At 56.3% G+C, this 57,671-nt stretch carries 52 protein-coding genes (1 of these 52 only partly in view); 18 read left to right on the forward strand and 34 right to left on the reverse strand.

What is annotated here, in order from left to right:
- The 4 genes from CUC55_RS10760 to CUC55_RS10775 form a co-directional block, all read left to right on the forward strand.
- On the forward strand, positions 1-3,309 hold the 3' portion of the coding sequence (locus tag CUC55_RS10760; protein ID WP_103087834.1) for a translocation/assembly module TamB domain-containing protein. It extends 852 nt beyond the left edge of the window; 3,309 of the gene's 4,161 nt are visible here — the last part of the coding sequence; the start codon falls outside the window, past its left edge; it ends in the stop codon at positions 3,307-3,309.
- 256 nt (positions 3,310-3,565) lie between these two features.
- On the forward strand, positions 3,566-5,281 hold the full coding sequence (locus CUC55_RS10765; RefSeq protein WP_245417745.1) for a methyl-accepting chemotaxis protein: 1,716 nt from the start codon (positions 3,566-3,568) through the stop codon (positions 5,279-5,281).
- A complete protein-coding gene (locus CUC55_RS10770) occupies positions 5,281-5,757 on the forward strand; it encodes a chemotaxis protein CheW (protein ID WP_067645741.1) in 477 nt (158 codons plus the stop codon). Before CUC55_RS10765 ends, CUC55_RS10770 begins: the two co-directional genes overlap by 1 nt.
- A gap of 359 nt (positions 5,758-6,116) precedes the next feature.
- Positions 6,117-7,817, forward strand: coding sequence for a methyl-accepting chemotaxis protein (locus CUC55_RS10775; protein ID WP_103087835.1), 1,701 nt, complete (start codon positions 6,117-6,119; stop codon positions 7,815-7,817).
- A 74-nt stretch (positions 7,818-7,891) separates the two neighbouring features.
- Here the strand turns inward: CUC55_RS10775 and CUC55_RS10780 are convergent, their stop codons facing one another.
- The 11 genes from CUC55_RS10780 to CUC55_RS10830 form a co-directional block, all read right to left on the reverse strand.
- The gene (locus CUC55_RS10780; protein ID WP_103087836.1) at positions 7,892-9,547 is read right to left on the reverse strand and encodes an OFA family MFS transporter; all 1,656 of its coding nucleotides are present in this window, start codon (positions 9,545-9,547) and stop codon (positions 7,892-7,894) included.
- A gap of 349 nt (positions 9,548-9,896) precedes the next feature.
- Positions 9,897-12,002 carry a sensor histidine kinase gene (locus CUC55_RS10785; protein WP_425352819.1) on the reverse strand — a complete coding sequence of 702 codons (2,106 nt, stop codon included), beginning with the start codon at positions 12,000-12,002 and terminating at the stop codon, positions 9,897-9,899.
- Positions 11,911-13,284: a sigma-54-dependent transcriptional regulator gene (locus CUC55_RS10790; RefSeq protein WP_425352820.1), complete on the reverse strand. Its 1,374-nt coding sequence runs from the start codon at positions 13,282-13,284 to the stop codon at positions 11,911-11,913. Before CUC55_RS10790 ends, CUC55_RS10785 begins: the two co-directional genes overlap by 92 nt.
- A 175-nt stretch (positions 13,285-13,459) precedes the next feature.
- Entirely contained in the window at positions 13,460-14,284 is an 825-nt protein-coding gene (fdhD, locus tag CUC55_RS10795; protein ID WP_067645752.1) for a formate dehydrogenase accessory sulfurtransferase FdhD, read from the reverse strand.
- A gap of 144 nt (positions 14,285-14,428) precedes the next feature.
- Positions 14,429-14,839: a F0F1 ATP synthase subunit epsilon gene (locus CUC55_RS10800; RefSeq protein WP_067645753.1), complete on the reverse strand. Its 411-nt coding sequence runs from the start codon at positions 14,837-14,839 to the stop codon at positions 14,429-14,431.
- 75 nt (positions 14,840-14,914) lie between these two features.
- Positions 14,915-16,372 (reverse strand): F0F1 ATP synthase subunit beta, encoded by a 1,458-nt coding sequence (gene atpD / locus CUC55_RS10805; RefSeq protein ID WP_103087839.1) that lies wholly within the window; start codon positions 16,370-16,372, stop codon positions 14,915-14,917.
- A gap of 24 nt (positions 16,373-16,396) precedes the next feature.
- Positions 16,397-17,275 (reverse strand): F0F1 ATP synthase subunit gamma, encoded by an 879-nt coding sequence (locus tag CUC55_RS10810; RefSeq protein WP_103087840.1) that lies wholly within the window; start codon positions 17,273-17,275, stop codon positions 16,397-16,399.
- 28 nt (positions 17,276-17,303) lie between these two features.
- Positions 17,304-18,833: a F0F1 ATP synthase subunit alpha gene (atpA, locus tag CUC55_RS10815; protein WP_067645759.1), complete on the reverse strand. Its 1,530-nt coding sequence runs from the start codon at positions 18,831-18,833 to the stop codon at positions 17,304-17,306.
- On the reverse strand, positions 18,833-19,399 hold the full coding sequence (locus CUC55_RS10820; RefSeq protein ID WP_173645923.1) for a F0F1 ATP synthase subunit delta: 567 nt from the start codon (positions 19,397-19,399) through the stop codon (positions 18,833-18,835). The genes atpA and CUC55_RS10820 overlap by 1 nt, the downstream gene beginning before the upstream one ends.
- Before the next feature lie 259 nt (positions 19,400-19,658).
- The gene (locus CUC55_RS10825; RefSeq protein WP_103087841.1) at positions 19,659-20,045 is read right to left on the reverse strand and encodes an AGROH133_08824 family phage infection protein; all 387 of its coding nucleotides are present in this window, start codon (positions 20,043-20,045) and stop codon (positions 19,659-19,661) included.
- A 65-nt stretch (positions 20,046-20,110) separates the two neighbouring features.
- Entirely contained in the window at positions 20,111-22,342 is a 2,232-nt protein-coding gene (locus CUC55_RS10830; RefSeq protein ID WP_103087988.1) for a primosomal protein N', read from the reverse strand.
- Between the two features lie 134 nt (positions 22,343-22,476).
- On the opposite strand from CUC55_RS10830, the gene CUC55_RS10835 reads away from it, so the two are divergent.
- The 3 genes from CUC55_RS10835 to CUC55_RS10845 all read left to right on the forward strand — a co-directional run bounded on the left by CUC55_RS10835 (position 22,477) and on the right by CUC55_RS10845 (position 26,797).
- Positions 22,477-23,412: a tyrosine recombinase XerC gene (locus tag CUC55_RS10835; protein WP_103087842.1), complete on the forward strand. Its 936-nt coding sequence runs from the start codon at positions 22,477-22,479 to the stop codon at positions 23,410-23,412.
- A gap of 137 nt (positions 23,413-23,549) precedes the next feature.
- The gene (locus tag CUC55_RS10840; protein ID WP_103087843.1) at positions 23,550-24,644 is read left to right on the forward strand and encodes a TraB/GumN family protein; all 1,095 of its coding nucleotides are present in this window, start codon (positions 23,550-23,552) and stop codon (positions 24,642-24,644) included.
- A 155-nt stretch (positions 24,645-24,799) separates the two neighbouring features.
- Positions 24,800-26,797 carry a BCCT family transporter gene (locus CUC55_RS10845; protein WP_103087844.1) on the forward strand — a complete coding sequence of 666 codons (1,998 nt, stop codon included), beginning with the start codon at positions 24,800-24,802 and terminating at the stop codon, positions 26,795-26,797.
- 74 nt (positions 26,798-26,871) lie between these two features.
- Here CUC55_RS10845 and lpdA read toward each other — a convergent pair whose 3' ends face one another.
- The 19 genes from lpdA to tsaD all read right to left on the reverse strand — a co-directional run bounded on the left by lpdA (position 26,872) and on the right by tsaD (position 46,787).
- Positions 26,872-28,278 carry a dihydrolipoyl dehydrogenase gene (gene lpdA, locus CUC55_RS10850; protein WP_103087845.1) on the reverse strand — a complete coding sequence of 469 codons (1,407 nt, stop codon included), beginning with the start codon at positions 28,276-28,278 and terminating at the stop codon, positions 26,872-26,874.
- A gap of 62 nt (positions 28,279-28,340) precedes the next feature.
- Positions 28,341-28,985, reverse strand: a complete 645-nt coding sequence (locus CUC55_RS10855; protein WP_170063864.1) for a LysE family translocator — start codon at positions 28,983-28,985, stop codon at positions 28,341-28,343.
- 12 nt (positions 28,986-28,997) lie between these two features.
- Complete coding sequence (locus CUC55_RS10860) at positions 28,998-29,411, reverse strand: MAPEG family protein (protein ID WP_103087990.1); 414 nt, start codon at positions 29,409-29,411, stop codon at positions 28,998-29,000.
- A gap of 69 nt (positions 29,412-29,480) precedes the next feature.
- On the reverse strand, positions 29,481-30,722 hold the full coding sequence (odhB, locus tag CUC55_RS10865; RefSeq protein ID WP_103087846.1) for a 2-oxoglutarate dehydrogenase complex dihydrolipoyllysine-residue succinyltransferase: 1,242 nt from the start codon (positions 30,720-30,722) through the stop codon (positions 29,481-29,483).
- A 56-nt stretch (positions 30,723-30,778) separates the two neighbouring features.
- Positions 30,779-33,775, reverse strand: a complete 2,997-nt coding sequence (locus CUC55_RS10870) for a 2-oxoglutarate dehydrogenase E1 component (protein ID WP_103087847.1) — start codon at positions 33,773-33,775, stop codon at positions 30,779-30,781.
- Between the two features lie 157 nt (positions 33,776-33,932).
- Positions 33,933-34,835, reverse strand: a complete 903-nt coding sequence (sucD, locus tag CUC55_RS10875) for a succinate--CoA ligase subunit alpha (RefSeq protein ID WP_067645780.1) — start codon at positions 34,833-34,835, stop codon at positions 33,933-33,935.
- Positions 34,836-34,852: 17 nt separating this feature from the next.
- Positions 34,853-36,046: an ADP-forming succinate--CoA ligase subunit beta gene (gene sucC, locus CUC55_RS10880; RefSeq protein WP_067645782.1), complete on the reverse strand. Its 1,194-nt coding sequence runs from the start codon at positions 36,044-36,046 to the stop codon at positions 34,853-34,855.
- A 32-nt stretch (positions 36,047-36,078) separates the two neighbouring features.
- Positions 36,079-37,041, reverse strand: coding sequence for a malate dehydrogenase (mdh, locus tag CUC55_RS10885; protein ID WP_103087848.1), 963 nt, complete (start codon positions 37,039-37,041; stop codon positions 36,079-36,081).
- Between the two features lie 179 nt (positions 37,042-37,220).
- Positions 37,221-38,384 (reverse strand): cell division protein ZapE, encoded by a 1,164-nt coding sequence (gene zapE / locus CUC55_RS10890; RefSeq protein ID WP_103087849.1) that lies wholly within the window; start codon positions 38,382-38,384, stop codon positions 37,221-37,223.
- 49 nt (positions 38,385-38,433) lie between these two features.
- Positions 38,434-38,973 (reverse strand): protease inhibitor Inh/omp19 family protein, encoded by a 540-nt coding sequence (locus CUC55_RS10895; RefSeq protein WP_067645788.1) that lies wholly within the window; start codon positions 38,971-38,973, stop codon positions 38,434-38,436.
- A 202-nt stretch (positions 38,974-39,175) separates the two neighbouring features.
- Complete coding sequence (locus tag CUC55_RS10900; RefSeq protein ID WP_067645790.1) at positions 39,176-39,955, reverse strand: succinate dehydrogenase iron-sulfur subunit; 780 nt, start codon at positions 39,953-39,955, stop codon at positions 39,176-39,178.
- A 17-nt stretch (positions 39,956-39,972) separates the two neighbouring features.
- Entirely contained in the window at positions 39,973-41,817 is a 1,845-nt protein-coding gene (sdhA, locus tag CUC55_RS10905) for a succinate dehydrogenase flavoprotein subunit (protein ID WP_067645792.1), read from the reverse strand.
- A gap of 6 nt (positions 41,818-41,823) precedes the next feature.
- The gene (sdhD, locus tag CUC55_RS10910) at positions 41,824-42,204 is read right to left on the reverse strand and encodes a succinate dehydrogenase, hydrophobic membrane anchor protein (protein ID WP_067645794.1); all 381 of its coding nucleotides are present in this window, start codon (positions 42,202-42,204) and stop codon (positions 41,824-41,826) included.
- 12 nt (positions 42,205-42,216) lie between these two features.
- Positions 42,217-42,609, reverse strand: a complete 393-nt coding sequence (gene sdhC / locus CUC55_RS10915) for a succinate dehydrogenase, cytochrome b556 subunit (protein ID WP_067645796.1) — start codon at positions 42,607-42,609, stop codon at positions 42,217-42,219.
- Between the two features lie 681 nt (positions 42,610-43,290).
- Entirely contained in the window at positions 43,291-43,935 is a 645-nt protein-coding gene (locus CUC55_RS10920; protein WP_103087991.1) for a class I SAM-dependent methyltransferase, read from the reverse strand.
- A gap of 6 nt (positions 43,936-43,941) precedes the next feature.
- Positions 43,942-44,385, reverse strand: coding sequence for an EVE domain-containing protein (locus CUC55_RS10925; protein WP_103087850.1), 444 nt, complete (start codon positions 44,383-44,385; stop codon positions 43,942-43,944).
- Between the two features lie 5 nt (positions 44,386-44,390).
- Positions 44,391-44,684 carry a YciI-like protein gene (locus tag CUC55_RS10930; RefSeq protein ID WP_067645802.1) on the reverse strand — a complete coding sequence of 98 codons (294 nt, stop codon included), beginning with the start codon at positions 44,682-44,684 and terminating at the stop codon, positions 44,391-44,393.
- A gap of 19 nt (positions 44,685-44,703) precedes the next feature.
- A complete protein-coding gene (locus tag CUC55_RS10935) occupies positions 44,704-45,693 on the reverse strand; it encodes an NAD(P)H-dependent glycerol-3-phosphate dehydrogenase (protein ID WP_067645804.1) in 990 nt (329 codons plus the stop codon).
- Complete coding sequence (gene tsaD / locus CUC55_RS10940; protein WP_067646213.1) at positions 45,690-46,787, reverse strand: tRNA (adenosine(37)-N6)-threonylcarbamoyltransferase complex transferase subunit TsaD; 1,098 nt, start codon at positions 46,785-46,787, stop codon at positions 45,690-45,692. The genes CUC55_RS10935 and tsaD overlap by 4 nt, the downstream gene beginning before the upstream one ends.
- A 72-nt stretch (positions 46,788-46,859) precedes the next feature.
- On the opposite strand from tsaD, the gene hemC reads away from it, so the two are divergent.
- From hemC to CUC55_RS10970, 6 genes are all read left to right on the forward strand, one after another.
- Complete coding sequence (gene hemC / locus CUC55_RS10945) at positions 46,860-47,789, forward strand: hydroxymethylbilane synthase (RefSeq protein ID WP_067645806.1); 930 nt, start codon at positions 46,860-46,862, stop codon at positions 47,787-47,789.
- 2 nt (positions 47,790-47,791) lie between these two features.
- Positions 47,792-48,535 (forward strand): uroporphyrinogen-III synthase, encoded by a 744-nt coding sequence (locus tag CUC55_RS10950; protein ID WP_157940946.1) that lies wholly within the window; start codon positions 47,792-47,794, stop codon positions 48,533-48,535.
- Positions 48,536-48,607: 72 nt separating this feature from the next.
- Positions 48,608-49,963: a COG4223 family protein gene (locus tag CUC55_RS10955; RefSeq protein WP_103087852.1), complete on the forward strand. Its 1,356-nt coding sequence runs from the start codon at positions 48,608-48,610 to the stop codon at positions 49,961-49,963.
- 3 nt (positions 49,964-49,966) lie between these two features.
- Positions 49,967-51,559 carry a heme biosynthesis protein HemY gene (locus CUC55_RS10960; protein WP_103087853.1) on the forward strand — a complete coding sequence of 531 codons (1,593 nt, stop codon included), beginning with the start codon at positions 49,967-49,969 and terminating at the stop codon, positions 51,557-51,559.
- A gap of 18 nt (positions 51,560-51,577) precedes the next feature.
- Entirely contained in the window at positions 51,578-52,069 is a 492-nt protein-coding gene (locus CUC55_RS10965; protein WP_103087854.1) for a tellurite resistance TerB family protein, read from the forward strand.
- Positions 52,059-52,826: a glutamine amidotransferase gene (locus CUC55_RS10970; protein ID WP_103087855.1), complete on the forward strand. Its 768-nt coding sequence runs from the start codon at positions 52,059-52,061 to the stop codon at positions 52,824-52,826. Before CUC55_RS10965 ends, CUC55_RS10970 begins: the two co-directional genes overlap by 11 nt.
- Here the strand turns inward: CUC55_RS10970 and CUC55_RS10975 are convergent.
- Positions 52,798-53,226: a FliM/FliN family flagellar motor switch protein gene (locus CUC55_RS10975; protein ID WP_067645819.1), complete on the reverse strand. Its 429-nt coding sequence runs from the start codon at positions 53,224-53,226 to the stop codon at positions 52,798-52,800. The genes CUC55_RS10970 and CUC55_RS10975 overlap by 29 nt on opposite strands.
- A 401-nt stretch (positions 53,227-53,627) precedes the next feature.
- Between CUC55_RS10975 and CUC55_RS10980 the strand changes: the two genes are divergently transcribed.
- A complete protein-coding gene (locus CUC55_RS10980; RefSeq protein WP_103087992.1) occupies positions 53,628-53,918 on the forward strand; it encodes a YggT family protein in 291 nt (96 codons plus the stop codon).
- Between the two features lie 84 nt (positions 53,919-54,002).
- Here the strand turns inward: CUC55_RS10980 and ppa are convergent, their stop codons facing one another.
- Positions 54,003-54,536, reverse strand: a complete 534-nt coding sequence (ppa, locus tag CUC55_RS10985; protein ID WP_067645823.1) for an inorganic diphosphatase — start codon at positions 54,534-54,536, stop codon at positions 54,003-54,005.
- Between the two features lie 225 nt (positions 54,537-54,761).
- On the reverse strand, positions 54,762-54,998 hold the full coding sequence (locus CUC55_RS10990) for a hypothetical protein (protein ID WP_067646216.1): 237 nt from the start codon (positions 54,996-54,998) through the stop codon (positions 54,762-54,764).
- Positions 54,999-55,109: 111 nt separating this feature from the next.
- Here CUC55_RS10990 and CUC55_RS10995 point away from each other — a divergent pair, with 111 nt between their 5' ends.
- Positions 55,110-56,021, forward strand: coding sequence for an HpcH/HpaI aldolase/citrate lyase family protein (locus CUC55_RS10995; protein WP_103087857.1), 912 nt, complete (start codon positions 55,110-55,112; stop codon positions 56,019-56,021).
- Positions 56,018-56,224: a DUF1737 domain-containing protein gene (locus CUC55_RS11000; protein ID WP_062452936.1), complete on the forward strand. Its 207-nt coding sequence runs from the start codon at positions 56,018-56,020 to the stop codon at positions 56,222-56,224. Before CUC55_RS10995 ends, CUC55_RS11000 begins: the two co-directional genes overlap by 4 nt.
- Before the next feature lie 19 nt (positions 56,225-56,243).
- Here CUC55_RS11000 and CUC55_RS11005 read toward each other — a convergent pair whose 3' ends face one another.
- Positions 56,244-56,684, reverse strand: a complete 441-nt coding sequence (locus tag CUC55_RS11005; RefSeq protein ID WP_045230875.1) for a metallopeptidase family protein — start codon at positions 56,682-56,684, stop codon at positions 56,244-56,246.
- Between the two features lie 329 nt (positions 56,685-57,013).
- On the opposite strand from CUC55_RS11005, the gene rplU reads away from it, so the two are divergent.
- Complete coding sequence (rplU, locus tag CUC55_RS11010) at positions 57,014-57,328, forward strand: 50S ribosomal protein L21 (protein ID WP_045230876.1); 315 nt, start codon at positions 57,014-57,016, stop codon at positions 57,326-57,328.
- Between the two features lie 41 nt (positions 57,329-57,369).
- Complete coding sequence (gene rpmA, locus CUC55_RS11015) at positions 57,370-57,639, forward strand: 50S ribosomal protein L27 (protein ID WP_103087858.1); 270 nt, start codon at positions 57,370-57,372, stop codon at positions 57,637-57,639.
- Positions 57,640-57,671: the final 32 nt, after the last annotated feature.

The following is a 57,671-nucleotide window of genomic DNA, read 5'->3' on the forward strand; positions in this document are numbered from 1 at the left end:
CCCATCGTGCGTCAGCTGTTTTCGGGACAATCGAAGCTGGACCTCGCAGCAAGCATATCGCCAGAAGGCCGCATCAGCGTTGAGAGTGGTAATCTGGAAACCGGAAAACTGCTGCTCACCGCATCCGGCGTGATGGACACGCAAGGGCAGAATGATCTCGCGGCCAATCTGATTGGCACGAACGGACCAGTCGATGTGCGGCTGCCGCTGGAGGGTGGCGAAGTCGCAGCCCTGGTCAACGGCGTCGATCTTTCGCTCAGGGGTAATGCGGGCGCGGCACAGCTGAACATGACCGCATCGTTGCGATCGCTGAGCATGCCTCAGGGTCGTCTGGACGACATAAAGCTATCGGCCAATAGTGATGACCTTAATCTCACGACCCAAACCGGCACGGTGCAGACGTCGTTGAGTATCGCCCAGTCGGCAATGACGTCACCCGATATCGAGAGGGCCATCAAGGCCCCGCTGAAGCTGAATGCACCGTTGCGCATCTCTACACAGACAATCGCGTTCGAAGGTGCAACGCTGGAAAGCGCCAGCATCGGCGGCACCGGCAGTGGAACTTATGATCTTTCCGCAGGCACGATTGCATCCAACCTTCGCCTGTTCGTGCTTCCGGCTGTCCTGCCGCCGGCGCTGGCAGAAAAATTCGACACCACAATCGCCATCGACGCCTATGTAAACAGCACGATTGGCGGCGCAACGCGCGTCGAGAACCTGGTCGTGAAATCCGGAACGCTGGAAGCCAATGGTGACCTTTCTCTGGNAAACGGCAATATGGTCGCAAACCTGGGTGGCCGCTTGCCAGCGCTTGAAAAGCTGACCCCACAAGCATCGGGTGCGCTCGGATTTTCACTGGAGGCCAATGGTCCGCTCAAGGCCGCTGANTTTCAGGTCAGCCTCAACTCGGCCAAAGCCACACTCGCTGGCCGCGCGCTTGAGGCGCTGAAAGTATCCGCCAACGGCAAAGCCGATCTCAATGCGCCGCAAGCTCAATTGCAGGCCAGCGGCACGCTTGACGGACAGGTCATCGATGCGTCAGGAGAACTCGTCCAAGGTGAGAACGGAACAGCAATTCCGAAATTGAATGTCACGGTTGGACGTAACGTGCTGACCGGCAATCTGCAATTTACCCCGCAGTTTCTGCCATCGGGAAATCTTTCCTTCGATTTTCCAGACCTCTCACTATTGGCAGCCCTGGCTGCCCAACAGGCCAATGGTGACGTCAAGGGTAACGTGGACGTGTCCAATTCGGATGGAAAGATCGCCGCGACGATCCGTGCCACTGGCGACACCATATCTCGAGGCACGACGACTGTTTCCAAACTCGTGGCCGACCTCAAGGTCGATGATGTCGTGGCGCTTGCAGCCAATGGCAAGGTGACGGCGGAAGCCATCAACGCCGGTGCGGTTTCCATTTCCGGCCTCGACCTCGACATCAACCATTCCGGCACGGCGACCGCGTTCGGTCTCAATGCCCGTTACGACAATGCGCCTCTGGTGCTAAAGGGAAGCGTTGATACGGGCGCAGCTCCCATGACAGTGAAAGTGGATGCCTTTTCCGCCAGCCCTCGTGGCATTCCGGTCAAGCTCTCACAACCAACAGCCATTACCATCGCCAATGGTACAGCGCGGATTTCCGGCCTCGTCATCCAAACTGGAAATGGACGTGTCGAAGTCAATGGTATGGCGGGCTCGACGCTTGATCTCAACACCGCCATTCGCTCCGTTCCCGCCAATCTCGCAAACGCCTTTTCCCCCGGACTCGACGCGTCAGGGACGATTTCCGGCACGGTCACTGCTAAGGGATCGGCTTCCAATCCGACAGTAAACTACGACCTGACTTGGTCCGATGCGACAGTCAGCCAGACACGCTCCGCCGGTCTGGGCTCACTCGGCGTGAAAGCCAAGGGACAGTTTGCTGACGGCACACTGAGACTGGATACCAACGTGACGGCGCAAGGCGGGCTGACGCTTTCTGGTGGCGGGACGCTTGGCATCAGCGGCAACCGGCCACTATCGATGGCATTCAGGGGTAACGTACCTCTTGGCGTGCTTGCCGCGCAGACCGCAGCACAAGGCTTCGATGTCGCTGGCACGGCGGCTGTCGATGTCAAGATCGAAGGCACAGCAAGCGCTCCCAATGTCACTGGCAGCATCACGACCAACGGCACCCGCGTAACCGATGTGCGTCGCAATCTAACCATCAACAATCTCGGTGTCGCGATCAGTTTCGACCGTGACAGAGCCACCATTTCCAAATTGAGCGGACAGCTTGCTGGCGGTGGAACGATCTCGGGCTCCGGCACCATAGGCATCTTGCCGGGCTCCGGTTTCCCCGCCGATCTTACCATTACCCTCAATCGCGCTGCCTATAATGACGGTACGTTGTTTACCACACAGGCCAGCGGCACGTTGACGCTGAAAGGCCCTGCCCTCGCGTCACCCATTCTGGGTGGTACCATCACGCTCGACAAAAGTGCCATTACCATACCCGAGCGCCTTCCCGCTTCGCTCCAGCAAATCGATGTGAAGCACAAGAACGCACCGCGTGCGGTTCGCGTACAGGAGCAAAAGCTGAATGCTGACAAGGGTGGCAGCGGCAGTTCGTCCTCAATTGCACTGGACCTTAAAATCGATGCACCCAGCGGTATCTTCGTGCGAGGCCGTGGTGTAGATGCAGAACTAACCGGCGGCGTAACGGTGCGCGGCTCCGCTGCAAACCCCGAAGTTTCCGGCGGCTTCGAAATGAAACGCGGCCGGCTGGAAATTCTGACCCGTCGTCTGGATTTCACCACCGGCGACATCACCTTCGGCGGCGGCCTCGTTCCCGTTCTCAACATGGCAGCGGATTCAACCGCAGGCTCCGCGACGGTGACGGTATCTGTCACCGGAAATGCAAACGATCCAGCTTTCGCTTTCACGTCCTCACCCGCTCTTCCCCAGGATGAAGTGATGGCACAGCTGATCTTCGGTCAGTCGATGTCGAAGCTGTCGGCTTTGCAGATCGCCCGGCTTGCAGACGCAGCGGGTCAACTGGCTGGCGGACGTTCGACATCCCTGTTCGATAGCCTGCGCAGCAATCTCGGTATTGACGACCTCGATATATCGACGGACTCAGAAGGTCAGGCGCGTGTTTCTGCGGGTAAATACCTCAATGAGAAGACCTATCTGGAACTGGAGCAAAGCGGAAGTTCAGGCGCGAAGGCCATTATCAATCTCGACGTGGGCAAGGGCGTCAAATTACGTGGATCTGCAGGCGGCGACGGTGAGGGCGCGGCCGGTATTTTTTACGAAAAAGAATATTGATAGCGCGAAAGCCATTGGTTCTTGCAACCCGCCTTAATCGAATATCAATAATCACCTAATTCAGATATTTTTAAAGTTAATCTTGTAGATGAATTGTTGTTGCCGTGAACGATCAATTGATTGTCCACGTCCGCGCGCAACAGCAAAGTCCGCAATGCGCACATGTGTGCCATTGCCATGGAGTGTCATCCACGTGCTATCTCTTCTTGGAACGCATGCGAAAGCTGTTCTCAACGCCCTTGGCCAATCTCAGGCGATGATCGAGTTTGACACCAGTGGGCGGATTTTGTCTGCAAACGAAAACTTCTGCCGAGCAATGGGCTACACCGCCGAGCAGATCGTCGGGCGGCATCACAGCATGTTTTGCGAAGCAGACTATGCCAAAAGTCAGGATTACCGCACATTCTGGAAAAATCTTGGTGAAGGAAAGTACCAAGCTCAGCAATATAAGCGTTTTGCCAGCGGCGGACGTGAAGTCTGGATTCAGGCCTCCTACAACCCGATCATGATGGGTGGCAAGGTCAAGAGCATCGTCAAGATCGCGACCGTCATCACCGACGAAAAGATCAAGTCGGCCGAAGATGGAGGCAAGCTTGCTGCTCTCTCTCGAGCTCAGGCAATCATTGAGTTCACCACGTCCGGTGAAATCATTACAGCCAACGAAAANTTTCTGAAGTGCCTCGGGTACAGTCTCCAGGAAGTTCGAGGTCAGCACCACCGCATGTTCTGCGACGAGCAGTTCCGCAACAGCCCGGATTATAACACCTTCTGGAGCAAGCTCGCAGCGGGGGAATTCATCTCGGCTGAATTCAAGCGCATCGGCAAAGGTGGAAAAGAAGTCTGGATTCAGGCGTCTTATAACCCGATCATGGACCAGGATGGTCGCGTTTTCAAAGTTGTCAAGTTCGCGACAGATGTGACCGAGCGCGTTCGCGCCGTGGATGATCTCGCCGTAAGCTTGACAGCACTTGCCAACGGAGACCTGACGGCCACCATCGAGACGCCCATCATTCCAACCCTGGNAAAAGTCCGCCAAGACCTGAACAGCTCTCTGCNAAAGCTGCAAAGTGCCATGCGCGATGTCGCTGAAAGTACCGGAAGCATCGCAACCGGATCGCGCGAAGTCAGCGAAGCCTCCGACAATCTTGCCAAACGGACCGAACAGCAGGCCGCAGCTGTCGAACAAACCTCCGCGGCCCTCAACGAAATCACCAGAACCGTGGCACAGAACACAACGCGCGCGGAAGAGTCCGGCGACCTTGTTGCCAAGACCAAGGCCGGTGCGGAGCGTTCCGGGGCTGTGGTTAGCAAAGCAATTGAAGCCATGGGGCGCATTTCACAGTCATCAAACGAAATCAGCAACATTATCAGCGTCATCGATGATATCGCGTTTCAGACGAATCTCCTTGCACTGAACGCTGGTGTCGAGGCGGCACGCGCTGGCGATGCTGGTAAGGGTTTTGCCGTTGTCGCGCAGGAAGTGCGTGAACTGGCACAGCGGTCTGCCCACGCCGCCAAGGAAATCAAAACACTGATCAACACCTCTGCCGAACAGGTCAAAGAAGGTGTCGAACTTGTTGGCGAAACCGGCAAAGCGCTCGACATGATCGTGACGCAGGTCGCGGAAATCAACAGCAACGTTGTCGCCATCGTAGAAACCGCACGCGAACAGGCAAGTGGGCTGAAAGAAATCAACCATGCCGTCGAAGCAATGGACACCAATACGCAGCNAAATGCCGCCATGGTGGAAGAAACGACCGCTGCCAGCCACAGCCTCGCTCACGAAGCAGACGTTCTGAGAAATTTGTTAACGCAGTTTAGATTTGAGAAACATTCTTCTGTTACGAATCATAGGATGAAGCCGGAAGACAAAGTACCGGTTGTTCGTACACCAGGCAGGATGCCAAAATCCGGATACGCGAGCGTCGGTGCGCTTGCACTAGCCCAGAACAAGGATTGGGAAGAATTCTGATGGTCACGATTAACTCTACGAACTTTGGCGGCGATACTCTCGAAATCATCGCGTTTCGTCTGCACGATCAAGAGTTCTGCGTCAAAACAACCACGATCCGTGAAATTCGCGGCTGGGCTCCATCCACACCATTGCCGCACGCGCCAAAAGACGTGATTGGCGTCATGAACCTTCGCGGTTCGGTTATTCCGATCATCGACTTGGCCTACAAACTCGGGATGAAGAGCACCGTTGCCAACGAGCGTAGCGCCATCGTCGTGGCAGAAGTCCACAACATGGTCATCGGCATGCTGGTCGACCGCGTTTCCGACATCCTGACGATCCCTGCAAGCCAGGTGCAGCCAGTGCCGGAAGTCTCCGCTTCCTTCGACAAGTCCTTCTCGGAAGGCATCATTGCCAATGAACATGGTATGATTTGCTTCCTGAACCTTGCCAAGATGTTCAAGGGCGCCGACCTCGATGACCTCGCCGCTTAAGGGCTGAGCCGAAGCTTCCATTATTGAATACTGACGAAAAACGCTGCTTGGCATATGCCCGGCAGCGTTTTTTTGTTGTGATGTGCCGCTGGAGTTGCAGGCATTTATCGTGGTTTCTATTGCAAAGATGCGCGCCGAAGCCAGCCGCGGATCGGACTGATCAGTTGAATCATGCGCTAAGCTTGGAAGAACCGAAAATAAACTTCGGCGATAGTTACCATCAACACTGTATTAATATTAATAAGCTCTAATGCAATTAGAGAATGAAATTATCAACGTAACTGAAACCTTAATTGAAAACGCGCGCGACTTTACGCAAATGCACTGCCGCGGCTTTTTTCAGCTCGTTTGGAGACGACATGCTTTGGCTGGGNAAAAATGCTGACAAAATACAGACACTTGAAGCTCTCTCTACCTCTCAGGCGATGATCGAATTCGATCTNAAAGGAAATATCATCAACGCAAACGAGAACTTCTGCGCCGCCCTCGGTTACAGGCTGGATGAGATCATCGGCAAACACCATCGCATCTTCTGCGATCGCGATTATGTGGAAAGCCAAGCCTATGCGGATTTTTGGAGAACTCTGGCAGGCGGAACATTTCAGGCTCAGGAATATAAGCGCATCCGTAAAGACGGCGCGGAAATATGGATCGAGGCGTCCTACAATCCCGTTTGTCGTGGTCGCCGTCCTTACAAAGTCGTCAAGATCGCCACTGACATCACTGCCAAGAAGCTGAAGGCAAAAGAAGACAGCGGTAAACTTGAGGCGATTTCGCGGTCTCAGGCCGTCATCGAGTTCACACCGCAGGGAGAAATCCTCACCGCCAACGACAATTTCTGCAACACGTTGAATTACAGCCTTTCCGATATAGTCGGCAAGCACCACCGCCTCTTTTGCGAACCTGCTTACGCGGCATCCAGTGAGTATGCGAACTTCTGGAAGCGGCTGGCGGCTGGCGAGTTCATTTCCGATGAGTTTGTGCGTTTCGGCAAGAACGGCAAGGAGGTCTGGATCCAGGCCGCCTATAACCCGANTTTGAATGATAAGGGACAGGTCGTCAAAGTCGTCAAATTCGCAACGGACGTGACACCCCGGATGAGCGCGATTTCAACGCTGGGGCACGCGCTGCGTCAATTGGCAGAAGGCGAGCTTCGCCAGCATCTCGCCACACCATTTGTACCCAGCATGGAAAAACTGCGCGGTGACTTCAATGAGGTTATCGAAAAGCTGCGCCTGACGATGCAAACCGTGGCACAGAATGCTGCCACCATCGCATCCGGCTCTGCCGAAATTCGCGTTGCTGCCGACCAGCTCGCACGGCGCACCGAGCAGCAGGCTGCCTCTCTGGAGGAAAGCGCTGCCGCACTGGAAGAAATCACCATGACGGTCAGGGATTCCAGCAAAGGTGCAGATGAAGCCGGNAAACTCGTAGGCTCTACCAAGGAAAGCGCAGAGCGCTCGGGTGACATTGTTCACCGCGCCATCGGCGCAATGGATAAAATTTCTCAGTCCTCGGGTGAGATCACCAATATCATCGGCGTCATCGATGACATTGCCTTCCAGACCAATCTTCTGGCACTGAATGCTGGCGTCGAGGCAGCGCGTGCGGGTGAAGCAGGCAAAGGCTTCGCAGTCGTAGCCCAAGAGGTGCGGGAACTTGCCCAGCGGTCCGCAAGCGCTGCCAAGGCAATCAAGGAACTCATCAATACATCCCGCCAGCACGTTGCCAATGGCGTCGATCTGGTTGGGCAGACAGGCGATGCCTTAAGACAAATCGCGGTGCAGGTAGGCCAGATCGATGTCAACGTATCGACAATCGTCAAGGCATCGAGAGAACAGGCTACCGGTCTGGTTGAAATCAACAATGCTGTGAACCTGATGGATCAGGCAACGCAAAAGAATGCAGCGATGGTGGAAGAAACCACAGCGGCGAGTCACGGTCTCGCCCGTGAGGCGGAAAGCCTGCGGGAGCTGTTGACACAATTCAACGTCGGCAACACAACGGCCAGTGCCTATGATACGTCGAGATCACCAAAGCTGGTGTCCGCGGCACGGTGAACTCCACGTACATCCAACTCTAAAATGCAAAAGGCGGCCCGAAGGCCGCCTTTTCCCGTCACGAGATAAAACGTTTACATGAACAGAACGAATGTCTTCTGCAACGTGATCCAGATACCCCACAAGATTGGGATACCGACGATTGCCCAGGCGATCAAAGCTTTGCCGTCAAAGCCGCCCTTGCCGATACCAAAGGAACCGGATGGACCGCTGCTCGCAGCTGTTGTCTTTGCCTGAAGTGATGCCACTTCAGCATCGGACATGTACCACTTGTCCTGCAACGGCTTCACCATCAGGTTGGCGATGAGGCCGACCACCAGCATTCCGGCCAGAATATACATGGTGAAATCGTAAACCTGTGCGCGGGGAATTCCGGCCGCGATCTGCGCTTCACGAATGTAGTTGACCACGACAGGACCGATGATACCCGCCGTTGCCCAGGCCGTCAGCAAACGACCATGGATCGCGCCAACGAATTGGGTGCCGAAAATGTCTGCGAGATACGCCGGAATTGTCGCAAAACCGCCGCCATACATCGAAACGATGATGCAAAGCATGCCGACGAACAGAGCCTTGTTACCCATACCAGCTGCCCACGGTGCAAGTGCGTACAACACGATCCCGAGTGCGAAGAAGGTGAAATAGGTGCCCTTGCGACCGATACGGTCGGAAAGCGACGCCCAGAAAAAGCGGCCAGCAATATTGAAGACCGAAAGCAGACCGGTGAAACCGGCAGCGATAGCACCAATCTGTGCCAGCTGTTCAGGCGTAAGGTCTGCGAACTTCACATCAGGAAGACCGATCAACGAACCGGCAAAAATTTCCTGAAGCATTGGGGACGCCATGCCGAGAACACCGATACCGGCCGACACGTTCAGGCAAAGAACCAGCCAGATCATCCAGAATTGCTTGGTCTTGTGCGCGTTCTTGAGATGAACGTGACGTGTGGTGATCATGGAGTTCTTCGCGGCAGGTGCAGTCCAGCCTTCTNGTTTCCAGCCCGCGGGTGGAATCCGGTAGCCGAAAGCACCCGCCATCATAAAGACGAAATAAATGGCCGCCATGACGAGAAATGTTTCCCACACACCGATAGACGCATCGGTACGGAAGTGGCGCATCAGCGCGTCCGCAAGTGGGGCGCCGATCATCGCGCCGCCGCCGAAGCCCATGATGGCCATGCCGGTTGCCATGCCGCGACGGTCCGGGAACCACTTGATCAGCGTCGACACAGGCGAAATGTAGCCGAGGCCAAGTCCGATACCGCCGATGACGCCAGCACCGAACCACATCAACCACAATTGGTGGGTCATGATGCCGACTGCTGCAATTGCCATACCGCCGCACCAGCAGATCGCCGACACGAAACCAGCCTTGCGTGGGCCAGCGCGCTCCAGCCAACCGCCCCAGATGGCAGCAGAGCAGCCAAGGAGCACGAAGAACAATGTGTAGATCCAGCCAAGGTCACTGACGCGCCAGTCGCACGTTGTAGTGAACAGCGCAGATCCCAGGTTGAGATCGGCGCAGGCAACGGAAGATGTGATGCCGATAGCCTTGGTCAATGGCAACCAGAATACCGAGAAACCATAGGCCATGCCGATGCAAAGATGGATGGCGAGCGCTGCTGGCGGAACCAGCCAACGGTTGAAGCCAGGCTTTGCGATAATTCTTTCGCGGTCCAGAAGACCTGCACCCGTCGCCCCTGGCGCGAGTGTGTCGTTCGTCGCTGTCATGTGTGTCCCTCCATTCGCCGCATCTGCGGTGAATTTCGATGTTGTTATTTGTCTCGAGGTTCAGCGTGACCTGTCGCTGATCCTGCAGGTCATACTGATAATCCCCGAAACCATGTCCCAAGCCCACGGGCCGAAAGACGTGAGGCGGCTCCTTCTTCGGGACGCTCACACGCAACGGCCTTTGTGTTGCTACACAGCCTCAGCAATTGGTGTGCCAGACACGAATTTGTTATTTATCAAGGAGATAGGACGGACAGCGTGGGAAGTAGAGACAAAATGTCCGACCCTTGCGACAAAATGTCCACATTTTCGCTTTCNTTTTGCCACTTTCGACAATGCTTACATGCACTTAAAGCACTTGCGGCAACCAGATGGTAAAGGTCGTTCCTGCACCCGGAACACTCGAGACAGTGATCTCACCGCCCTGGCGCACGATCAGCATCTGACTGACTGAGAGACCGAGCCCGGTCCCTTCCTGCCGCTTCGTGGTGAAGAACGGGTCGAAAATGCGGTCCACAACATCCTGACTCATCCCTACCCCGGTATCAGCCACCATGATGGCCACGCCTTGAGAGCCGTGCCGCTGCTCATCGACGCTATCCAATGTCAGCGTCCCGCCGTGCGGCATGGCATGGGCTGCGTTGACGATGAGATTGACCAGAACCTGCTGCAATTCTGTCCTGTTCATAGCCAGGAGTCCCGTGGCATCGTCATGGCGCACGACTTCGATACCAGCGCGGTTGAGGACGTGCTTCACCAGCGGCATACAATCCGACAGGACGCTTTCGGGTCTTAGGCGTTCCACGTACCCGGCAAACTCCTCCGGGCGCGCAAACTGCAAAAGTTTTCCAACAATCCTACTAATGCGGTCTACCTGTTCGTCGATCAGGTTGAATTCGGTTTTGGCGACATCCCCTCCGTCACCCAGCATGCTGCGCGCCACCTCCAGATTGCCCTGAATGACGGCGATGGGATTGTTGATCTCGTGCGCAACGCCTGCGGTAATCTCACCAATAGTCGCCAGCTTCTCGGACATGACCAATTGCTTGGTCGTCGCCTCAAGGCGGAGATTGGCAAGCTGTAACTCCTGCGTCCGCTGTTCGACACGAACGTTCAGTTCCTCGTTCCACGCCCTCAACTCGCCCTCACGCTGCTGAAGGCGGCCCAGCAATTTGTCAAGATGAACGGCGACCTGACCGATTTCATCTCCGGTTGGAGGCAGGCCTGTCCTTGCACCGAGATCTCCGTCATCGACTTTGGATATGGTCTGCGTCATGCGCTCCAGAGGCCTGAAAATGTCTCGCGCCCACCTTNAAAAAACGGGTATGCTGAGGATTGTTATCCCCAGAAACGCTGCAATGATCGAACCGAGCGTCTCGTATTTCGCACGTGCAAAAGGCGCTTCCAGAAAACCGACATAGAGCATGCCGATGCGCTTTCCGTAGCTGTCAACCAGTGGCTCGTAGGCTGATATATACCAGTCGTTGACGACGAAAGCGCTGTCGAGCCACACTTGCCCGGCGCCGAGCACTGCCGAATGAACGGCCTCCGATACTCGCGTCCCCAGCGCTCGCCGANTTTCGNAAAGACGAACATTGGTGCTGACGCGCACGTCATCCAGAAACAGTGTGGCCGTACCCTGGCTACCTTCCGGCAGGCTGGCTTGTCGGTAGACGAGGTCATTGATCTCATCGATGAAATCGAGGTTCTGGTTCAGCAGCCTACCCCCCACCAACGCCATCGCGCCTCTGCCGGGCAGTTTCAACGGGCTTGCCGCGTGGATCATCATNCCGCGCGTCTCCGCCGCCCGATCATCTTTCTGCGCATTGGAAGTCGGAAGAAGCTCGAGGCGTGCCCGCTGTGCGAGAGCGGGAGAGAGAGCCGAAAGCTCCTGCTCCGNAAAAATATCCATGGCATGGGATGCCTTGCCACCGAGTGCGGTGGCACGAACGGGCCAATCCACACGAAGCCTCGTTGCAGCGGTGCCCGCGCTTGCCGTGACAACCCCATCAGCATTCACGACAAATAGGAAGTCGAGGCCGAGCTTTTGGCGATTATCCTCCAGAAAGGCTTTCAGTGGAGCTTCTTGCCCTTCGGTCCCGATATCCCGCAACCGTGCAGAATCGGCAATCCCCTCCAGCCTTTCGCCAGTATTCTCGAGAATCGTCGCCAGATATTGATGGGCGACAGTCAAGTCGCTGTTGACCTTGGTAATCAGCAGCGCATCGAACTTGCCGCTCCAGCGCACCATCGTCACACCCAGCAACAAGGGCAGGATGACAAGTGTCGGCAATAGAGCAATGGCCAGAAGACGCACGCGAACCGACCGCACGACATTGATGGATGTCACAGTGCCCGGTCTCTCAGCCATGCCAGGACGACATCTTGCGATCGATCGNTTTGCGGGAAATACCAAGACGTCGTGACGCCTCGTCTCTGTTTCCCCCCACATCATCCAGAACAGCCAGAATATGCCGCCGCTCCACATCATCCAATGTGCCGGAGGCCACAGGCGCGGACGCGCCGCTGCGCAAATCGAGCGGGAAACGTCCAAGAATGACGCTTCGCTCGACAAAATTGCGCAGCTCGCGCACATTCCCCGGCCAGTGATAGGAAAGCAGCGTAGCGCGCACCGCGTCATCGATCTTCACTGGCGGCATGCCGAGTTGCTGTGAAAGCTTGTGCATGAACAAATCTGCAAGTTCCACAACGTCGCGCTCACGGTCACGCAGCGGCGCGAGATAGATCTGCATGACATTGATGCGGTNAAAAAGATCTGCTCGGAAACGTCCCNTTTCCACATCTGCCACCAAATCTGCGTTGGTGGCGAAGACGAAGCGTATATCGACAGGCACTTCCCGCTCGGCACCTACTGGACGCACCTTGCGGTCCTCGATCACCCGCAGCAGCTTGCTCTGCAACGCAATCGGCATCTCACCGATCTCATCCAGAAACAGGGTTCCACCTTGCGCATGCAGAAACAGCCCTTCGCGGCGGCTGTCTGCGCCCGTAAACGCGCCTTTCACATGTCCGAACAACTCTGTTTCCAGCATGTCGGCAGGGATAGCAGCACAGTTTATCGGTACGAAAGGTTTGTCCGCGCGGTCTGATAGCTCATGAATGGAGCGCGCCAGCACTTCCTTACCCGTACCAGACTCCCCGGTCAGAAGTACGGATGTCGGAAGCGGTGCCACGCGGCTGATCATATCGCGTGTTTGCTGAATAGTCGCGGAACTGCCGACCAACCGGTCGCGCAGAAAAATATGGTCGGACGCTGTTTTAAGCTGATATTTGAGCGCCGAGTTTTCCCTTTGCAGGTTGGACCGATCGAGCGCCCTCGATATGGCATTCAGAATCTGGTTGGAGCGAAAGGGTTTCAACACAAAATCGGCAGCTCCCGCGCGAATGGCCTGAATGGCAGTATCGAGATCGGCGTAGGCCGTCATCAGGATGGCCTCGGCGTAAAAGCCGATCGCCCTTTGCTCCGCCAACCATTCCAGCCCGGNTTTTTTGGGCATGATGTTGTCCAGAATGACGATATCGAAATGGCGATCATCAAGCTTGCGCGTCGCCTCCGCCGTGTCGGCTGCTTCGTCTACAAAGGCGCAGCGAGCCTCCAGCGTGCGCATTAGAAAATTGCGCATACCCGTTTCATCATCAATGATCAGAACCGAAGCCTTTGCCAGCCAAGGCCCGAAATCGGTGGCCTGAACGGTTGTCCGCGTTTTCGAAATCATGTCATGCTGCATGCTGCTCTCCCGGAACCGACCTGTCCCTCGGCACCTCAGATGNTTTGTAAGGAGATGCCCGGAACTCTGAAATTCCAGTGGCGCAAGCCACATTCGAGCAATGTCGAACTGACGAATATCAAAGTCGCAAAGGAAAGCAAAACGAATGCTGCGCCACGGGTGGCTATTCGTGATTGAGACCGTCGAACGTAATCCGATCTGGACGCGTGAAGATTTCCATATCGTCGCCCCGCACCAGAGCGACAAGCGTCATTCCGGCCTTCTCCGCCGTTTCGATGGCAAGCATTGTCGGCGCAGAAACCGCAGCAAGCACCGGGCTCCCCAGAATGGCGGCTTTCTGAACCATCTCCACGGAAATACGACTGGTCACGATGACGGCACCGCTTGCACCCAAGTGACCGCTTCGCAAGACTGCACCTGCCAGTTTGTCCAACGCATTATGTCGTCCAACATCCTCCCGCGCCGCGATCAAACCTTTCGTGGGGTGATAGAAGCCCGCCCCATGCACGCCTCGCGTTTGCCGGAAGATCGGTTGAGCTTCGTGCAGAGCATCCATCGCGGCGACGAGATCGATGGTGTCGAGGGTAAGCCGGGTCCGCGAAACATCCGGGATAGGCCGCACCGCCTGCTCGATGGATTCGATGCCACACAAACCGCAGCCAACAGGCCCCGCCATGTGCCGTCTGCGACTGCGCAAGGCATCTGCCTGCTCATCGAAAAGCGAAACCTGGACATCAAATCCCTGCTCGGTCTCGACTATCTCTATTGACTCGATCTGAGATAGCTCCGTGATGATGCCTTCCGTAAGGCTGAAGCCGACGGCAAAATCTTCCAGGTCAACGGGAGATGCCATCATCACCGCATGGGTAGAGCCGCCATAGGAGAAGGCGACAGGTATTTCTTCCGGTACGTTTCTGTTGCCGCTGGACACCACGCCGTCACGCAGGGATATGCGCTTCACCATCTGATAGGCTGAACTGACAGACATCCCTGCTCCTCTTATGCTGACGGGCGTTGGACGGTCGATGCCCACTTTGACACTTCCATGTACCAAAAACAAAAAGCGGCCCATTCGAGCCGCTTGAAGTTCCGTTTTTGKGGGCAGTCATTCTTTCGAACCCGCCCGGTGCTTTCAAGCGGCGACGAGAACCTCATGAAGGTTCGTCAATTCATACAGGTGCTTTTCGAGCTTGGTAAGATGCTCGTGATGATGGTTGCCTTCCTGAATTTCGGAACGGGCAGCATCGATACGTTTCTGCAAATCGTCAGGGGTGATATCGTCAGCGGCTGATGCCGACTCTGCCAACAATGTGCAACCGCTTTGGACGATGTCCGCAAAACCGCCGAAAACAACGTATTTATGTGTTTCGCCAGAGGCGAACTTCACAGTGACGAGGCCTGGCTTGATGGTCGTCATAACAGGCGCGTGGTTCGGCAAAACCGTCATTTCGCCAAGCATGGCCGGAATGACAACTTCAGTGACCGTCTCGGATACGAGCAGCCGCTCGGGAGAAACAAGTTCGAATTTGAAAGTGTCGGCCATGGCTATTCACTTCTTCTATGTTGCGCGACAGACAAAGGCGCGTGGAAAAGCCACGCGCCTTTCTTGATAATTTTATCAGGCAGCTTCAGCAGCCATTTTCTTGGCTTTTTCGACGGCTTCTTCCATCGAACCAACCATGTAGAAAGCAGCTTCCGGCAGGTGGTCGTACTCGCCGTTGACGAGACCCTTGAAGCCCTTGATCGTGTCTTCGAGAGCCACGAGCTTGCCCGGAGCGCCAGTGAAGATTTCAGCCACGAAGAATGGCTGCGACAGGAAGCGTTCGATCTTACGAGCGCGCGCAACCGCCAAACGGTCTTCTTCAGACAGTTCGTCCATGCCGAGGATGGCGATGATGTCCTGGAGGGCCTTGTAGCGCTGCAAGGTCATCTGAACCTTACGAGCAACTTCATAGTGCTCTTCGCCAACGATCATCGGGTCGAGCATGCGCGACGTGGAGTCGAGCGGGTCAACAGCCGGATAAATACCCNTTTCCGCGATAGAGCGCGACAGAACCGTCGTTGCGTCCAAGTGGGCGAACGATGTTGCTGGTGCAGGGTCGGTCAAGTCGTCGGCGGGCACGTAAATGGCCTGAACCGAGGTGATCGAACCCTTGGTCGTGGTGGTGATGCGTTCCTGCATCTGGCCCATGTCGGTTGCCAGCGTTGGCTGATAACCCACAGCGGAAGGAATACGACCCAGAAGAGCCGACACTTCGGAACCAGCCTGCGTGAAGCGGAAGATGTTGTCCACGAAGAACAGAACGTCCTGGCCTTTGTCGCGGAAGTCTTCAGCGATAGTCAGACCCGTCAGAGCAACGCGAGCACGCGCGCCTGGCGGCTCATTCATCTGGCCGTAAACGAGAGCAGCCTTGGAGCCTTCGCCACCGCCAAGCTTGTTCACGCCGGATTCGATCATTTCGTGGTAAAGGTCGTTGCCTTCGCGGGTACGTTCACCCACGCCAGCAAATACCGAGTAACCACCATGCGCCTTGGCGACGTTGTTGATCAGTTCCATGATGAGAACGGTCTTGCCAACGCCGGCGCCGCCGAACAGGCCGATCTTGCCGCCCTTCGCGTAAGGGGCGAGAAGGTCGACGACCTTGATGCCTGTAACCAGAATCTGGCCATCGGTGGACTGCTCCACGTAAGACGGCGCTTCCTGGTGAATGGCGCGCATGCCGGAGGTGACCAGCGGGCCTGCTTCGTCAACCGGCTCGCCGATGACGTTCATGATACGACCGAGCGTCTCAGGACCGACCGGAACGGTGATCGGAGCGCCCGTGTCACGAACGGCCTGACCGCGAACCAGGCCTTCGGTCGAGTCCATGGCGATTGTACGCACGACGTTTTCGCCGAGGTGCTGCGCAACTTCGAGAACCAGACGGTTGCCGTTATTGTCAGTCTCAATCGCGTTGAGGATCGCAGGCAGATCGCCTTCGAACGCCACGTCGACAACAGCGCCGATAACCTGCTTAACCTTGCCGGTCGCGCCAGTGATCGCTGCGGTTTTCTTTGGGGTAGCTGCCTTAGCCATTATCCTTACCCTCTTTCCTTAACCTCAGAGCGCTTCCGCGCCCGAAATGATTTCAATCAGTTCCTTGGTGATCTGAGCCTGACGCTGACGGTTATAGGAAAGCGTCAACTTGTTGATCATTTCACCGGCGTTGCGCGTGGCGTTGTCCATCGCGCTCATCTTGGCACCCATTTCGCCAGCCACGTTTTCGAGCAGAGCCCGGAAAACCTGAACGGAAATGTTGCGCGGAATAAGGTCTTCCAAAATGGAAGCCGCATCCGGCTCGTATTCATAAATCGCTGTCGTTGCAGACTGCTCGACCTCGACCGCAGGAGCCGCAGCGGGAATAAGCTGCAGACCCGTAGGTATCTGGCTGATGACCGATTTGAACTCGGAATAGATCAGCGTGCAGACATCGAACTCACCGGCGTTGAAACGCGCGATGATCTTCTTGGCAATACCATCGGCGTTCTCGAAACCCACCCGCTTCACGTCACGCAGTTCAATGCGTTCGATGATGTTGGCCGAGAATTCGCGACGCAGGCTATCGTAGCCCTTCTTGCCGACAGTCATGANTTTGACCGTCTTGCCCTGCGCGATCAGCTTGCGAGCGCGATCACGGGCAAAACGGGAAATCTGCGCATTGAAACCACCGCAAAGACCACGGTCAGCCGTGCAGACGACGAGCAGATGCACGTCGTCCTTTCCCGTACCGGTCATCAGAACCGGAGCAACGTCTGCCTCTACCGCCTGAGCGATATTGGCAAGCACGGCACCCATGCGCTGCGAGTAAGGCCGGGCGGCCTCCGCAGCTTCCTGGGCGCGCCGAAGCTTCGCCGCNGCGACCATTTTCATCGCCTTGGTAATCTTCTGCGTCGCCTTTACGGAGGCTATGCGGTTTTTCAGATCCTTTAGTGAAGGCATCCGTTATCCGTCCCAGTCACGAGGCTAATCAGGAGAAAGACTTGGCGAAATTTTCAAGAGCAGTCTTCAACTTGCCCTTGGTGTCATCGCTAACAGCCTTTTCCGTGCGGATGGTGTCGAGAATGTCTTTGCCTTCCGAGCGGAGGTAAGACAGCAGACCCTGCTCGAACTTGCTGATGTCTGCAACAGCGACCTTGTCCAGGTAACCATTCACACCAGCAAAAATCACGGCAACCTGTTCTTCCGTCTTGAGCGGAGAGAACTGTGGCTGCTTGAGCAACTCGGTCAGACGTGCACCACGGTTCAGCAGGCGTTGCGTGGAAGCATCGAGGTCGGAACCGAACTGGGCAAAGGCTGCCATTTCACGATACTGGGCAAGCTCGCCCTTGATCGAACCGGCAACCTGCTTCATGGCCTTGATCTGAGCGGCAGAACCAACGCGCGAAACCGACAGACCGACGTTAACAGCCGGGCGGATACCCTGATAGAACAGGTCGGTTTCGAGGAATATCTGGCCGTCGGTGATCGAGATCACGTTGGTCGGAATAAACGCGGAAACGTCGTTACCCTGCGTTTCGATGACAGGCAGAGCCGTCAGCGAACCATTACCAGCAGCGTCGCCCATCTTGGCGGCGCGCTCGAGCAGACGCGAGTGCAGGTAGAAAACGTCGCCAGGATAAGCTTCACGGCCCGGAGGACGACGCAGAAGGAGCGACATCTGACGGTAGGCAACAGCCTGCTTGGAAAGGTCGTCGTAACCGATCAGCGCATGCATGCCGTTGTCACGGAAGTATTCGCCCATGGCGCAACCGGCAAACGGTGCCAGATACTGCATCGGAGCAGGATCGGAGGCCGTTGCAGCAACGATGATGGAATACTGCAGAGCGCCACGCTCTTCAAGAACCTTCACGAACTGGGCGACGGTCGAACGCTTCTGGCCGATAGCGACGTAGACGCAGTACAGCTTTTCACTGTCTGGACCACTGTCGTGGATAGCCTTCTGGTTCAGGATCGTATCGAGAATGATCGCTGTTTTGCCGGTCTGGCGGTCACCGATGACCAGCTCGCGCTGACCACGACCAACAGGGATCAGAGCGTCGATGGCCTTGAGGCCGGTCGACATTGGCTCGTGAACCGACTTGCGTGGAATGATGCCGGGGGCCTTGACGTCAACACGCGAACGGCGCGTTGCGTTGATCGGGCCTTTGCCGTCGATCGGATTGCCGAGAGCATCGACAACGCGGCCGAGGAGCTCTGGACCGACAGGAACGTCAACGATAGCGCCAGTCCGCTTGACGGTGTCGCCTTCCTTGATGTCACGGTCAGAACCGAAAATAACGACGCCGACGTTGTCATTTTCAAGGTTGAGTGCCATGCCGCGAATGCCGCCTGGGAACTCGACCATTTCACCGGCCTGAACATTATCGAGGCCGTAAACGCGGGCAATACCGTCACCGACGGAAAGCACTTGGCCGACTTCCGAGACTTCAGCCTCGTTGCCGAAATTTTTGATCTGGTCTTTTAGAATTGCGGAAATTTCCGCGGCGCGGATATCCATCAGCCAACCTCTTTCAGTGCAAGCTTAAGGGTGGAAAGTTTGGTGCGAAGAGACGTATCGGTCTGGCGCGAACCAACCTTGACGATGAGACCGCCAAGAATGGATGGATCAATGGTCAGAGCGACCTTCACATCCTTACCAGTGACGCTCTTCAACGCCGCTTTCAGTTCAGTTTCCTGCGCCTCATCCAGCGCATGTGCCGAAGTCACTTCGGCAGTAATCTCGCCGCGATGAGCGGCAGCGATTTCACGATAGGCAACGATCATTCCGGGAACGGCAAACAGGCGACGATTGCCCGCAACGACCTTTAGAAAGTTTGCAGACAGACCAGAGATACCGGCCTTTGCAGCAAGAGCGGAAATTGCTCTGGACTGATCTTCAGACGAAAAGACCGGGCTCGCAACCAGACGCTTCAGGTCATCACTTTCATCCAGCAAGGCCTGAAACGTATCGAGATCGGCACCGACTGCATCGACAACACCCGCTTCCAAAGCGAGCTCGAAAAGCGACGACGCATACCTTTCCGCCACACCGGATGTTCCATGGGAGGCATTTGCCACGGGCACTTTTTCCCTGCTAATCGTCCAAGAAACAGGCGCCGATTTCGCAGCGCGCCAAATTCTTGAAATCGTTTCAATTTCCCCGAAAAAGACCGGAATTCCCCCCTGTCTTTTATCGATTTCGCGGTCCGTCTAGCATAGGAAGCGGGGACTCGCAACACGCGTGGTAACGGAAAGTGTCTTTTGGGCCAGAGGAGGAACGTTAATTTTTTCAAATTACGCAGTTGTGACCCGCAATGGCATCATTATCGACNAAAAATCGTTTTTAGAACAACCCGAAGACGTACATCAACGGCAATGCAGCTAAGACGAAATGAACAACCAGGAGTAGGCAATTTCGCACCGTTGCTCCACCATCCGACAGGATCGAGAGAATGGCACCGAACACGGCAAGCGCNAAAGATGCGCCGAATGCGAGATAGACCATGGGCTGTGCCAGAAGCAGCGCGCTTGCGCCAAAGCCGAGATAAAAGCCTCCGAGAGACGAGCGTAGAAGGACCAGGCCGTCACGTCGATCCGTCATCAATTGCAAACCGAACAGGCGGAACGTCACCCCCGGTGCGAACATGATGAAAAGTCCGATGATGGCAGACACAGCCGCAGCAACAAAAGCCATTTGCTCGCCGAATTCACTCGGAAAATAGAATTCCATGATAGTCCCCAAATCAGTGATCCCCTGCCGCCTTATGCCACGGCAGGCGACACATCGAAAGAAGCTCAGAGAAAACTTTGTGGATCGATATCCACCTGAACATGCACCGATCCGCGCTCTTTCGGCCCGCTGCCCAGCATCGCGCGCATGAAACCTTGCATGTCGGAGTTCCGCTTGCCGTGGACGAGCAGCCGGAAACGGTATCGCCCGCGAATGAGTGCAAGCGGCGCTTCGGCAGGTCCCAACAGCATGATGCCCGAGGCCTGCGGGGCGGATGCACGCAGACCACGCGCATGGGTCTCGGCTTCCGCTCGCGTATCGGCAGAGACGATGAGAGAGGCCAAACGACCGAATGGCGGCAGCAGTGCCNTTTCCCGCTCGATCACTTCGCGTTCGTAAAAGGCTGCAGCGTCGCCTGAAACGATGGCCTGCATGACGGGATGTTGCGGTTGATAGGTTTGCAACAGGCCATGGCTCTTGAGGCCGGTTCGGCCTGCTCGGCCCGTGACCTGTGACNAAAGCTGGAATGTGCGTTCCGCGGCACGTGGGTCTCCATTCGCCAACCCCAGATCCGCGTCGACGATACCAACGAGTGTCATAAGTGGAAAGTTATGACCCTTGGCGACAAGCTGCGTGCCGATAACGATATCCGCCTCGCCCTTAACGATGGCTTCCAGTTCCAGCCGCAGACGCTTGACGCCCATCAGGTCGGAAGACAGCACGATGGTCCGCGCCTCTGGAAAGTGCTTCTCGACTTCCTCGGCAATACGCTCCACGCCGGGACCACAAGCTGCGAGATGATCGAAGGTGCCGCATTCAGGGCAGTGATCGGGTGTCGGTTGGTTGTGACCACATTGGTGACATTGGAGTTGGCTGCGAAAACGGTGCTCCACCAACCAGCTCGAACACTGCGGGCACTGAAAGCGGTGGCCGCAAACGCGGCACAGTGTCAATGGTGCATAGCCACGCCGGTTCAAGAACAGTAGAGACTGCTCGCCCNTTTCAATGGTTTTGGCTATGCCACGCAACAGCACCGGCGACAGAAAGCCGCCTCTCTCAGGCGGATGGCGGCGCATATCGACCAGATGCAGGTCCGGCATCGCCGCATCGCCAAATCGCGTATGCAAATGAATGGTATTATAACGGCCCGAGATGCCGTTGACCTGGCTTTCGACGGAGGGTGTCGCCGAAACCAGCACCACCGGGAAGTCGGCGATTCGCGCCCGCACCACGGCCATATCGCGGGCATTATAATAGACGCGGTCTTCCTGCTTGTAAGCCGGGTCATGCTCTTCATCGACAATAATGAGCCCAAGATTGTCAAAAGGCAGAAACAGCGCAGAGCGCGCACCGGCGACCACCCGCACCTCACCCGTCACCGTTTGCCGCCAGACTTTTTCACGCATCCTTGGTGACAAATCGGAATGCCATTCTGCCGGTTTGGAGCCAAAGCGGTCCTGAAAGCGATCCAGGAACGACGCCGTCAGCGCGATTTCCGGCAAGAGGATCAGCACCTGCTTGCCCTGCCGCAGGGTTTCGGCCACGGCCTCNAAATAGACCTCGGTCTTGCCAGAGCCGGTGACGCCGTCGATCAGCGAAACAGCAAAGCCGCCCTTCTTCACGTCTTCCAGAATCTCGGACGCCGCCTGCTTTTGCGGCCCTTCGAGACGGGGCTCGGTATAATCAGGATCGGGCTCGGCCACGACAGGCGGAGCGGGCAGGNAAACAGTTTCGAAAATGCCCTGCTTGGCCAAACCGTCGATGACACTGGTTGACACGCCAGCGGCATTGGCAAGACCGCTTTTGGTCCAAGCATGCCCTTCACCGGCCAACTCGATGACACGCCCGCGCGCCGGCGTCAGCCGTTCCGGACGCGCCTCTGTCAGCCGCAAACCTTCGATCATCGGTTCAGGGTCGAATGCAGCAGGCGCACGCAACGCCATGCGCGCCACCAGCCCGGGCGGCGACAGCGTGTAAGTGGCGACCCAGTCGATGAAACGACGCATTTCGTCTCGTATCGGCNGGCAGTCGAANTTTTTCGTGATGGGCCGCAGCTTCTTCGGATCGACAGAGGCACCATCCGTCTTATCCCAGACAACACCGATAACCTGGCGCGGACCCAAGGGAACCTGCACGATGGACCCCGGCTCCACCACCATGTCGTTTGGAACTGAATAGCTGTAAGGCCCCGGCGCTGGCATCGGTACCAGAACGGGCACGGACGTCACAGGCGCACCGTGTGTCGGCTGTTGATCGCCAAACAGCGCCCCAAACAGATCGGTCGAATCTTTTGCCATGATGTCGGCGACCATGCCCTTTGCCAAACGAAAAGGGAACCTTTAGCGGAACACGTCGCGCCCTGTCACCCGCATTTTAACCAAATACTGACGGCAGTTCTCTAGTGTCCATCCAGATATAAGGACGACGCGACGTGGATGAAATCCTGACCTTTGCCGATCCAGACCTTCTGAGCGAACGCCAGTCATGGCTTCGCGCACTGGAGGGCGAGCGTCGGCTGTCGGATAACACGGTCGAAGCCTATGAACGCGATACCCGCCAGTTTCTGATGTTCATGACGGGATATCTCGGGCATCCAACGCGCATCAGCGATGTCAGCAATCTGCGTGCCGTCGATCTGCGTGCCTTTCTGGCATCGCGCCGGAAGGAGGGTGCCGGTGCCCGTTCATTGGGACGCCATCTCGCCGGTCTTCGATCTTTCCTGCGATATTTGGAAAAGAAAGGGCTGGTGAATGCTGCCGGTGCTACGGCCATGCGCTCGCCCAAACAACCAAAATCACTGCCCAAGCCGCTCACTGACCGACAGGCGCTGACAATAACCACAACGGAAGCGCAGCTTTCCGAAGAGCCCTGGATTGCCGCGCGCAATGCCGCCGTGCTGGCCCTGCTCTACGGCTGTGGTCTGCGCATCTCCGAGGCTCTAAGCCTCACACCGGCCGATTTGACAAGCGGAACACGTAGCCTGCGAGTGACCGGCAAAGGCAACAAGATGCGCATTGTTCCTCTGCTTGCTGTCGTGCTGGAAGCCGTCGATGCCTATCGCAAACTCTGTCCCTATCACCTGCCAACGGACGAACCGCTTTTTGTCGGTGCGCGTGGTGCTAAACTTCAGCCTGCCATCATCCAGCGCGAAATGCAGAAATTGCGAGGCGCATTCGGTCTGCCCGAAAATGCCACGCCACATGCGCTTCGCCATTCCTTCGCCACCCACCNTTTGGCGGGTGGTGGCGATCTTCGCACGATCCAGGAATTGCTGGGCCATGCCAGCCTGTCCACCACACAGATTTACACCGGTGTCGACACGGCCAGACTGCTCGAAATCTACGACAATGCCCATCCGCGGGCATAGCGAAAAGGCCGAAAGAGTGACGGTGTTTCGATCCACGCTTAAAATGAAACAACCACCAACAGTCTGTTAACTATAGCTATTAACCCTCCATGCAACCCCCGCCGCTATAAACGACGGCAGAAAACCGGGGTGATTCGATGACCGTTCTTTCCAGGCCGCAGAGCCTGACATCGCTGCTGATGGGCCGTTTGGGTGACACGCTGTTGTGGCTGCTTGCTTCACTGCATGTCACGGCGCTTGCCGTTCTGGCTTTGACCCTGTTGTCGTTGAGCCAGGCCAATGCAGCAGAGCAATCGATCANCTGCGCAGGNAAAGATCTTCTGATCGACATGCNAAAAAGCGATCCGGCGCGCTATGACGCCATCCTTGCGGATGCCNAAAAAATACCAAACGGCAAAGGCGCTTTCTGGAAAATAGAAAAGGCAGGCGTTGAGCCATCCTGGCTTCTCGGCACCATGCATATTTCCGATCCTCGCGTATTGGCAATGCCCAACGGCGCAAAGGAAGCATTTGCGAAGGCCTCGACCGTGATCGTCGAATCCGACGAAATCACCAGCGAAAAGCAAGCAGCGACATCTTTGCTTTCNAAACCGGAGCTGACGATGTTTCTCGATGGCAAATCCATCACCGATATGCTCTCGAAAGACGATGTCGCAAAGCTGGAAAGTGGTCTGAAAGAACGCGGTATCCCCCTGAACGCCGTGGTGAAAATGAAGCCCTGGATTTTGTCGAGCTTCGTCGCACTTCCGGCTTGCGAATTTGCCCGCAAGGCAAAAGGCGCGAGCTTTCTGGATATGCAACTGGCCAATGATGCCGTGCGGGACGGCAAACAACTGGTAGGCCTTGAAACGCTGCTGGAGCAACTGACCGCCATTTCCGAACTGCCCATGTCCTTCCACATTCAGTCCCTTATCGAGATGCTGCAGATGGGCGACCGCATGGACGATGTCATGGCAACGATGATCGATCTCTATCTCGCAGGCGATATCGGCACCATCATGCCCATGATGNAAAACATCGATGCCAAGGATGACAGCCAGACACAGGATGGATACGCAGCCTTCGAACAGCGCATCATCGATGATCGCAACCATGTCATGGCGGATGGCGCCACGCCGCATCTGGAACAGGGCAACCTCTTCATGGCCGTCGGTGCGCTGCATCTGCCGGGCGACGTTGGCGTCATAGAACTTTTGCGCGCTAAGGGTTTTACCATCACAGCGGTTCAATAAGGCGAACTTCGCCTCCTAACCCACTGTAAATTTAGAATATTCTAAACNAAAAACCGCCCCGCGTCATGCAACCATCTGGCGCGCAAACCATTCCCTCCGTCAAGCACAGCGCTGTCTAGCGCCGTTTACGACTTGTATCTGGAGAGGGGATTTCCATGACCGAACCGCAAACGCCCGAGGTCCGCAAACGCGTGGGCCTGACGGAGGGCGTCAACAAACCCGTATTCATATGGTCCGTGGCACTGACGCTGGTGTTTGTCGTGGCCGGGGTTGTCGTTCCCGAAGGCTCGGCTGCGNTTTTCAGTTCCGTTCAGTCCTGGATCGTCGCCGAACTCGGCTGGGTCTATCTGCTATCCGTTGCTANTTTTCTGATGTTCATGCTCTATCTGGGCTTCTCCAGCCACGGCAAGATCAAGCTCGGACCGAACCATTCGGAGCCGGATTATAGCTACGGCGCGTGGTTCTCCATGCTGTTTGCAGCTGGCATGGGCATCGGCCTCGTCTTTTTTGGTGTGGCGGAACCGGTCAAGCATTTCATAGCACCTCCCGTGGGTGACGCGGCAACGATCGAGGCAGCGCGCACGGCTATGGAAATCAGCTACTTCCACTGGGGACTGCATGCCTGGGCGGTCTATGCCGTTATCGGCTTGTCGCTTGCCTACTTCTCGTTCCGCCACGGCTTGCCGCTGACGATGCGATCCGCGCTCTACCCCCTCATCGGCGACCGAATCTATGGTCCGATCGGTAACGCCGTGGATATTTTCGCGGTCATCGGCACGCTCTTTGGTGTCGCGACATCTCTTGGCCTCGGCGTGCTTCAGGTCAATGCGGGCTTCAACCATGTCCTTGGCTGGCCGATCAGTTTCTGGATACAACTGCCGTTGATCGTCGTCATTACCGGAATGGCGACGATATCTGTTGCCACGGGTCTCGATAAGGGCATCAAGTTCCTGTCTAACTTGAACATGCTGATGGCAGTTGCGCTGATGCTGTTCGTATTCGTGGTGGGACCGACGACGTTTTTGCTTCGAGCATTCGTGCNAAATCTCGGTGCCTATCTCGACCAGTTCGTTTTGCGCACCTTCTACATGTATGCATACGCGCCAAATCAGGGACCAGCCGAGTGGTTGGGCGATTGGACGTTGTTCTATTGGGGTTGGTGGATCGCATGGTCTCCGTTCGTCGGCATGTTCATCGCGCGCATTTCGCGTGGTCGCACCATNCGCGAATTCATCGCTGGCGTATTGCTGGTTCCAACAGGCTTCAGCTTTGCATGGATGACCGTGTTTGGTGACACCGCGATTTCCATGCACCTGACCGGAGCTACGACTGCGGTTTCGGATGCAGTGGCAAACGACGTCACGCTCGCTCTCTTCGTTTTCCTCGAGCAGTTCCCGCTAGGTGTCTATGTGTCCTGGTTCGCCATGGCGCTTATCGTATTTTTCTTTGTCACCGGGGCTGACTCGTCAGCGCTCGTCATCGATACGCTGACATCGGGTGGACGCGAGGATGGTCCAACNGCGCGCCGGGNTTTCTGGGCAATCGTCTCAGGGATCATCGGTGCCATTCTACTTTCGACGGGTGGATTGGACGCACTTCAGACTGCCTCGATTGCAGGTGCACTGCCCTTCACTTTCGTCATGCTGTTGATGTGTTGGGGCCTTTGGAAAGGCTTGAAGCGGGAGGGGGCGCGCCAGAATGCGCTGGTGCAAAGTCTCAGACCTCGTCAATCGGCGAGTTGGCAGCGACAGTTACAGGGCATTCTGAATCATCCCGGAAAAGCCGAAACGGAGCGCTTCTTCAGGGAAACTGCGACGCCTGCCTTGGAAGCCGTTGCTCTGGAGTTGGATAAGAAGTCTCTGGCCTCGCAGATGGATATTAGGGACGACAGGGTAAAGCTGGTCGTCACCCCTGGCGAAGCCGAGGAGTTCATCTATGGCATAAGAATGCGCCGCTATGAGACGCCGGGCTACAGTTTCTTTGAAAGGCAATCCAGTCGCAAAACGGCAGAGTACTACTATCGGGCAGAGGTGTTGCTGTCAGATGGCGGACAGGATTACGACGTCATGGGCTTCACCAAAGAAGAACTTATCCAGGACGTTCTGTTGCAGTATGACAGGCACTTTCAATATCTCCACGCTATCAGAACATAATGCGGCGTACAGAAAGCGCACATAAAGAAGGCCGCAGTCTGGGAAGACTGCGGCCTTTTCGTTGACTTGAAATCTTACATGTGGATCGGCTTGAAGAAGGTGGCGAGTGCCGCTTCTTTCACGGCTTCCGACATGGTCGGGTGCGCATGGCATGTGCGACCGAGATCTTCAGACGAACCGCCGAATTCCATCAGCACGGAAATTTCCTGGATCAACTCACCGGCGCCGAAGCCGAGGATATGACCGCCGAGAACGCGATCCGTTTCCTTGTCCGCAAGGATTTTCACGAACCCGTCGGTAACCTGCATGGCGCGCGCGCGACCGTTGGCGGTGAAGGGGAACTTGCCGACCTTGTAGGCAATTCCTGCTGCCTTCAATTCCTCTTCAGTCTTGCCGACAGAGGCGACTTCCGGCTGTGTGTAGACGACGCCTGGAATAACGTCATAATTCACATGGCCGTGCTGACCTGCGAGAATTTCCGCCAGTGCGACGCCTTCGTCTTCGGCCTTGTGCGCCAGCATCGGACCCTTGACCACGTCGCCAATGGCGTAGATGCCTTCCACATTGGTCTTGTAGTGACCATCGATTTCGACGCGGCCACGGCTGTCCAGAACGACGCCTGCTTCTGCCAGGCCCAGACCTTCGGTGTAAGGCTTGCGACCTGTAGAGATCAGAACGACATTGGCGTCCAGCGTTTCAGCCGCACCACCCTTGACCGGCTCGAACACCACCTTGGCGCCATCGCCAGACTTCTCGACGGCGGTTACCTTCGCACCAAGCTTGAAATCAATGCCCTGCTTGGCAAACAGACGCTGGGCCTGCTTGGACAACTCACCGTCCATGCCAGCGAGAATGTTGTCGAGATATTCAACGACCGTGACCTTCGCGCCCAGACGCGACCAGACCGAGCCGAGCTCGAGGCCGATGACACCGCCACCGACAACAATCATCNTTTCCGGAACCTTGGTCAGCGCAATGCCGCCTGTGGAGGACACGATGACCTGTTCATCGATGTCGACCTGCACGCCCGGAATGCCCGCAATATCAGAACCGGTTGCAATCACTATGTTCTTGGCTTCGATTTCCTGAACTTCGCCCGCATCATTGGTCACCGAAACCTTGCCGGCGGAAACAACCTTTCCGAGACCCTGGAAGGTGTCGATCTTGTTCTTCTTGAACAGGAAGGCGACGCCATCGACATTGGCCTTCACCACGCCGTCCTTATGGCCCATCATCNTTTCAAGGTTGAGCGTTGGCGCAGCAACCTCAATGCCAAGGCTGTCGACGCCGTGGGCGACATGCGCAAAGACTTCAGATGCGTGCAGCAGGGCCTTGGACGGAATGCAGCCGACATTGAGGCACGTACCGCCATAGGTCGCGCGCTTTTCGATAACGGCAACTTTCAAACCAAGCTGAGCCGCCTTGACCGCGCAAACGTAACCACCGGGACCGGTGCCGATAACAACTACATCATAAGCCATGTTCTTGTTCCTGATTAACTACTGACGGGACTGCAGCCCGCCCTGTCCGAATTGACCTGATCTCAGGCCGCTTTTTCCGTTGCAAGTTTAATTCCAAGCGCGATGAAAACCACGCCGCTGGTGCGGTCGATCCACTGGCTGGCGCGCCCGAAGGCTGCGCGCATGCGCGGTGTCGTCATGAATATGCTTACGCCAACAAACCAGACGATCAGGCAGCTTGCCATCACCATTCCGTATCCGAACTTGATGGGGATGGGCGTGTGTACGCTAACCACCGTCGAAAAGATCGAAAGAAAGAAAAACACCGGTTTAGGGTTCAGCGCATTAGCCGCAAAACCGAGTGTAAATGCCTTGAGCGCCGATTGCTCGCTGGCGCGCGGTGCGACGTCTGGTGCGTCCAGCACCGTCATATCGGNTTTGCCAGCACGCAACGACTTGAGGCCGATATAGATCAGATAAGCGACGCCAAGCCATTTGACGATGTTGAAGAGGTAGACAGACTGCGAGATGATCAAGCCTAGGCCAAGGATCGTATAGGTCACGTGGAACATCAACGACGTTCCAACACCGAAACTTGTGATTATGGCCTGACGGCGGCCATGCACCATAGCCTGGCGCATGACCATTGCGAGATCTGCGCCCGGCGAAACGATAGCGAAGAAGAAGATCGCCATCAGTGAGGCCAGTTCGATCACATATTGATGCATGAGCCTAAACCTTTAGAACAGCAACACAAAGAGCATAAGCAACAGCCCTATCATCGAACCGATCCATACCAGTGAACGGACATAGGGGATTCCCGTCAGATNAAGCGGGATATAGACGATGCGGCAGACGATCCATATCCAGGCACCGGTGAGGGCAAGGCCAATCGGGTCACCCGCCATGATGACGCCGAAGGCCAGCGCGATAAAGGCTGGATATGTTTCTAGAAAGTTTGACGCTGCGCGCTCTGCCCGGCCGGCAAGCTGGCCTTTTACCTGCTTATTGTCGTCGCGCGGACCAGCATTCCAGTCACTGCCCAGTTCCTTCGTCGCTGTCAGAGCTTGCAGCGCGATATGCACCATAAGAATGATGACGCTCACCCCGATCAGGGGAAGAAACGGCGATGCAGCGAGGAAAGTGGGTTGCACGAGCAAACTCCTGAGACAATTTCAGCGGGATTTCAGTTGAAACCCCGCTGACGNAAAAAGCAAGTTCGATCAGAGATCGAGAACCAGACGCTCAGGATCTTCCAGGCTTTCCTTGACGCGAACCAGGAATGTCACGGCTTCCTTGCCGTCAACGATGCGGTGGTCATAGGAGAGCGCGAGGTACATCATCGGACGGATGACGACCTGACCGCCGATGGCAACCGGACGCTCCTGGATCTTGTGCATGCCCAGAATACCCGACTGAGGCGCATTGAGGATCGGCGAAGACATCAGCGAGCCGTAGACGCCACCATTGGTGATGGTGAAGGTACCGCCCTGCATGTCGGCCATGGACAGCGAACCATCACGGGCAGACTTTGCAAGACGTGCCAGTTCCTTTTCAACCTCGGCAATCGACATCTGGTCGGCATCACGGATAACAGGAACGACGAGACCCTTGTCGGTGCCCACAGCCATGCCGACGTGACAATAGTTCTTGTAGATGATGTCGGTGCCGTCGATCTCGGCGTTGACAGCAGGCAGTTCCTTCAGGGCATGGGTGATAGCCTTGGTGAAGAAGCCCATGAAGCCAAGCTTGACGCCATGCTTCTTCTCGAACACGTCCTTGTACTTGGTGCGCAGGTCCATGACGGCCTTCATGTCCACTTCATTGTAAGTGGTCAGCATGGCAGCTGTGTTCTGTGCATCTTTGAGGCGGCGCGCGATGGTCTGGCGCAGGCGCGTCATCTTCACGCGCTCTTCGCGAACGGCGTCGCCTTCGGCAGAAACCGGACGTGCTGCGGCAGGTGCAGCCGTGGCCGCCGGAGCGGCGGAAACGCCCTTGGCAACAGCTGCCAGAACATCGCCCTTCAAAACTTGTCCACGCTTGCCGGAACCATCGACCTGATCAGCCGAAAGGTTATTTTCAGACAGCAATTTGCCAGCAGCCGGTGCAGGCGGCATGGCGCTAGGCGCAGGAGCGGCAGAAACTGAAGCAGGTGCTGCGGCAGCGGCGGCGGGCTCAGGGGCTTTTGCGGGCGTTGCAGCCGGTGCGGAAGAGGCAGTGCCCGCTGCACCTTCTGCGATCTGGCCAAGCAGCGCATCAAGACCAACCGTTTCGCCATTTTGCGCAACGATTTCGGTCAGCACGCCTGAAACAGGGGACGGCACTTCAACCGTTACTTTGTCGGTTTCCAGTTCAACCAACGGCTCATCAGCCTTGACGGTATCGCCAACCTTTTTGAACCATGTTCCCACAGTTGCTTCGCTGACGGATTCGCCGANGGTTGGTACGCGGATTTCAGTGGCCATGATCTAGTTCCGTTTCATCAAATAGCGATTGTGCGAGGGTGCGTGTAGGAGAGCTTTCACTCTCCCAACGCGTCTTCCAGGAATGCCGCGAGCTGCGCGAGGTGTTTGGACATCAGACCTGTTGCAGGCGATGCAGCAGCCGGACGGCCCGTGTACCGGACCTTCTGGTACTTGGCATCGATATGCGCCAGAACCCATTCCAGATAAGGGTCGATGAACGACCACGCACCCATGTTCTTCGGCTCTTCTTGGCACCACACCATCTCTGCGTTGCGGAAGCGGGACAGCTCATTGATGAGCGCCTTGGCCGGGAACGGATAGAGTTGTTCGATGCGCAGCAGATAGATGTCGTCGATACCACGCTTTTCGCGCTCTTCGAGAAGATCGTAATAGACCTTGCCGGTGCACAGAACGACGCGACGAATCTTCGAATCCTTCTGAAGCTTGATCGGACCGTCCTTGATGACCTCCGCATCATCCCACAAGAGACGGTGGAACGATGATTCACCGGCGAGTTCCGTCAGAGAAGACGTTGCACGCTTGTGGCGCAGCAGAGACTTCGGCGTCATCAGGATCAACGGCTTGCGGAAATCGCGCTTCACCTGACGGCGCAGAACGTGGAAATAGTTTGAAGGCGTCGTGACGTTTGCGACCTGCATGTTGTCTTCGGCGCACATCTGCAACCAGCGTTCCAGACGGGCAGACGAGTGCTCAGGACCCTGACCTTCATAGCCATGTGGTAGAAGGCAGACGAGACCGGACATGCGAAGCCACTTGCGTTCGCCAGACGAGATGAACTGGTCGAATACGACCTGTGCACCATTGGCGAAGTCACCGAACTGGGCTTCCCAGAGGGTCAGAGCATTCGGGCGAGCCAGCGAGTAGCCGTATTCGAAACCGAGCACGGCTTCTTCAGACAGCATCGAGTTGATGACTTCGTAGCGGGCCTGCGTTGGCGCAAGGTTTGCCAGCGGTATGTAACGCTCTTCGCTCTCCTGATCGTAGAGAACCGAGTGACGCTGCGAGAACGTACCGCGTTCGCAATCCTGGCCGGACAGGCGGATCTTGTGACCGTCAACAACGAGCGAACCGAATGCCATGGCTTCCGCCATCGCCCAATCCAGACCTTCGCCGCTCTCGATCATGTTGGCGCGANTTTCCATGAAGCGCTGAATGGTCTTATGCGCCTTGAAGCCTTCAGGAATGGTAGACAGCTTGCGACCGATTTCCTTGAGCTGCTTCATCGGAGCGCCGGTCTTGCCGCGACGCTGCTCATCGGCATTGTCGGCGGCACGAAGGCCAGACCACTGACCATCCAGCCAATCGGCCTTGTTCGGCTTGTAAGACTGCCCTGCTTCGAATTCCTGCTCCAGATGCGCACGCCAATCGGCCTTCATCTTCTCGAATTCGCCTTCGGTGATCAGGCCTTCGGCAATCAAACGCTCGGCATAGATGTTGGCAACCGTCTTATGCGCACGGATAACCTTGTACATCTTCGGCTGTGTGAAGGACGGCTCATCGCCTTCGTTATGGCCAAAGCGACGGTAGCAGAACATGTCGACCACAACAGGCTTGTGGAACTTCATGCGGTATTCGGTTGCGACCTTGGCCGCATAAACCACAGCTTCCGGATCGTCACCATTGACATGGAAGATGGGCGCTTCGATCATCTTGGCAACATCGGATGGATAAGGCGACGAACGCGAGAAACCCGGATTCGTGGTGAAGCCGATCTGGTTGTTGATGATGAAGTGCATGGTACCGGCAACGCGGTGACCGCGAAGGCCGGAAAGGCCGAGAATTTCGGCAACCACACCCTGGCCAGCAAAAGCAGCGTCTCCGTGCAGCAGCAACGGCAGAACCTTGGCACGTTCGGAGAGCGGAATGGTGTCGCCTTCCCAGACCTTCGCCAACTGATCCTGCTTGGCGCGGGCCTTGCCCATGACGACAGGGTTGACGATTTCCAGATGCGACGGATTGGCTGTCAGCGACAGGTGAACCTTGTTGCCATCGAATTCGCGGTCAGAAGAAGCACCGAGGTGATACTTCACGTCGCCCGAACCCTCGACGTCGTCAGGCTTGAACGAACCACCCTTGAACTCGTGGAACACGGCGCGGTGCGGCTTGCCCATCACGTTGGTCAAAACGTTGAGGCGACCACGGTGCGCCATACCCAGAACGACTTCTTCGAGACCTTCCTGACCACCACGCTTGATGATCTGCTCCAGAGCTGGGATGAGCGATTCGCTGCCATCCAGGCCGAAGCGCTTGGTGCCCTTGAAACGGACATCGAGAAACTGTTCGTAGCCTTCGCCTTCGACCAGCTTGGAGAGAATTGCTTTCTTGCCCTCGGGCGTGAAGTCGAAACCCTTATCCGGACCCTCGATGCGCGACTGAATCCATGCCTTTTCGTCCGGGTTGGACATGTGCATGAACTCGACACCCAGGGTCGAGCAATAGGTTCGCTCGAGGATTTCGATCATTTCGCGGACGGTCGCGTATTCGAGACCGAGAACGTTATCGATGAAAATCTTGCGGTCGTAGTCGCTCTCTTCGAAGCCGTAAGACTTCGGCGACAATTCATCGTAATCCTCGACGGCGCTGGCGATGCCGAGCGGGTCCAGCTTTGCATGAAGATGGCCACGCATGCGGTAGGCACGGATCATCATGATGGCACGCACGCTGTCGCGGCTCGCCTGAAGGACTTCAGCTTCGCTAACGGGCTTGCCGGTTTCCGCGCTCTTGGCTTCGGCCTTGGCCTGAACCTTTTTCTCAAGTGCTTTCTCAACCGTTGCCCAGTTGCCGTCCAGCGCCGAAATCAGATCGCCATTGGCAGAAATCGGCCAATTGGAACGCTTCCAGGACGCGCCCTTGGCGGCCTTTTTCACATCATCAGGATTTTCGGCTAGGCCCTTGAAAAAGCTTTGCCACTCTGGAGAAACGCAAGACGGATCGTCTTCGTACCGGGCGTAGAGCTGCTCGATATACGCTGCATTCGCGCCGTCGAGAAACGACGTGATCTGAAACTGCTCGTTAGCTTCTTGCCTTGCCATGGTATCTTCGCGGACGTCTGCGCCCGCCTCCTCAATCCCGTTGATGACCGTTCGGTCTGCCGCTTTAGTCTTTGCCGCTAAGCGGCCGTCGTTCTGTCTTGGCTACGGGCAGGCTATTGCTTCCAATGCCTGCCCGCTGCCCTTAATCATGCAAGTCTCAGCCCTTGAGGACTTCGACCAGTGTCTTGCCGAGGCGTGCCGGGGAAGGCGACACCTTGATGCCAGCCGCTTCCATGGCCGAAATCTTGGATTCCGCATCGCCCTTACCGCCAGAAACGACAGCACCGGCGTGACCCATGGTGCGGCCCTTCGGAGCGGTACGACCAGCAATGAAACCAGCCATCGGCTTCTTACGGCCTTTCTTGGCTTCGTCGATCAGGAACTGCGCCGCATCTTCTTCAGCGGCACCACCGATTTCACCGATCATGATGATCGATTGTGTCGCTTCGTCGGCGAGGAACATTTCCAGGATGTCGATGAACTCGGTGCCCTTGACCGGGTCACCACCGATACCGACAGCCGTTGTCTGACCGAGGCCTTCGTTCGATGTCTGGAACACAGCTTCATATGTAAGTGTGCCGGAGCGCGACACAATACCGACCGAACCCTTGCGGAAGATCGAACCCGGCATAATGCCGATCTTGCACTCTTCCGGCGTCATGATGCCTGGGCAGTTAGGGCCAAGCAGACGTGAGTTGGAACGATCAAGGCGAGCCTTGACCCGAACCATGTCCATGACAGGTATGCCTTCGGTGATGCAGGTGATGAACGGAATTTCCGCTTCGATAGCTTCGATGATCGCATCGGCAGCGCCTGCTGGCGGAACGTAGATCACCGATGCATCAGCGCCGGTCTTTTCCTTGGCTTCAGCAACAGTGGCATAGATCGGCAGGCTTTCGCCCTTGGAACCGGTCCAGGTTTCGCCACCCTTCTTGGGGTGAATACCGCCGACCATCTGCGTGCCGTAATAAGCAAGCGCCTGTTCGGTGTGGAACGTGCCGGTTTTTCCGGTCAGACCCTGAACGAGGATCTTGGTGTCTTTGTTTACAAGAATAGACATTATTTCCAGTCCCTCAATTAGCCGTTGATCGCCGCGACGATCTTCTTGGCCGCATCGTCCAGGTCGTCAGCAGCGGTAATCGCAAGACCTGATTCGTTCAGGAGTTTCTTGCCCAACTCGACATTGGTGCCTTCGAGGCGCACGACGAGTGGAACCTTCAAGCCGACTTCCTTCACCGCAGCGATAACGCCCTCGGCAATGACGTCGCACTTCATGATGCCGCCGAAGATGTTGACGAGGATGCCCTCGACCTTCGGGTCAGCCGTGATGATCTTGAACGCAGCCGCAACCTTCTCTTTGCCAGCGCCACCGCCGACGTCACAGAAGTTTGCAGGCTCTTTGCCGTACAGCTTGATGATGTCCATCGTTGCCATGGCAAGACCGGCACCATTGACCATGCAGCCGATGTTGCCATCGAGAGCCACATAGGCGAGGTCCCACTTGGAGGCTTCGATTTCCTTGGCGTCTTCTTCGGTTTCGTCGCGCAGCAGCTTCACGTCGTCGTGACGGAAAATCGCGTTGCCGTCGAAAGACATCTTCGCGTCGAGAACGCGCAGGTGGCCGTCCGTCATGACGATGAGCGGGTTGACTTCAAGAAGAGCCATGTCCTTTTCGACAAAGGCTTTATAGAGCGCAGGGAAAAGCGCCTTGGCATCTTCAGCGGCTGCGCTCGAAAGCTCCAGAGCCTTGGAGATCGCAGCAATGTTGTCAGCCGTTACGCCGGCTTCAGGCTCAATCGCAATCGTGTGGATTTTCTCTGGCGTGTCGTGAGCAACAGCCTCGATGTCCATGCCGCCTTCCGTGGAAACCACGAATGCGACCTGACCAACAGAGCGATCGACCAGCAGCGAGCAGTAAAGTTCGCGGTCGATGTCCGCGCCGTCTTCGATGTAGAGACGGTTGACCTGCTTGCCAGCATCGCCCGTCTGCGCCGTTACCAGAGTGTTGCCGAGCATGTCCTTGGCGTGGGAAACGACTTCCTCGATGGACTTGGCAAGACGAACGCCGCCCTTTGCATCGGGGCCGAGTTCCTTGAACTTGCCCTTACCGCGTCCACCAGCATGGATCTGGCTCTTGACCACGTAAAGCGGACCGGGAAGCTGCTTTGCAGCCGCTTCGGCTTCCTCGACCTTGAGGATAGCAACCCCTTCGGCCACCGGCGCACCATAGCCCTTCAGAAGAGCTTTGGCCTGATACTCATGAATATTCATGGATTAATCCCTGTTTGTAGCCTGTGCGGCAATTACGTCAGCGACGGAGCAATGTTGATGCAGGCTTCGCAAAGACCAGCAACCGCGCCGACGGACTTCTGGAAGGCGGCTTCCTCGTCCTTGTTGAGTTCGATTTCGATGATGCGCTCGATACCGCCTGCACCGATGATCGTTGGTACGCCGACATACATGTCGTTGACGCCGTACTGACCCGAGAGGTAGGCAGCGGCAGGCAGAACACGCTTCTTGTCCTTGAGGTAGGACTCGGCCATTTCGATTGCCGAAGCGGCAGGCGCATAATAGGCAGAACCGGTCTTGAGCAGACCAACGATTTCCGCACCGCCATCACGCGTGCGCTGAACGATCTCTTCCAGACGCTCGGCAGTCAGCCAGCCCATCTTGACGAGGTCCGTCAGCGGAATGCCACCAACTGTCGAGTAACGGGCGAGCGGCACCATTGTGTCGCCGTGACCGCCGAGAACGAATGCCGTCACGTCCTGCACGGACACATTGAATTCTTCAGACAGGAACAGGCGGAAGCGCGCGCTGTCGAGAACGCCGGCCATGCCGACGACCTTGTTCTTCGGCAGGCCGGAGAACTTCTGAAGGGCCCAGACCATCGCGTCGAGCGGGTTGGTGATGCAGATCACGAAAGCGTTCGGAGCATATTTCTTAATGCCGGCGCCGACCTGCTCCATGACCTTGAGGTTGATGCCGAGAAGATCATCGCGACTCATGCCTGGCTTGCGGGCAACACCGGCTGTGACGATGCAGACGTCCGCGCCTTCGATGGCTGCGTAGTCGCTAGCACCGGTCAGNTTTGCATTGAAGCCTTCAACCGGGCCGGACTGGGCAATATCCAGACCCTTGCCCTGCGGGATACCGTCAGCAATATCGAAGAGGACGATGTCGCCCAATTCCTTCAGGCTGGCGAGATGGGCCAATGTGCCACCAATCATGCCAGAACCAATAAGTGCAATCTTTTTGCGAGCCATCGAATGCTTCCTCTTGAGCTTCAATTCAATTTCACCGCGAGCGTGTGGCGGCCTAAATTGTCGCACCCGACTTAGCTTCATTAGCCAGAAATGGCAACCGTTTCTTTATGATCCAGANTTTTCAATCGTTTAGATCATAAAATTCTTACGTAAACGTAAGAATTTTTGTTACAGAACCGTCATGTCGCTGGACGTTTTTCGTTGTGCAATGCCAGATAATCGGCGCTTCGCATCTCAAACAGGCGAGAGGCTGTTCGATCGAATTCGAAGCCTTCCGTCCCTTTTCGCGTCACCAGCAAATCTTCTGGCATGGCCGCAGCCGACGCGAACACGCGTACGGTATGATCGTAAAACGCATCGATCAGGATGATGAACCGCTTCGTCTCATTGCGTTTATCTGCGTTGAGGAGTGGAATATGGTCGATGAAAACAGTGTCAAACCTGTCTGCGATAGCGAGGAAGTCGGAGGCACCGAGTGGCTTCTCACAAAGCTCGGAAAATGNAAACCGTGCTGCGCGTCCAACGGCTCTCGGCACCGGAATGATCCGGCCCTTCATGGTGATTTCGGTCGGCTCCGCGGCACTACCCGCCGTCAGTTCTTTCCACGCGACATCCATGGCCCTATCGGACGCGTCACCTAGCNGGGTCACGTAGACAGGCAGGCTTTTGATCTTTTCCATGCGGTAGTCGGTCGGGCTATCCAGCGATACGACCTGAACATGTGCCTTCAACATATCCACGAAGGGAAGAAAAAGGCTGCGATTCAGCCCGTCCTTGTAGAGATTGTCCGGCACCACATTGGATGTCGTGACCAGCGTACAGCCGTGGGCGAAAAGCTCGGTGAAAAGACGCGCGAGAATCATCGCGTCAGCAATATCTGTCACGGTGAACTCATCGAAACACAGCAGTTCCGCCTCGGCCAGCAACTGCGCGGCAACCGGCGGAATAGGATCCGCCTGCTTGGTTTCGCCGTTTTTCAGCTTCTGGCGATGGGCATGAACGCGGTTGTGAACATCAGCCATGAACTCATGGAAATGGCAACGGCGTTTCTTTTCGATCGGCGCAAGCTGATAGAACATGTCCATCAGCATGGTTTTGCCGCGTCCGACGCTACCGTGGACATACAGCCCCTTCGCTGAATGTGCGAGGCCCGCNTTTTTTGCGAACATCCAGCCCAGCGCGCTTTTCTTCTTGGCGGGTTTGCGGATTTTAAGATCAGTGAGGATGCGGTCCAGTTGAGCAGCCACCTCAAGCTGAGCGGGATCGGCCTTCAGCTCGCCAGACGCCGTCAATACGTTGAGTTGTTCAACGACGCTGTGATTGTAGTCCGGCAATGGCTTCATGAACGGGCCTCATACGCAGGCAGCGCGAGCGCCACCCGCGTGATGCAGATTATCGGCTGAGGCCAAGCGGCTGACCGCTGTTCGTCGTGCCATCGTAACGGGTATCACCAGTTTTGTAGACGCGACCGATTGTGTCGCCCGCACGGTTCTTGAACAGCACCATTTTGTTGGATACTTCCCATGAACCCATGGACGACAGTTCGCCAGCGCAACCGCGGGTGCCGCCGCGCGAACCGCTGCCTAGATTGGTGAGCGTCAGGAACATATCGCAGCTTGCGCCGCCATTGGACACGCGCCAGTTGCCGACCATGGCTTCCTTGGTAACATCCATGGCTGCGGCAGGTGCTGCGGACGCAACGTTTGCGCCACCGGGAGCTGCGTTGGCAGGTGCGGTAGGAAACTGCGTAGAACCGCCAGGAGGCGGCAATGCACCGGACTGAACCTGCGGAACCGGCTGGGCCTGGAGCGGCGGGGTGTAACCGGGATTACCGCTTGGGCCACTATTGTTGTTGTAATCGTAGGAGGTACGTTGGCAACCGGCAAGGCTCATAACGACCGCGAGACCCGTCGCCACATATCTAAACTGCATCTTAAGCTCCCGATTTTCTGCTTCGGCAAGACCATGTCTACACAAAACGGCTGAATTATTACCAAAGCATTAGCTAACGCAAGCCGCTACCGCGATAATTGCAATTTCAGTCGATTTTTATAGAAATTTCCAGCCCCGTTATTGTCAAACAGGCCACGACGGGGAGTCGCAGCCTGTTTACTAACTTCGATTATACGCCCGTTCAGACGCGACGCTCTACCATCATCTTCTTGATCTCGGCAATCGCCTTGGCAGGGTTGAGACCCTTCGGGCAAGCCTGCGCGCAGTTCATGATCGTGTGGCAGCGATAAAGGCGGAACGGGTCTTCGAGGTTGTCGAGACGCTCGCCGGTTGCCTCATCGCGGCTGTCGATCAGCCAGCGGTAAGCCTGTAGCAGAACGGCGGGACCGAGATAGCGGTCGCCATTCCACCAGTAGCTCGGACAGGAGGCGGAGCAGCAGGCGCACAGAATGCACTCATAGAGACCATCCAGCTTCTGGCGGTCGTCATGGCTCTGCTTCCATTCCTTCGCAGGCGTCGGCGAAACAGTCTTCAGCCAAGGCTCAATAGAGCGGTGCTGCGCATAGAAATTCGACAGATCCGGCACAAGATCCTTGACCACCGGCATATGCGGCAGCGGATAGACCTTCACCGTTCCCTTGATCTCGTCCATGCCCTTGGTGCAGGCAAGCGTGTTCGTGCCATCGATGTTCATCGCGCAGGAACCGCAAATGCCCTCACGACAGGAACGGCGCAACGTCAACGTCGGGTCGATGTTGTTCTTGATGTAGAGAAGCGCATCCAGAACCATCGGGCCACAATCATCGATATCGATGTAATAGGTATCGATATGCGGGTTCTGGCCATCATCCGGGTTCCAGCGATAGACGCGATATTCGCGCACATTCTTGGCACCGGCAGGCTTTGGCCAGACCTTGCCTTCGGTCATCTGAGAGTTCTTGGGAAGTGTAAGTTCAACCATGTCCAGTTCCTCTCAAATCAATAGACGCGAGCTTTTGGCGCGATCTTCTGGAGATCGATGCCGTCGGCAATCAGGTCGGTGTGAACCGGGCGATAGTCGAGCTTCACGTCACCCTGCGGGTTGACCCAGGCCAGCGTGTGCTTGCGCCAGTTGATGTCGTCGCGACCGCCAAATGGGCCATCGACGAAGTCTTCACGCGCATGGCTGCCACGGCTTTCCTTGCGGGCTTCCGCGCCATAAACCGTGGCGATGGCGTTGGCCATGAGGTTTTCGAGTTCCAGCGTTTCCACGAGATCCGAATTCCAGACCATGGAACGGTCGGTGACCTTGATATCCGGCAGTTCTTGCCAGATGGCTGAAATACGCTTGCAACCGCTTTCCAGCGATTCCTGTGTGCGGAACACGGCGGCATCGTCCTGCATGGCGCGCTGCATCTTGTCACGCAAAACGGCAGTCGGCGTGCTGCCATTGGCGTTGCGCAGACGGTCGAAGCGATCCATGATCTTGTCACAGGCTGCGACATTGAGGGCCGGAATAGCACTGGCGCGATCGATGACTTCGGAGGCGCGAATGGCAGCAGCGCGGCCAAACACCACAAGGTCGATCAGCGAGTTGGAGCCGAGACGGTTTGCACCGTGAACAGACGCACAACCGGCTTCACCAACAGCCATAAGGCCGGGCAATATACGTTCCGGGTTTTCGCCATCTGCGTTCAGCACTTCGCCCCAATAGTTGGTCGGAATGCCGCCCATATTATAGTGAACAGTCGGTAGAACCGGGATCGGCTCGCGCGTCACGTCCACGCCTGCGAAAATCTTGGCGCTTTCGGAAATGCCCGGCAGACGCTCATGCAGGATAGCCGGATCGAGGTGATCCAGATGCAGGAAGATGTGGTCCTTGTTCTTGCCAACGCCGCGGCCTTCGCGGATTTCCATGGTCATGCAGCGCGAAACGACGTCACGCGAGGCGAGATCCTTGGCGGATGGCGCGTAGCGCTCCATGAAGCGCTCGCCTTCGGAGTTGACAAGATAACCGCCCTCACCGCGTGCGCCTTCTGTAATCAAGCAACCTGCACCATAAATACCGGTCGGGTGGAACTGAACGAATTCCATATCCTGAAGCGGAAGACCGGCGCGGGCAACCATGCCGCCGCCATCGCCCGTGCAGGTGTGCGCAGATGTTGCGGAGAAGTAAGCGCGGCCGTAACCACCCGTCGCCAGAACCACCATCTTGGCGGTGAAGCGATGGATAGTGCCGTCATCGAGGTTCCAGGCAACGACGCCCGTGCAACGGCTGCCATCATCGGACATGATGAGGTCGAGCGCGAAATACTCGATGAAGAATTCGGCATTGTGGCGCAGCGACTGGCCGTAAAGCGTGTGCAGAATGGCGTGGCCGGTACGGTCGGCAGCAGCGCAGGTGCGCTGTACCGGTGGACCTTCGCCGTAATTCTGCATGTGGCCGCCGAATGGGCGCTGATAAATCTTGCCCTCGGCGTTACGCGAGAACGGCACGCCGTAATGCTCAAGCTCATAGACCGCCTTTGGCGCTTCCATGGCGAGATACTGCATGGCGTCCACGTCGCCCAGCCAGTCGGAACCCTTGACGGTGTCGTAAAGGTGCCACTGCCAGCTATCCGGCGTCATGTTGTTGAGCGAGGCGGCAATACCGCCCTGTGCCGCAACGGTGTGCGAACGCGTCGGGAAAACCTTGGTGATGCAAGCGGTCTTGAAACCCTGCTCGGCCATGCCGAGCGTGGCGCGAAGACCCGCGCCACCAGCACCCACGACGATCACGTCATAGGAGTGATCGACATAGGTATATGCCTTGCCATTGGTGGAAGGTGAACTGATCGATGCCATGACGGATTATCCTGCGAATGCGATTTTCAGAATGGCGAACAGACAGAGGCCGCCAACGATGATCGCGAAGAACGTGTTGAGCATCACCAGAGCGAGCTTCAGATATTCGGCGTGAATATAGTCTTCGATGATGACCTGCATGCCAAGCTTCATGTGAATGACGCCCGAAATGACCACCAGCGCCATGACCACCGCGACCAGCGGATTGGCAAGAGCCGAAACGACTTCCGCATGCGGTGCGCCGCCATACATGACCAGGAAAACGACGAAGAACAACAGCAGCGGAACGTTGGCGACGGCCGTGACGCGCTGGCGCCAGAAATGCTCGGTGCCATCCTTGGCGGAGCCAAGACCGCGGACCTTGTTCAGAGGGGTACGCATATCCATGAAACGATCTCCTTAGCGCACGATGTAGGCGATGACCCAGATCAGCGCGGTCAGACAGATGGACACGACCAGCGATATTTTTACCAGCTTGGTGGTGAAGTGCTTTTCGAAACCATAACCCAGATCCCACATGAAGTGACGAAGGCCACTCAGCATGTGATACATCAGCGCCCAGGTGTAGCCGATCAGGATCAGCTTGCCGATGATGCTGCCCATCGCCCACTGCACCCATTCATAGTAAGCGCCGCCGGATGCGGCGGCGACCAGCCACCACACGACCAGAAGCGTACCGAAATACAGCGCGGCACCGGTTATGCGGTGCACGATCGACGCAAGCATCGTCGGGATCAGCTTGTAAACTTGAAGATGTGGCGACAGAGGCCGGTTATTTGTCACATTCGCCATCAGAACCTCGCGGCGTTTTCCAGTGCGCTTCGACCGTTCGAGCGCGCCCAAAGCAACAGCACATGATGAGAGAATGTGCATTGCACCAACCGCGACCTTTAATCATACGAAGGCATCACCACAAGCACAATTGACAGTCGAATCGAATTTAATCGATTGTGTGACGAAGATTCGTATTGGAAACCCGGATCGAAAATCAAATGTCCAGCGTTTCCAATCCGTACGGATGCNAAAAACTTACGTCTACGTAAATTTTTACGAGGCTTTGGGCATTTGCGAACTGAATAAAATCCGGAGGTTTTAGGTCATGTTATTGGTCCGAATCATTGCTGCGATGGTTGCCCTTTCGCTTCCTATAGTTACCGCGTTACACGCCCATGCCGGTGNAAATCATAGGAGCGATGCCGGCGAACATGGCAAGCGGCATCAGCAGCGCTCGTTTTATGGAGGCAATGGACTGCCATCCTATATCCGTGGACTTGGAACATATGCCGGCAGCATCTCCAGCGTTCGGGCAAGGGGGAATGGAATTTACTTCGCTGCGGACGGGCAAGGCTACAGCAACCCACCCACGAAGGGGCATTCCTTGAGACCTAGACTCATTTATGTCAACAGCTCAACTATGGGGGCAGAGTGCTCTTACGAGGCGGGCGTGTGCGTCATTCGACCCTGACAACTGGCCTAGAGGAAACGCCAGACAGTCGTCTTCTTCACGTCGCTATCTTCCAGAATCCGTGTGACAGGGACCTCGTAGGTGCCGCAGGCTTCTAACCGGTCCTTGGGCAAATATGCCCGCCCGGGATCGCCGACCAGAACGATGACGCCTTTGCGGCTCAGCATCGAAAACCAGGGAGTGAGCGCATCGGCAAATGCGCGATCGTNAAAAACATCACCAGCCAGCAGAACATCCGCGTCGACATTGCTGCCGATCACATTTGAACCGTTAAAGCGCACGTGGACATCGTTATCTTTCGCGTTGAGACAGACTGCCACCTCTGCCCAAGGGTCAATGTCGATAGCCATTACGCTGGCGGCTCCTGCCTTGGCAGCAGCAATAGCGACAAGCCCGGAGCCGCTGGCAAAATCCATCACATTGCGGCCTGCAACCTGCTCGGGATGATCGAGAACATAACGTGCAAGTCCTTGCCCGCCGGCCCAGGCGAAGGCCCAGAACGGCGGAGGCAGACCAATTTCCTGCAACTCGTCTTCTGTCTTCAGCCATAGATCATGGGCTTCGCTTGCCAGATGCAACCGAATTTCCGGGACATGCGGCGGCGACATTATGGTCGTATTGCTTTTGATAAAAACCTCGGGATCGGTCTTCAAATCCATTCAGTCCGGCGAGCGCGGAAGCTTGTCGAGTTTGCCCATGCGGCAGACCTCAAGATATTCCTCCAACAGCACCGGCTGCACAGAGAGACGCATGGAGGTGACGAGAGACATATCCGCAAGCTTGGGATTGGCTTTCACGTCTTTGAGCGTAACAGGTGAGGGTACATCGCAAACGGCCTTGATGTGCACGCAGTCCCAGCGCGCATCGCCTTCCGCCGTCGAATCAGGCCGGGACAATTCACAGACCTCCACGATGCCGACGACTTCCAGCCCCTCATTGGAGTGGTAGAAAAAGCCTTTGTCGCCAATCTTCATGGCGCGCATATTGTTGCGCGCCTGATAATTGCGGACGCCGCCCCACTCTTCGCCCGCCTCGCCTTTCGCTTTCTGCTGCTCCCAGGACCATGTCGAGGGCTCGGACTTGNAAAGCCAGTAATTAGCCATGCNTTTCACGCTCCCGGATTGTTGAAGACCCAATTATAAGGCTTCACATCGACGCTTTCAAACAGACCGGCTTTGGCGTAAGGATCGGCATCAGCCAGAGCCTTAGCGGCATCGATATCAGTTGCCTCGACAATCACCAAGCTGCCATTCGGCTTGCCGTTCGCGTCCAAAAACGGACCAGCAATCTTCAACGTGCCTTCGGCGTTCAGCTTGTTCAGATGTTCCAGGTGCACCGGGCGGGTTTCCATACGCACATGCAGATGGTCGGGCTTGTCTTTGCAGATGAAGGCAAACAGCATTTTCGTCTCCTCTTGAGCCCTATTCGGTCGTGATGGGCCGTGTCATCAATTGTTGAATAGCAGTTTTCACATCGAGCTTGCCGTCAATGATCGCAGCAACCGAATCCGTCACCGGCATCTCGATCCCGCGTTCAGCGGCAAGGCGTGATGCGACGGAAGCAGAATAAGCGCCTTCCACGAGGCCGCCATAGAACGAGCCGGGATCGCCACCCTGCCCCAGCGAAATACCGAAGCGCAGGTTACGCGACTGATGGCTCGTTGCGGTCAGAACGAGATCGCCAAGACCTGAAAGGCCGCGAACCGTATCTGCCTGACCGCCCATAGCGACCACAAGGCGCGACATTTCGGCCAGTCCCCGTGAGATAAGCGCAGCTTTTGCCGAGTCACCTAGCCCTGCCCCTTCGACGATGCCGCCCGCAATCGCCAGCACATTCTTCAATGCGCCGCCCAACTGCACACCTGTCCGATCGGTTGAAGCATAAAGCCTGAAGGTACGCCCCGAAATCGTCTGGGCCAGCCGCTCGGCGACACCGGCATCGGTAGCGGCCACAGCCATGGCGGTTGGCAGTCCCTTTGCAATATCGGCAGCAAAACCGGGGCCTGACAAGACGCCGACAGGATGATGTGGCAACTCGCGCTCCAGCACGTCGGTCAGCAATTGGCCCGAGGAGCGGTCGATGCCTTTTGCACAAGTTACAACAACAGCATCGTTAGCCAGATAAGGACCGTAGTTTCGCGCCGCATCCGCTTGCGCCTGGGATGGCATGGCAAAGAGAACGATACCAGCATCTCGGAGCACGTCAGGTTCGGCGGAGTAGTTCAGCGCATCCGGCAGAGAAATGCCAGGGAGTGCAGCGTCATGTACGCCGTCCACGCGCAAATCCGCCATCAATGCGGCATCCCGTCCGAGCAGCGTTACATCATGGCGGTTTTCCAACGCCACGACCACGGCAATGGCTGTGCCGAAAGCTCCCGAACCAATGACGACGACTTTTTCACGCTCCGTCATGCCTTCGCTCCGCGTTTGCCGAAGCCAATCAGCGTCTGCGCTTGCGCATCAAGCGGCCAACGAGAACGCGGCTGCGTATCGAAACTATCCGGCTCCATGCCCAGCGCCATACGTTCCAGACCGGCCCATGCAATCATGGCCGCATTGTCCGTGCACAGCTGTAGCGGCGGTGCGATAAACCGAAAACGATGCTTGTCGCATAAATCCTGAAGTGTTCGGCGTATCTCCTGATTGGCCGCGACGCCACCAGCCACAACCAATGACGGCCCACCGTCAACCAAAGGAAACTCCTCTAGAAACCGTTGCAAGCCTCTGCCTATACGGTCCTTCAGAGTGCGCGATACGGCCTTTTGAAAGGACGCGCAGATATCGGCAATATCCTGCTCGGAGAGTGGAGCAATCGCCGTAGCCGCCTGGCGAACTGCGGTCTTCAAACCGGAAAAGGAAAAATCGAGCCGCGCTTCACCCACCATCGGCCGTGGCAGAGCGAAACGATCCGCATTGCCATGTGCCGCAGCCTTTTCCACGGCCGGNCCGCCGGGATAGGGCAATCCCAAAAGCTTGGCGGTCTTGTCGAAAGCTTCGCCCAAAGCATCGTCGATTGTCGTGCCCCAGCGCTCATATTGTCCAACGCCACGCACGAGGATGAGTTGCGTATGCCCGCCAGACACCAGCAGCATAAGATATGGAAAGGCCAGGCCATCGGTCAACCGCGCCGTCAGCGCATGACCTTCCAGATGGTTGATGGCGTAAAGTGGTTTGCCGCTCGCCATGGCAATCGCCTTGCCGGTCATCAAACCGACGATAAGCCCGCCGATCAGCCCCGGACCTGAGGTTGCAGCAATAGCATCGATATCGGCAAGCGCGACACCTGCACCGGTCAGCGCCTCTTCAATCAAAGTATCGAGCGCTTCCACATGGGCGCGCGCGGCGATTTCCGGCACCACGCCGCCATAGGCACTATGTTCTTCCAGCTGCGACAAAACGACGTCNGAGATAATCTCTCCACGGCCGTCGGCATGCCGAACCACCACGGATGCAGCGGTTTCGTCACAACTTGTCTCTATGCCGAGGATACGAAGAAAGGGGGTCATCAGCGGGTTCGTTGATTGCGGTGCTTCAGAAACTTGGGTACGAACACCTCCGGTAACAACGGATAGAAGCGGATGCAAACAAAACCTTTCCGAATCGGCACACGCGGCAGCCCCTTGGCGCTGGCGCAGGCCCATGAGACGCGGGATCGTCTCGTGCGAGCCAATGGCCTTGCCCCAGAAATGTTCGAGATCGTACCGATCACTACCAAGGGTGATCGCATTGCGGATCGCGCCTTGTCGGAAGTTGGCGGCAAGGGCCTGTTTACCGAAGAACTCGAAACGAAGCTTTTGTCGGGCGATCTGGATTTTGCCGTGCATTCCGCCAAGGACATGGCGACGAAACTGCCGGAAGGCTTGCATCTTTCCGCATTCCTGCCCCGCGAAGACGTGCGCGACGCCTTCATTGGTCGCACCGCACCAAGGCTGATCGAACTTCCCCATGGCGCGACCGTCGGCTCGGCCTCGCTGCGCCGACAGGCACTGATCCGTCGCGTGCGACCGGATCTCAATGTCATTCTGTTTCGCGGCGCCGTGGCGACGCGACTGCGCAAACTGGAAGACGGACTAGCCGATGCGACATTGCTGGCCTTTGCCGGCCTCAAGCGGCTGGATATGGCAGACGTGCCAACCGAGTTGCTGGAAACGAAAAACTTCCTGCCAGCGCCCGCACAAGGTGCCATCGGCATCGAGAGCCGTATTGGCGATAGACGCATCGATGATCTGCTCGCAGCCATCAATCACGCTCCCACCCATGATGCCGTTTCCTGCGAGCGCGCTTTCCTCTCGGTGCTCGATGGCTCATGCCGCACGCCAATCGCCGGTTATGCGATGTGCGATGGCGATGACCTGCATTTCTCTGGCCTTATCCTGACCCCAGATGGACGAACCGAACACAGCGTCGAGATATCGGGCAAATGTGCGCAAGCGTCGGCGCTCGGTCAAAAAGCGGGAGAACAGGTTCGGGCCGCTGCCGGAACCGGCTTCTTCGAAGGCTGGACCTGACCATGCGCGTCGTCGTCACACGCCCGCAAGCGTCAGGGCAAAAGACGGCAACACTTTTGCGGGAGCACGGCCATGAACCGGTGCTTCTGCCACTCACCCAACCCATTCACCACATTGAAACGGCTGCTTTGGCTTTGGCAAAGCAGCCGCAGGCACTTGCCGTGACCAGCGCGGAAGCTGTTCGAGTGCTGATAGCGGGAAACCTCGGTGTATCAACACTCATACAGACGCCCCTGTTTACGGTAGGGTCTGCTTCGGCACGTGCAGCGCGCGAGGCTGGCTTTGAGAATATTATTGCTGGCGAAAGCGATGGCCAGGCCTTGGCTGATCTGATCGCGAGTGCCAGAAAAAACACCCCCGCGCCATGGAGCCGTCTCCTCTACCTGGCCGGAACGCCAAGGGATGAAGGCTTTGAAGAGCGGCTTTCCGCTTTGGACATACCGTTCGAAACCATTGAGGCATACGAAATGACGCCTGTGTCGTGGGACCGTGCACGACTCGATATCCNTTTTGCAGATGCAACGGCGGATGCTGTTCTTTTTTACTCCAGCGAGGCTGTTCGGTTGTTTTTCAAGCTGCTGGTCGGTCAGCCGGTTTTCAGGCAATTGGATCACTGCAAGTTTATCTGCATCAGCGGCAAGGTACTTTCCGAGATTCCGGTTGCGTTTCGATCCAATGCCTTGGCCTCCGCTGTCCCCAGCGAGAGTGAAATGTTCGATCTTCTGGACGCAAAGGCTGGAACCTAATTCCCTCTTGCCTCTTTCCTTTGCCGTCATCACTAACTAGGTTTAGGGAAATGCAGGCAAAATGAGGTTGTCATGGTATCGGGAAAACCGCCACGCCACTCCAAGTCCAGCGCCGAACCGGTCACAATCGATCTGGACGCCAAGGACGTGAAAGAACTCGGCACGGACAAGGATGCAGCCCCCACTGATGCCGCAAGTACGGCCAAACCTGATGAGAGCACATCTGTCGCATCATCATCGCCAGTCCATGCTCCGAAGGNAAATNCCCGCCCAATATGGGAAGAGCAGGTNAAAACCCCGATAGAGCCGGAGCCTAATATCCATAAGACCGATGACGTGAAGGCTGCCGAGCAGGGCCCTGCAAAGACATCGTCGGTGCCGCCTTTGAAAGCCGAAGCGCCCAAGGCCGCTACAAACTCGGAACCGCTGAAAACCGACGCGGCCAAACCGGCAAGCGACAAAACGTCCTCGGGCAGCACGACAAGCGCCTCGAGAAGCGCCACGGAAAACCGAGCTGGCAATTCCGGCCTTGTTGCTGCCGGTATCGTCGGCGGCCTGATAGCGCNTTTGGCTGCAGGCAGCATGCAATATGCCGGTTACCTGCCACCGTTTACGGGTAACGGCGGTTCGTCGGACGAATTAACCGCCCTTGAGACGCAACTCGCCAGCCTTCGCGAACAGGTTGCCAGTGCACCACAGGCGACANGGGATACGTCGTCACTCGAAGCGCGCATCGCTACGCTGGAAAGCTCTGCATCATCTGGCGGCGATGACGTTGCCAGCAAGTTGGCAGCACTGGAAGGCACGGTTTCCACGCTTCAATCCGAAAAAGCCACTCAGGACACCGCAACCGCCGATCTCACTCGCCGTTTGAGCGAGGCTGAAACCAAGATCAACGAACCGCGCGACGATGTCGAAGTCGCTCGCGCCATTGCGTCTGCCGGATTGAAGGCAGCCATTGATCGGGGCGGACCGTTCCTATCAGAGCTTGATACGCTGTCTCGTGTTACGCCAGATGATCCGGCAGTCCAGTCCCTTCGCCCCTTTGCAAACACGGGTGTCCCCTCTCGCGCAGAGTTGACCCGCAATTTTCCTGATGTCGCCAATGTTATGCTGGATTCACTCAATCAGGCAGACCCCAATCAAGGCGTATTGGACAGGCTTGCACAGAGTGCGTTGTCTCTCGTCAAGGTTCGCCCTGTCGGCAATATCGAAGGCGAAGGTGCGGACGCAAAGATTGCACGGATCGAAGATAAGCTCCGAAACGGCGACCTGAAGGGTGCGGCACTGGAATGGGATGGCCTGCCTGAGCCAGCCAAGGCGACATCGACCGAATTCAAAAAGTCGCTCGATGCCCGCGTTGAGGTTGAAGACCTCGTGAACGGCACGCTGACACGCGCCATCACCAGCACTGGCAAGCAGGGATAAGACATGACAAAAATCATCAGTTTCGTCGTCATCGTCCTTTTCATTGCCTTTGGCTTTTCTTGGCTGGCCGACCGTCCTGGGGTACTCTCCATCGTCTGGCAGGGTCAGCTGATCGAGATGAGCCTTATGGTAGCGGCCTCGGTTGTTGCAGCTCTTATCGTTGCCATCATGATCGTCTGGTGGCTGTTCAACACGGTTTGGAACTCTCCTCATGCAGCGCGACGCTATTTCCGCGCACGCAAGCGTGATCGCGGCTATCAGGCACTTTCGACCGGCCTGATTGCGGCTGGTGCGGGTAATGCCATTCTTGCGCGAAAGATGACCGCACGTACCCAAGGGCTATTGAGCGCCGATCAGGAGCCGCTGATCCACCTTCTGGAAGCACAGGCAGACCTCATAGAGGGAAAATACGACGCAGCGCGCCGCAAGTTCGAGGCAATGGCGCAGGACCCGGAAACTCGCGAGCTTGGTCTCCGTGGCCTTTACATGGAAGCCCGCCGTCAAGGCGCCAACGAAGCCGCTCTCGAATATGCCGAGAACGCCGCAAGAAACGCACCTTATCTTCCTTGGGCCGCACAGGCCACGTTGGAGAGCAAGTCCCGCAACGGCGAATGGGATGACGCTATTCGCTTACTGGATCAGCAGAAAGCGGCACATGTCATAGAGCGCGGTGAGGCAGAAAGACTGAAGGCAGTTCTTTTAACCGCGAAGGCGGAAGAGAAGTTCGAAAGTGACCCGAAGGCTGCGCGTGAAGACGCCAACCAGGCTCTCAAACTATCCAAAGGTCTCATTCCCGCAGCTCTGATCGCGGCGAGATCTTATCTGCGTGAAGACAATTTGCGTAAAGCCGCATCTGCTTTGGAACCCGTCTGGAAGATATCCCCCCATCCGCAGATAGCACAGCTTTATGTGCGCGCTCGAAGCGGCGATACTGCCGTCGACCGCCTGAAGCGGGCCGAGAGGCTTGAGAGCCTTAAACCGAACAATGTCGAATCGTTGTTTGCCGTTGCGAAGGCTGCGCTCGATGCACAGGATTTCCACCGCGCCCGCGCCAAGGCAGAAGCTGCCGCCCGGATCGAGCCACGCGAAAGCATTTTTCTGCTGATGGCCGATATCGAGGAAGCCGAGACAGGCGATCAGGGGCGTATTCGCCACTGGATGGCGCAGGCACTGCGCGCACCTCGTGATCACGCCTGGGTGGCGGATGGCATCGTTTCGGNAAAATGGCTACCCGCTTCGCCGGTGACCGGTCGCCTGGACGCTTTCGAATGGAAGGTCCCGTTCGGTCAGGTGGAAGGTCCCGTGGAAGACAACGGCATCGACCACGCGCTATCGTCCCTGCCGGATGTAGCCAAACCGCAAATTCGCGAGAAAATCATCGAGATTCCCGTTCCGGTAAAGGTGGCCGATCCTGTTATCGTCACCGAGACCAAAGTGGTTGCGGAGAAGCAGTCCTTTCCAAAAAACGAGGCCGCTGCATCTCCAGAAGAAAAACGCCAGGACGCCGTTCCCTTTTTTGGCGGTTTGCCTGATGATCCAGGCGTGAAGAAGCCCAATGCCGAACCGGATGAAAAGACCCGCCTCAATTTGTTTTGATCGAATTTAAGGACAATCATGTTCGAACGTATCCAGTCNTTTTTCCAGAATCTCACGCATGGCGGTTCTTCTGAGGACTTCGCGCCCGATGATCTGCGCGTTGCCATCGCCGCCTTGTGCTTTCAGGTGATGGAGGCTGACGGTACGGTCTCGAATGTGGAACGCCAACGTCTGCGTGAACTGCTTCAGGAGCATTACGATCTCAGCTCCAGCAAGCTGGATGCTCTGATGGAAGCAGGCCGTGAGGCTGGCCGGGAAGCGGTGGATTATTATCGCTTCACCACGGACATAAGACGCCATCTGAACGAAGAACAGCGGGTCGAACTTGTTGGTGTGCTCTGGGACATCGTCTATGCTGATGGCGAACGCAACGAAATGGAAGATCATGTCATCTGGCGCGTTGCAGACCTTTTGGGCGTGTCGGTACGGGACCGTGTACTGCAACGCCAGCAGGCAGCAACGCATGTGAATGTTTCCGAGGNAAGTGACAACAGGCAAGATGCTGTTTGAGCCATCCCGTTATCTGGACAAACAAGACAGTATATTGATTGTTCTCCACCAGGAGAGATCCACCCCGGGCAGGGTGGGTCAAATGCTGGTCGAAAAAGGTTTCAGGCTTGATATTCGCCGCCCTGCCCTTGGTGATGCACTTCCGGCATCGCTAACCGCACATAAAGGCGCTGTGATATTCGGTGGTCCGATGAGCGCCAACGACCCCGAGCCCTTCATAAAATCCGAGATAGACTGGCTGAAAGTCCCTCTGAGAGAGGAAAAGCCCTTTCTCGGCATTTGCCTCGGCGCGCAAATGCTGTCCAAACACTTGGGTGGAAAAGTTCAGGTACATCNGGAGGGTAAGGTGGAGATCGGCTGGTATCCTCTGCGAACCACCGAAAAAGGCCGTCTTCTGATGAAGCACTGGCCGCNAATGGTTTATCATTTCCACCGCGAGGGCTTCGAACTACCACACGGCGCAGACCTGCTCGCGTCCGGCGAGACTTACCCCAATCAGGCATTTCGTTACGGTCGTAATGCGTGGGGCCTGCAGTTCCACGCTGAACTTACCCGCGCCATGATGCATAGTTGGGTGGTGCGCGGCGCCGAACGTTTTGGTATGCCCAACGCTCAAGTCGGCAGTCAGCATCTGGAGGGCCGGATGATGTTCGACACACCGCTTAGAAGCTGGCTATCCCATTTTCTGGATTTGGTCTTTGAAGGCCAGCCACAGAACTTGCCACAAGCTAGCTACGCAGCACTTCCGTCAGCCTGACGCCGATAATGTTGTCGTCGTTATCAGACACGATTTCGCCCCGACCTATCGTCTGACCGTTGACCCTGACTTCGACCGGATCGCCAAAGCGCTTGTTCAATAGAAAGACCTGATCTTTCGTCAGCGACATCAGCGCAGATACCGGCACCTGCGCGTGGCCTATGACGACTTCCATCGTCAACGGAATTTCTTCAAAGCTTTTGCCGGCTGTGTGCTGCGAACTGACAAGCGCCCGACTGTTATCATGAGCTGGCTTCCCCCAATCCGTGAGTTGCGCTCGCACCGCTTGGCGACCGGAAATCGGAGAGTTGAGTGCTTGTTCCACCCGATAGGGCTGGTTGAAGCTTGCGCCAACCGCTGGCCACGAGAAAGACGCCGCATCGTCACTTGAATCCATCATGGAAAACCCTCGGGNAAATCGAATCGACCCTTCAAGGGCTGTCCCATTGTAGTACCCAGAGGCGGCCAACATAGCGGATGATTTGTNAAACACTGATAGGACCGTTAACGAGGAATTAACATCCACAGGGAGCCGCACTCGCACGTCAGACAGTTTCGATAAAGGCGTCAAAACGGTACACATTTTAAAATTGAGGCAGTTTCGNTTTTGCAAAGCGAAAAGTGCTGTTACACATTCGGACACACCGATTGCAATTTGAGGGTGGATGTAAACAAAAGACGCCTGTTCCGCGCATCTCGAAAAACCAACGTCTGCTGTGTGNAAACACCTTCAAATCAACGGCACTTGCCGGTTGCCGTGCGAATGACTAAATGTCACCCAACAACGATATGGAGACATTGATGCTTGCCCTGTTTCAGACAATCGATCTGGCGTTAAACCTTTATACCTGGGTGCTGATTATCAGCGCCATTTTCTCCTGGCTCTATGCCTTCAATGTCATCAATTCTTCGAACCAGTTCGTAGGCGCGATTGGCAGCTTCCTCTACAATGTCACCGAGCCCGCCCTGCGACCGATACGTCGTATTCTGCCGAACCTCGGTGGCATCGATATTTCGCCGATCANTTTGTTGCTTCTGATTTTCTTCATCCGCTCGCTCATGTGGAATACGATCTATCCGCTGGTCGCCTAAGCCGTCCCTATCGACATNAAAAATCCTCCGGATCGATTGCGACCCGGAGGATTTGTTATTTGAACAGATATTGAAAGCTTAAGATCAGGCCTGCGACTTGTAGCGCTCGATAGCCTCAACGATGAGCTTCTTGGCAACGCCAACGTCCTGCCAGCCACCCATCTTCACCCACTTGCCGGGCTCCAGATCCTTGTAGTGCTCGAAGAAGTGTTCGATCTGCTTCAGCGTGATCTCGGGCAGGTCAGTGTAGTTCTGAACCTTGTCGTAACGCTGCGTCAGCTTGGGGGATGGCACCGCCAGTATCTTCTCGTCCTTACCGCCATCGTCTTCCATGATCATCACGCCGATTGGGCGTACGTTGATCACACAGCCAGGAACCAGCGGGCGTGTATTGCAGATCAACACATCGATCGGATCGCCATCTTCTGACAAGGTGTGCGGTACGAAACCGTAGTTACCTGGATAGGTCATCGGAGTGTAGAGAAAGCGGTCAACGACCAGTGCGCCCGCTTCCTTGTCCATCTCGTACTTGATCGGGTGGCCGCCAACCGGGACCTCAACAATAACATTGATATCATCCGGCGGGTTCTTGCCGATAGAAATAGCATCGATACGCATTCGCTTCCCTCGATTAGGTGGGTTGGACTGGCACGTCGATACTGGGAAAGTCGCCGTTTGGCAACACGGCATCACGCTTTGCGGCAAAACGGCAAGAGCGAATTCTGCGTTTACACTGCTGAGATTTGACGAANTTTCAGAACGTAGGGCTAGCTCACGCTAGCTAGATCAAGCACATCCGCGACCGCAAAATTGCAGCCGCCGGTCCTTTACACGATCGAATGTTTAAAGGTCGATGATGGTCCCGCGACCGTCATTCCATACTCGCATATTCTGCTGCTCGCGATTGCGCGGCTGGACAGGAATGGGAGCGGGTTTGAGACGGGCGGAAAAAAGACGCGCCACGCTGAGTACGGCAAGGGTGCCGACGAGCGCGATCGTCAAGGAAGCTGTGAAAAGTGCTGCGAGAGCCAGAATTGCAATGCTGGAAGCCGCGATGAAGAATGTACGTATGCCCTGCATGATCCAAACCTTTCTGTCCAGACGAATGTGGGCCTTCTTTCCGCTGCTTTCAAGAGGCTTTCCACGATCTGTAAGCTTGCGAATGTCACNAAAGGTTGACACAAGTGCGGCATGGTCGATTTTTATTTTAACAATACTGCGCGCCCACGCCGTTCACTCCTTTCTGTACCCGCTATTAATCAACGCGCACTTGCGAAACTCGCGACGCTGGATTGTGATGGCTTTANTTTCGATCTGGAAGACTCAGTCGCACCGGAGATGAAGGATGAGGCGAGAAACAATCTCGCAACATATTTCGAAAACTTCCCGTTAGAAGGTCGCGAGGCGATCATCCGCATCAATTCTGTCGCAACCACGGCCGGACAGAAGGACATCAAGGCGGCCCTGGCTTGCAAGCCAGACGCGATCCTTCTGCCAAAGGTCGAGCAACCCACAGATATCCACGACGTGGCCGATCTGCTGGCGGAATCGGATGCTCCGGATAGCCTGAAGATATGGGCAATGATCGAAACACCCAAAGGTGTGCTGAATGCCGCGGCTATCGCCGAGGCGTGTCATACGACAGGCGCGCGGCTCGGAGGTTTCGTTATCGGCCTCAACGATTTACGCAAGGAGACCCGCGTGCCTGCCCAGTCGGGCCGTACATATCTCGTACCATGGCTGATGCAGGTCATCCTTGCTGCTCGCACCTACGGGTTGGAGATTATTGACAGCGTATCGAATGATTTTCGCGATCTCGACGCCTTTGCGGCAGAATGCGAACAGGGACGCGCCATGGGTTTCGATGGCAAGATGCTGATCCATCCGGCCCAGGTCGAAGCCGCCAATCGGGCTTTTGCCCCGAATGAGAAGGCATTGTCAGAAGCACGCGAGATTATTGCTGCTTTCGNAAACCCACGATCTGCCGGATTAAACGTTATCAATTCCAACGGGCGTATGATTGAACGGCTGCACGTGGGGCCAGCTGAGAGGCTGGTTGCCATGGCTGAAATCATTGCCAAACGAAAGGTAGCAAAACCATGAAAGTCTATCGCTTTATCACCGGCCCGGATGACGCAAAGTTCTGTCACCGCGTTACCGAAGCACTCAACAAGGGCTGGGAATTGGCGGGATCACCGACCTACGCCTTTAATGCGGCAACAGGCGTGATGCACTGCGGACAGCCCGTAATCAAGACGGTCGAAGGTAAAGAATATCACCCGGATATGAAGTTGGGCGAGCAATAAGGCCCTTGGCAACGGCGGATCAACGATCCGTCGCTGCCTCGTCGGCGCTTTCTTCGATGCGCTCCATATCATCATCCGACAGGCCGAAATGGTGACCGATTTCGTGGATGAGAACGTGGGTGATGATGTCGCCCAGCGTCTCCTCATTTTCGGCCCAATAATCCAGTATGGGTCGGCGGTACAGAATGATACGATTGACCATCTCACCGGTTTCCATGGTGAAGCGCTCTGAAATGCCGCGTCCTTCGAACAGACCAAGCAGATCGAACGGCGTTTCAAGCGCCATGTCTTCGAACACTTCATCGGTCGGGAAATCCGCGATTTCGATGATCAGGTCCTTGGTCAGCGCGCGAAACTCTTCCGGCAAATGGCCATATGCCTCGATGGCAAGCGATTCGAACGCTGAAAGTGTCGGCGCGTGGCGATCCCGCCAATCGTCGGTTTTGTCTATGCGGGCCATTTCTGCTCCTTGTTGAGACGCCCATATAAACCCTTGCCGATGAAATTTCGAGGCCTGTTTGCCACAAGTGGTGAAATCCCACGAGATTCTTGGGCCACCGGGTTATTTTCCACCCCCTCGCGACCTTGACAGAAACGGCTTGCTCGCGTATCCGGCACGTGAAATTGAGGGCGTATTGCGTCTTCCGTTCACATCGCTTTGTCAAAAGCGGTTTCACCGGCGCGGTTTCAAGAAGCATTCAGCCTCCAGAATCCAAGCTATTCGACTGATAAAAAGACGGCCAGACCGCATTTGCGGGCAGAGCCGGAACGAACATGAAAGGGTAAAAAATGTTCGCAGTCATCAAGACCGGCGGTAAGCAGTACCGTGTAGCGGCCAACGACGTGCTCACAATTGAAAAGTTGGAAGCAGACGCTGGCGCAACTGTAGAATTCACCGAAGTTCTCGTGATCGGCGTTGGCGCTGACGCACAGTTCGGCGCACCTTTCGTTGCAGGCGCAACGGTTAAGGCTGAAGTTGTTGAACACAACCGCGGCAAGAAGGTCATCGCCTTCAAGAAGCGTCGTCGTCAGAACTCCAAGCGTACGCGCGGTCATCGTCAGCATCACACCGTCGTCCGTATCACGGACATCGTTGCTGCCTAATCGGCGCGACACGGGAAACCAGGTTTTAAAGGAGAAATCCAATGGCACATNAAAAAGCTGGCGGTTCATCGCGCAACGGTCGCGATTCGAATTCCAAGCGCCTTGGCGTGAAGAAGTTCGGCGGCGAAGCCGTCATTCCAGGTAACATTATTCTGCGCCAGCGCGGAACGCAGTGGCATCCCGGCGCCAATGTTGGCCTGGGNAAAGACCACACGATTTTCGCGCTGACAGCCGGCAACGTGTCCTTCCGCTCGAAGGGCAATGGCCGCGTATACGTGTCTGTAGCACCGAAAGCGGAAGCCGCAGAATAAGCCGGTCGCGTCATATGCAGCCGGTGTCCCAA

This window comes from Agrobacterium bohemicum (assembly GCF_002896715.1).
Classification (GTDB): Bacteria; Pseudomonadota; Alphaproteobacteria; order Rhizobiales; family Rhizobiaceae; genus Agrobacterium; species Agrobacterium bohemicum.

What these genes read in the sequence shown, in the direction of transcription:
- CUC55_RS10770 (WP_067645741.1), top strand. Translation starts at nt 5,281, where the DNA reads ATGGTCACGATTAACTCTACGAACTTTGGCGGCGATACTCTCGAAATC.
- fdhD (WP_067645752.1), bottom strand. Translation starts at nt 14,284, where the DNA reads ATGTCTGTCAGTTCAGCCTATCAGATGGTGAAGCGCATATCCCTGCGT.
- CUC55_RS10800 (WP_067645753.1), bottom strand. Translation starts at nt 14,839, where the DNA reads ATGGCCGACACTTTCAAATTCGAACTTGTTTCTCCCGAGCGGCTGCTC.
- atpA (WP_067645759.1), bottom strand. Translation starts at nt 18,833, where the DNA reads ATGGATATCCGCGCCGCGGAAATTTCCGCAATTCTAAAAGACCAGATC.
- sucD (WP_067645780.1), bottom strand. Translation starts at nt 34,835, where the DNA reads ATGTCTATTCTTGTAAACAAAGACACCAAGATCCTCGTTCAGGGTCTG.
- sucC (WP_067645782.1), bottom strand. Translation starts at nt 36,046, where the DNA reads ATGAATATTCATGAGTATCAGGCCAAAGCTCTTCTGAAGGGCTATGGT.
- CUC55_RS10895 (WP_067645788.1), bottom strand. Translation starts at nt 38,973, where the DNA reads ATGCAGTTTAGATATGTGGCGACGGGTCTCGCGGTCGTTATGAGCCTT.
- CUC55_RS10900 (WP_067645790.1), bottom strand. Translation starts at nt 39,955, where the DNA reads ATGGTTGAACTTACACTTCCCAAGAACTCTCAGATGACCGAAGGCAAG.
- sdhA (WP_067645792.1), bottom strand. Translation starts at nt 41,817, where the DNA reads ATGGCATCGATCAGTTCACCTTCCACCAATGGCAAGGCATATACCTAT.
- sdhD (WP_067645794.1), bottom strand. Translation starts at nt 42,204, where the DNA reads ATGGATATGCGTACCCCTCTGAACAAGGTCCGCGGTCTTGGCTCCGCC.
- sdhC (WP_067645796.1), bottom strand. Translation starts at nt 42,609, where the DNA reads ATGGCGAATGTGACAAATAACCGGCCTCTGTCGCCACATCTTCAAGTT.
- CUC55_RS10930 (WP_067645802.1), bottom strand. Translation starts at nt 44,684, where the DNA reads ATGCTGTTTGCCTTCATCTGCAAAGACAAGCCCGACCATCTGCATGTG.
- CUC55_RS10935 (WP_067645804.1), bottom strand. Translation starts at nt 45,693, where the DNA reads ATGACGGAGCGTGAAAAAGTCGTCGTCATTGGTTCGGGAGCTTTCGGC.
- hemC (WP_067645806.1), top strand. Translation starts at nt 46,860, where the DNA reads ATGCAAACAAAACCTTTCCGAATCGGCACACGCGGCAGCCCCTTGGCG.
- CUC55_RS10975 (WP_067645819.1), bottom strand. Translation starts at nt 53,226, where the DNA reads ATGATGGATTCAAGTGACGATGCGGCGTCTTTCTCGTGGCCAGCGGTT.
- ppa (WP_067645823.1), bottom strand. Translation starts at nt 54,536, where the DNA reads ATGCGTATCGATGCTATTTCTATCGGCAAGAACCCGCCGGATGATATC.
- CUC55_RS10990 (WP_067646216.1), bottom strand. Translation starts at nt 54,998, where the DNA reads ATGCAGGGCATACGTACATTCTTCATCGCGGCTTCCAGCATTGCAATT.
- CUC55_RS11000 (WP_062452936.1), top strand. Translation starts at nt 56,018, where the DNA reads ATGAAAGTCTATCGCTTTATCACCGGCCCGGATGACGCAAAGTTCTGT.
- CUC55_RS11005 (WP_045230875.1), bottom strand. Translation starts at nt 56,684, where the DNA reads ATGGCCCGCATAGACAAAACCGACGATTGGCGGGATCGCCACGCGCCG.
- rplU (WP_045230876.1), top strand. Translation starts at nt 57,014, where the DNA reads ATGTTCGCAGTCATCAAGACCGGCGGTAAGCAGTACCGTGTAGCGGCC.